The sequence below is a fragment of the Janthinobacterium sp. GW456P genome, assembly GCF_002127655.1.
GTDB lineage: Bacteria > Pseudomonadota > Gammaproteobacteria > Burkholderiales > Burkholderiaceae_D > Janthinobacterium.
This window is the reverse complement of sequence record NZ_NEHB01000016.1, coordinates 53,715-108,235: the sequence shown is the minus strand read 5'-3', so window position 1 is coordinate 108,235 and position 54,521 is coordinate 53,715. Positions and strand designations below refer to the sequence as shown.

Annotated in this window: 66 protein-coding genes, 1 other RNA gene and 2 pseudogenes (2 of these 69 cut by a window edge); 48 read left to right on the top strand and 21 right to left on the bottom strand. The window is 59.1% G+C overall.

What is annotated here, in order from left to right:
• The 9 genes from rpsA to gyrA all read right to left on the bottom strand — a co-directional run.
• Window positions 1-442: the 5' end (the start) of a 30S ribosomal protein S1 gene (rpsA, locus tag CBW66_RS16785; RefSeq protein WP_071650172.1), read on the bottom strand. The gene continues 1,271 nt to the left of window position 1, outside the view; 442 of the gene's 1,713 nt are visible here — the first part of the coding sequence; the start codon lies at window positions 440-442; its stop codon lies beyond the left edge, outside the window.
• A 119-nt stretch (window positions 443-561) separates the two neighbouring features.
• The gene (cmk, locus tag CBW66_RS16780) at window positions 562-1,230 is read right to left on the bottom strand and encodes a (d)CMP kinase (RefSeq protein WP_086138213.1); all 669 of its coding nucleotides are present in this window, start codon (window positions 1,228-1,230) and stop codon (window positions 562-564) included.
• Between the two features lie 16 nt (window positions 1,231-1,246).
• The gene (gene aroA, locus CBW66_RS16775) at window positions 1,247-2,602 is read right to left on the bottom strand and encodes a 3-phosphoshikimate 1-carboxyvinyltransferase (RefSeq protein ID WP_086138212.1); all 1,356 of its coding nucleotides are present in this window, start codon (window positions 2,600-2,602) and stop codon (window positions 1,247-1,249) included.
• Window positions 2,603-2,620: 18 nt separating this feature from the next.
• Complete coding sequence (locus CBW66_RS16770; RefSeq protein WP_086138211.1) at window positions 2,621-3,529, bottom strand: prephenate dehydrogenase/arogenate dehydrogenase family protein; 909 nt, start codon at window positions 3,527-3,529, stop codon at window positions 2,621-2,623.
• Between the two features lie 4 nt (window positions 3,530-3,533).
• A complete protein-coding gene (gene hisC, locus CBW66_RS16765) occupies window positions 3,534-4,640 on the bottom strand; it encodes a histidinol-phosphate transaminase (RefSeq protein WP_086138210.1) in 1,107 nt (368 codons plus the stop codon).
• A 173-nt stretch (window positions 4,641-4,813) separates the two neighbouring features.
• Entirely contained in the window at window positions 4,814-5,884 is a 1,071-nt protein-coding gene (gene pheA / locus CBW66_RS16760) for a prephenate dehydratase (RefSeq protein WP_086138266.1), read from the bottom strand.
• Between the two features lie 82 nt (window positions 5,885-5,966).
• Complete coding sequence (gene serC / locus CBW66_RS16755; protein WP_086138209.1) at window positions 5,967-7,058, bottom strand: 3-phosphoserine/phosphohydroxythreonine transaminase; 1,092 nt, start codon at window positions 7,056-7,058, stop codon at window positions 5,967-5,969.
• Window positions 7,059-7,082: 24 nt separating this feature from the next.
• Complete coding sequence (locus CBW66_RS16750; RefSeq protein ID WP_170933023.1) at window positions 7,083-7,667, bottom strand: DUF2059 domain-containing protein; 585 nt, start codon at window positions 7,665-7,667, stop codon at window positions 7,083-7,085.
• A 154-nt stretch (window positions 7,668-7,821) separates the two neighbouring features.
• A complete protein-coding gene (gene gyrA, locus CBW66_RS16745; RefSeq protein ID WP_086138207.1) occupies window positions 7,822-10,515 on the bottom strand; it encodes a DNA gyrase subunit A in 2,694 nt (897 codons plus the stop codon).
• A 527-nt stretch (window positions 10,516-11,042) separates the two neighbouring features.
• On the opposite strand from gyrA, the gene ompA reads away from it, so the two are divergent.
• The 8 genes from ompA (at window position 11,043) to CBW66_RS16710 (ending at window position 18,141) form a co-directional block, all read left to right on the top strand.
• Entirely contained in the window at window positions 11,043-11,753 is a 711-nt protein-coding gene (gene ompA / locus CBW66_RS16740) for an outer membrane protein OmpA (RefSeq protein WP_086138206.1), read from the top strand.
• A gap of 129 nt (window positions 11,754-11,882) precedes the next feature.
• The gene (gene ubiG, locus CBW66_RS16735) at window positions 11,883-12,578 is read left to right on the top strand and encodes a bifunctional 2-polyprenyl-6-hydroxyphenol methylase/3-demethylubiquinol 3-O-methyltransferase UbiG (protein ID WP_086138205.1); all 696 of its coding nucleotides are present in this window, start codon (window positions 11,883-11,885) and stop codon (window positions 12,576-12,578) included.
• Between the two features lie 68 nt (window positions 12,579-12,646).
• Window positions 12,647-13,351: an HAD family hydrolase gene (locus CBW66_RS16730; RefSeq protein WP_086138265.1), complete on the top strand. Its 705-nt coding sequence runs from the start codon at window positions 12,647-12,649 to the stop codon at window positions 13,349-13,351.
• A gap of 108 nt (window positions 13,352-13,459) precedes the next feature.
• Window positions 13,460-13,820, top strand: a transfer-messenger RNA (tmRNA) gene (gene ssrA, locus CBW66_RS16725).
• 502 nt (window positions 13,821-14,322) lie between these two features.
• Window positions 14,323-15,654: a methylamine utilization protein MauJ gene (gene mauJ, locus CBW66_RS16720; RefSeq protein WP_086138204.1), complete on the top strand. Its 1,332-nt coding sequence runs from the start codon at window positions 14,323-14,325 to the stop codon at window positions 15,652-15,654.
• A 54-nt stretch (window positions 15,655-15,708) separates the two neighbouring features.
• Window positions 15,709-16,443, top strand: coding sequence for a hypothetical protein (locus CBW66_RS16715; RefSeq protein ID WP_139841654.1), 735 nt, complete (start codon window positions 15,709-15,711; stop codon window positions 16,441-16,443).
• A gap of 177 nt (window positions 16,444-16,620) precedes the next feature.
• Window positions 16,621-17,178, top strand: a complete 558-nt coding sequence (locus tag CBW66_RS28550; RefSeq protein ID WP_139841653.1) for a hypothetical protein — start codon at window positions 16,621-16,623, stop codon at window positions 17,176-17,178.
• A 90-nt stretch (window positions 17,179-17,268) separates the two neighbouring features.
• Window positions 17,269-18,141, top strand: a complete 873-nt coding sequence (locus CBW66_RS16710) for a hypothetical protein (protein ID WP_086138202.1) — start codon at window positions 17,269-17,271, stop codon at window positions 18,139-18,141.
• A 120-nt stretch (window positions 18,142-18,261) separates the two neighbouring features.
• On the opposite strand, the gene CBW66_RS16705 is transcribed toward CBW66_RS16710, so the two are convergent.
• The 5 genes from CBW66_RS16705 to CBW66_RS16685 all read right to left on the bottom strand — a co-directional run bounded on the left by CBW66_RS16705 (window position 18,262) and on the right by CBW66_RS16685 (window position 22,842).
• Window positions 18,262-18,900: an SOS response-associated peptidase gene (locus CBW66_RS16705; RefSeq protein ID WP_086138201.1), complete on the bottom strand. Its 639-nt coding sequence runs from the start codon at window positions 18,898-18,900 to the stop codon at window positions 18,262-18,264.
• Window positions 18,901-18,910: 10 nt separating this feature from the next.
• Window positions 18,911-19,237 (bottom strand): hypothetical protein, encoded by a 327-nt coding sequence (locus CBW66_RS16700; RefSeq protein ID WP_139843057.1) that lies wholly within the window; start codon window positions 19,235-19,237, stop codon window positions 18,911-18,913.
• Between the two features lie 517 nt (window positions 19,238-19,754).
• Entirely contained in the window at window positions 19,755-19,970 is a 216-nt protein-coding gene (locus CBW66_RS16695; RefSeq protein WP_086138199.1) for a hypothetical protein, read from the bottom strand.
• A complete protein-coding gene (locus CBW66_RS16690; protein ID WP_230492034.1) occupies window positions 19,967-21,025 on the bottom strand; it encodes a phage portal protein in 1,059 nt (352 codons plus the stop codon). Before CBW66_RS16690 ends, CBW66_RS16695 begins: the two co-directional genes overlap by 4 nt.
• Window positions 21,026-21,030: 5 nt before the next feature.
• Window positions 21,031-22,842 (bottom strand): terminase ATPase subunit family protein, encoded by a 1,812-nt coding sequence (locus tag CBW66_RS16685; protein ID WP_086138264.1) that lies wholly within the window; start codon window positions 22,840-22,842, stop codon window positions 21,031-21,033.
• Window positions 22,843-22,977: 135 nt separating this feature from the next.
• Between CBW66_RS16685 and CBW66_RS16680 the strand changes: the two genes are divergently transcribed.
• From CBW66_RS16680 to CBW66_RS16635, 11 genes and pseudogenes are all read left to right on the top strand, one after another.
• On the top strand, window positions 22,978-23,769 hold the full coding sequence (locus CBW66_RS16680; protein WP_086138197.1) for a GPO family capsid scaffolding protein: 792 nt from the start codon (window positions 22,978-22,980) through the stop codon (window positions 23,767-23,769).
• A 48-nt stretch (window positions 23,770-23,817) separates the two neighbouring features.
• Window positions 23,818-24,291: pseudogene (locus tag CBW66_RS29800) on the top strand (P2 family phage major capsid protein); the annotation flags it as partial.
• 32 nt (window positions 24,292-24,323) lie between these two features.
• A pseudogene (locus tag CBW66_RS29450) lies at window positions 24,324-24,953 on the top strand (phage major capsid protein, P2 family); the annotation flags it as partial.
• 3 nt (window positions 24,954-24,956) lie between these two features.
• Window positions 24,957-25,673, top strand: a complete 717-nt coding sequence (gene gpM / locus CBW66_RS16670; RefSeq protein ID WP_086138196.1) for a phage terminase small subunit — start codon at window positions 24,957-24,959, stop codon at window positions 25,671-25,673.
• A 103-nt stretch (window positions 25,674-25,776) separates the two neighbouring features.
• On the top strand, window positions 25,777-26,283 hold the full coding sequence (locus CBW66_RS16665; protein ID WP_086138195.1) for a head completion/stabilization protein: 507 nt from the start codon (window positions 25,777-25,779) through the stop codon (window positions 26,281-26,283).
• Entirely contained in the window at window positions 26,283-26,492 is a 210-nt protein-coding gene (locus CBW66_RS16660) for a tail protein X (RefSeq protein WP_086138194.1), read from the top strand. Before CBW66_RS16665 ends, CBW66_RS16660 begins: the two co-directional genes overlap by 1 nt.
• A 46-nt stretch (window positions 26,493-26,538) precedes the next feature.
• On the top strand, window positions 26,539-26,910 hold the full coding sequence (locus tag CBW66_RS16655) for a hypothetical protein (protein ID WP_086138193.1): 372 nt from the start codon (window positions 26,539-26,541) through the stop codon (window positions 26,908-26,910).
• Complete coding sequence (locus CBW66_RS16650) at window positions 26,910-27,470, top strand: glycoside hydrolase family 108 protein (RefSeq protein WP_086138192.1); 561 nt, start codon at window positions 26,910-26,912, stop codon at window positions 27,468-27,470. The genes CBW66_RS16655 and CBW66_RS16650 overlap by 1 nt, the downstream gene beginning before the upstream one ends.
• Window positions 27,470-27,991 carry a lysis system i-spanin subunit Rz gene (locus CBW66_RS28545; protein WP_139841651.1) on the top strand — a complete coding sequence of 174 codons (522 nt, stop codon included), beginning with the start codon at window positions 27,470-27,472 and terminating at the stop codon, window positions 27,989-27,991. Before CBW66_RS16650 ends, CBW66_RS28545 begins: the two co-directional genes overlap by 1 nt.
• Complete coding sequence (locus tag CBW66_RS16640; protein ID WP_086138190.1) at window positions 27,975-28,463, top strand: phage tail protein; 489 nt, start codon at window positions 27,975-27,977, stop codon at window positions 28,461-28,463. Before CBW66_RS28545 ends, CBW66_RS16640 begins: the two co-directional genes overlap by 17 nt.
• The gene (locus tag CBW66_RS16635) at window positions 28,460-28,927 is read left to right on the top strand and encodes a phage virion morphogenesis protein (protein WP_086138189.1); all 468 of its coding nucleotides are present in this window, start codon (window positions 28,460-28,462) and stop codon (window positions 28,925-28,927) included. Before CBW66_RS16640 ends, CBW66_RS16635 begins: the two co-directional genes overlap by 4 nt.
• A 270-nt stretch (window positions 28,928-29,197) precedes the next feature.
• Here the strand turns inward: CBW66_RS16635 and CBW66_RS16630 are convergent, their stop codons facing one another.
• Window positions 29,198-29,533, bottom strand: coding sequence for a hypothetical protein (locus tag CBW66_RS16630; RefSeq protein WP_086138188.1), 336 nt, complete (start codon window positions 29,531-29,533; stop codon window positions 29,198-29,200).
• On the opposite strand from CBW66_RS16630, the gene CBW66_RS16625 reads away from it, so the two are divergent.
• The 16 genes from CBW66_RS16625 to CBW66_RS16555 all read left to right on the top strand — a co-directional run bounded on the left by CBW66_RS16625 (window position 29,534) and on the right by CBW66_RS16555 (window position 42,289).
• The gene (locus CBW66_RS16625) at window positions 29,534-29,938 is read left to right on the top strand and encodes a hypothetical protein (protein WP_086138187.1); all 405 of its coding nucleotides are present in this window, start codon (window positions 29,534-29,536) and stop codon (window positions 29,936-29,938) included. It abuts the gene before it with no gap.
• Between the two features lie 172 nt (window positions 29,939-30,110).
• Window positions 30,111-30,431, top strand: coding sequence for a hypothetical protein (locus CBW66_RS16620; protein WP_086138186.1), 321 nt, complete (start codon window positions 30,111-30,113; stop codon window positions 30,429-30,431).
• 208 nt (window positions 30,432-30,639) lie between these two features.
• Window positions 30,640-31,311 carry a phage baseplate assembly protein V gene (locus CBW66_RS16615; RefSeq protein ID WP_230492010.1) on the top strand — a complete coding sequence of 224 codons (672 nt, stop codon included), beginning with the start codon at window positions 30,640-30,642 and terminating at the stop codon, window positions 31,309-31,311.
• Window positions 31,308-31,649 (top strand): GPW/gp25 family protein, encoded by a 342-nt coding sequence (locus tag CBW66_RS16610; protein ID WP_086138184.1) that lies wholly within the window; start codon window positions 31,308-31,310, stop codon window positions 31,647-31,649. Before CBW66_RS16615 ends, CBW66_RS16610 begins: the two co-directional genes overlap by 4 nt.
• Entirely contained in the window at window positions 31,646-32,557 is a 912-nt protein-coding gene (locus CBW66_RS16605) for a baseplate J/gp47 family protein (protein WP_086138183.1), read from the top strand. Before CBW66_RS16610 ends, CBW66_RS16605 begins: the two co-directional genes overlap by 4 nt.
• Window positions 32,550-33,170 carry a phage tail protein I gene (locus CBW66_RS16600; protein ID WP_170932980.1) on the top strand — a complete coding sequence of 207 codons (621 nt, stop codon included), beginning with the start codon at window positions 32,550-32,552 and terminating at the stop codon, window positions 33,168-33,170. Before CBW66_RS16605 ends, CBW66_RS16600 begins: the two co-directional genes overlap by 8 nt.
• Window positions 33,167-34,696 (top strand): phage tail protein, encoded by a 1,530-nt coding sequence (locus CBW66_RS29445; protein WP_086138182.1) that lies wholly within the window; start codon window positions 33,167-33,169, stop codon window positions 34,694-34,696. Before CBW66_RS16600 ends, CBW66_RS29445 begins: the two co-directional genes overlap by 4 nt.
• 128 nt (window positions 34,697-34,824) lie before the next feature.
• The gene (locus tag CBW66_RS16590) at window positions 34,825-35,058 is read left to right on the top strand and encodes a hypothetical protein (protein WP_086138181.1); all 234 of its coding nucleotides are present in this window, start codon (window positions 34,825-34,827) and stop codon (window positions 35,056-35,058) included.
• Window positions 35,059-35,063: 5 nt separating this feature from the next.
• Window positions 35,064-36,239 (top strand): phage tail sheath protein, encoded by a 1,176-nt coding sequence (locus tag CBW66_RS16585; RefSeq protein WP_086138180.1) that lies wholly within the window; start codon window positions 35,064-35,066, stop codon window positions 36,237-36,239.
• Window positions 36,240-36,299: 60 nt separating this feature from the next.
• Window positions 36,300-36,809: a phage major tail tube protein gene (locus CBW66_RS16580; protein ID WP_086138179.1), complete on the top strand. Its 510-nt coding sequence runs from the start codon at window positions 36,300-36,302 to the stop codon at window positions 36,807-36,809.
• Between the two features lie 39 nt (window positions 36,810-36,848).
• Complete coding sequence (locus tag CBW66_RS16575; protein WP_086148640.1) at window positions 36,849-37,157, top strand: phage tail assembly protein; 309 nt, start codon at window positions 36,849-36,851, stop codon at window positions 37,155-37,157.
• A complete protein-coding gene (locus CBW66_RS16570) occupies window positions 37,102-37,413 on the top strand; it encodes a phage tail assembly protein (protein ID WP_139843056.1) in 312 nt (103 codons plus the stop codon). The genes CBW66_RS16575 and CBW66_RS16570 overlap by 56 nt, the downstream gene beginning before the upstream one ends.
• An 8-nt stretch (window positions 37,414-37,421) precedes the next feature.
• A complete protein-coding gene (locus CBW66_RS28540) occupies window positions 37,422-37,535 on the top strand; it encodes a GpE family phage tail protein (RefSeq protein ID WP_086138177.1) in 114 nt (37 codons plus the stop codon).
• On the top strand, window positions 37,536-40,403 hold the full coding sequence (locus CBW66_RS16565; RefSeq protein WP_086142900.1) for a hypothetical protein: 2,868 nt from the start codon (window positions 37,536-37,538) through the stop codon (window positions 40,401-40,403).
• A gap of 12 nt (window positions 40,404-40,415) precedes the next feature.
• Window positions 40,416-41,024, top strand: coding sequence for a phage tail protein (locus CBW66_RS16560; RefSeq protein ID WP_086138175.1), 609 nt, complete (start codon window positions 40,416-40,418; stop codon window positions 41,022-41,024).
• Window positions 41,021-42,289 carry a phage late control D family protein gene (locus CBW66_RS16555; protein WP_086138174.1) on the top strand — a complete coding sequence of 423 codons (1,269 nt, stop codon included), beginning with the start codon at window positions 41,021-41,023 and terminating at the stop codon, window positions 42,287-42,289. The genes CBW66_RS16560 and CBW66_RS16555 overlap by 4 nt, the downstream gene beginning before the upstream one ends.
• A 4-nt stretch (window positions 42,290-42,293) precedes the next feature.
• Here CBW66_RS16555 and CBW66_RS16550 read toward each other — a convergent pair whose 3' ends face one another.
• Complete coding sequence (locus CBW66_RS16550) at window positions 42,294-42,734, bottom strand: hypothetical protein (RefSeq protein WP_139841649.1); 441 nt, start codon at window positions 42,732-42,734, stop codon at window positions 42,294-42,296.
• Between CBW66_RS16550 and CBW66_RS28535 the strand changes: the two genes are divergently transcribed.
• Window positions 42,733-42,960: a hypothetical protein gene (locus CBW66_RS28535; protein WP_139841648.1), complete on the top strand. Its 228-nt coding sequence runs from the start codon at window positions 42,733-42,735 to the stop codon at window positions 42,958-42,960. The two genes, CBW66_RS16550 and CBW66_RS28535, sit on opposite strands and share 2 nt — an antisense overlap.
• Here CBW66_RS28535 and CBW66_RS28530 read toward each other — a convergent pair.
• Window positions 42,957-43,646: a hypothetical protein gene (locus CBW66_RS28530; protein ID WP_139841647.1), complete on the bottom strand. Its 690-nt coding sequence runs from the start codon at window positions 43,644-43,646 to the stop codon at window positions 42,957-42,959. The genes CBW66_RS28535 and CBW66_RS28530 overlap by 4 nt on opposite strands.
• A gap of 100 nt (window positions 43,647-43,746) precedes the next feature.
• Complete coding sequence (locus CBW66_RS16545; RefSeq protein WP_230492011.1) at window positions 43,747-44,172, bottom strand: helix-turn-helix domain-containing protein; 426 nt, start codon at window positions 44,170-44,172, stop codon at window positions 43,747-43,749.
• A gap of 312 nt (window positions 44,173-44,484) precedes the next feature.
• Between CBW66_RS16545 and CBW66_RS16540 the strand changes: the two genes are divergently transcribed.
• The 10 genes from CBW66_RS16540 (at window position 44,485) to CBW66_RS16500 (ending at window position 50,305) form a co-directional block, all read left to right on the top strand.
• Window positions 44,485-44,682: a hypothetical protein gene (locus CBW66_RS16540; protein ID WP_086138171.1), complete on the top strand. Its 198-nt coding sequence runs from the start codon at window positions 44,485-44,487 to the stop codon at window positions 44,680-44,682.
• A 48-nt stretch (window positions 44,683-44,730) separates the two neighbouring features.
• Window positions 44,731-44,919: a hypothetical protein gene (locus CBW66_RS16535; protein ID WP_086138170.1), complete on the top strand. Its 189-nt coding sequence runs from the start codon at window positions 44,731-44,733 to the stop codon at window positions 44,917-44,919.
• The gene (locus CBW66_RS16530; protein ID WP_086138169.1) at window positions 44,916-45,179 is read left to right on the top strand and encodes an ogr/Delta-like zinc finger family protein; all 264 of its coding nucleotides are present in this window, start codon (window positions 44,916-44,918) and stop codon (window positions 45,177-45,179) included. Before CBW66_RS16535 ends, CBW66_RS16530 begins: the two co-directional genes overlap by 4 nt.
• Before the next feature lie 120 nt (window positions 45,180-45,299).
• Window positions 45,300-45,695, top strand: a complete 396-nt coding sequence (locus CBW66_RS16525) for a hypothetical protein (protein WP_086142899.1) — start codon at window positions 45,300-45,302, stop codon at window positions 45,693-45,695.
• Window positions 45,696-45,796: 101 nt separating this feature from the next.
• Window positions 45,797-46,174, top strand: coding sequence for a hypothetical protein (locus tag CBW66_RS16520; protein ID WP_086138167.1), 378 nt, complete (start codon window positions 45,797-45,799; stop codon window positions 46,172-46,174).
• Window positions 46,164-48,071 (top strand): replication endonuclease, encoded by a 1,908-nt coding sequence (locus CBW66_RS16515; protein ID WP_086138166.1) that lies wholly within the window; start codon window positions 46,164-46,166, stop codon window positions 48,069-48,071. Before CBW66_RS16520 ends, CBW66_RS16515 begins: the two co-directional genes overlap by 11 nt.
• Window positions 48,068-48,220 carry a hypothetical protein gene (locus tag CBW66_RS29015; RefSeq protein WP_170932979.1) on the top strand — a complete coding sequence of 51 codons (153 nt, stop codon included), beginning with the start codon at window positions 48,068-48,070 and terminating at the stop codon, window positions 48,218-48,220. Before CBW66_RS16515 ends, CBW66_RS29015 begins: the two co-directional genes overlap by 4 nt.
• Window positions 48,214-48,516, top strand: coding sequence for a hypothetical protein (locus CBW66_RS16510; protein WP_086138165.1), 303 nt, complete (start codon window positions 48,214-48,216; stop codon window positions 48,514-48,516). The genes CBW66_RS29015 and CBW66_RS16510 overlap by 7 nt, the downstream gene beginning before the upstream one ends.
• Window positions 48,510-48,716 carry a hypothetical protein gene (locus tag CBW66_RS16505; RefSeq protein ID WP_086138164.1) on the top strand — a complete coding sequence of 69 codons (207 nt, stop codon included), beginning with the start codon at window positions 48,510-48,512 and terminating at the stop codon, window positions 48,714-48,716. The genes CBW66_RS16510 and CBW66_RS16505 overlap by 7 nt, the downstream gene beginning before the upstream one ends.
• Window positions 48,717-49,156: 440 nt before the next feature.
• Window positions 49,157-50,305, top strand: a complete 1,149-nt coding sequence (locus tag CBW66_RS16500) for a DUF3596 domain-containing protein (RefSeq protein WP_086138163.1) — start codon at window positions 49,157-49,159, stop codon at window positions 50,303-50,305.
• A gap of 97 nt (window positions 50,306-50,402) precedes the next feature.
• Here CBW66_RS16500 and CBW66_RS16495 read toward each other — a convergent pair whose 3' ends face one another.
• The gene (locus CBW66_RS16495) at window positions 50,403-51,122 is read right to left on the bottom strand and encodes a hypothetical protein (protein ID WP_086138162.1); all 720 of its coding nucleotides are present in this window, start codon (window positions 51,120-51,122) and stop codon (window positions 50,403-50,405) included.
• Window positions 51,123-51,185: 63 nt separating this feature from the next.
• A complete protein-coding gene (locus CBW66_RS28520; protein WP_139841646.1) occupies window positions 51,186-51,854 on the bottom strand; it encodes a hypothetical protein in 669 nt (222 codons plus the stop codon).
• A 622-nt stretch (window positions 51,855-52,476) separates the two neighbouring features.
• Here CBW66_RS28520 and CBW66_RS28515 point away from each other — a divergent pair.
• Together CBW66_RS28515 and CBW66_RS16490 are read left to right on the top strand one after the other, a co-directional pair.
• Entirely contained in the window at window positions 52,477-53,142 is a 666-nt protein-coding gene (locus CBW66_RS28515; protein ID WP_139841645.1) for a hypothetical protein, read from the top strand.
• Entirely contained in the window at window positions 53,126-54,337 is a 1,212-nt protein-coding gene (locus CBW66_RS16490; RefSeq protein WP_086138161.1) for an XRE family transcriptional regulator, read from the top strand. Before CBW66_RS28515 ends, CBW66_RS16490 begins: the two co-directional genes overlap by 17 nt.
• A gap of 130 nt (window positions 54,338-54,467) precedes the next feature.
• Here the strand turns inward: CBW66_RS16490 and CBW66_RS16485 are convergent, their stop codons facing one another.
• Window positions 54,468-54,521 carry the end of a hypothetical protein gene (locus CBW66_RS16485; RefSeq protein WP_086138160.1) on the bottom strand. It continues 333 nt past the right edge of the window, so 54 of the gene's 387 nt are visible here — the last part of the coding sequence; its start codon lies off the right edge, out of view — the gene reads right to left on this strand; it ends in the stop codon at window positions 54,468-54,470.

Below are 54,521 nucleotides of genomic sequence, written 5' to 3'. Positions count from 1 at the left end.
TATCAACCAGCGAGCCCGGCAGGAATGCGCGGATGCCGTTAGTCAACACGGTCAGACCGCCTTTGACTTTACCATTGACGGTACCGACGACGATTTCGCCCGATTCCATCGCTTTTTCCAGAGCCAGCCACGAAGCCAGACGCTTGGCTTTATCGCGCGACAGGATGGTATCGCCGAAACCGTTTTCCAGCGATTCGATCGCCACGGAAACGAAGTCACCAACTTTGACTTCCAGTTCGCCGTGGTCGTTCTTGAATTCTTCGACAGGGATGAATGCTTCGGATTTGAGGCCGGCGTTCACGATCACGAAATTGTGGTCGAGGCGCACGACTTCAGCGGAAATAACTTCGCCGGAGCGCATATCTTGACGCGACAACGATTCCTCGAAGAGCGCAGCAAAACTTTCCATACCGGTAGATTCGTTAGTTGTAACAGTAGACATAGGGTTCACACAGGTTATCCAGCAGAGATCGCACGATGCGACTTAAACTGGGTTAGGTTTTTGACACACCCGGACAGGCCAGGAGCCGTCAACGGGCACCACATAGCATAGAAATCACACTATTTTGCTGCAGCTGCATACCATTTCAACACGGTTTCAACGGCATCATCTGCCGTCATTTCCGACGTATCGAGGACATGCGCCCCTTCCGCGGGGACCAGCGGCGCAATCGCACGGTGAGTATCACGTTCGTCCCGCGTCTGCAAATCCATCAGAAGGTCTTCCATATTAGCAGAAAAACCCTTGTCTATCAATTGCTTGTAGCGCCGTTGCGCGCGCGCCTCGACGCTGGCCGTCAGGAACACCTTCAAGGGGGCGTGCGGGAAGATCACCGTACCCATGTCGCGTCCGTCGGCCACCAGGCCCGGCGTCTTGCGAAAGCCCAGCTGCAAGCTGACCAGGGCATGGCGCACCGTTGGCAATACGGCAATTTTCGACGCCGTATTGCCCACCTCTTCGGCACGGATCTGCTCGGTGACGTTTTCCTGCGCCAGCAGGATCTCGCCATTGGCGAAGTGGCAAGGCAAGTGCTCGGCCAGCTTGGCCAGCGCGTGCTCGTCGCGCAAGTCCGTGCCGCGGCGCAGCGCGCTCAAGGCCGTCAGGCGGTACAGCGCGCCCGAGTCCAGGTAATGAAAGCCCAGCTTGTCGGCCACGCGGTGCGCCACCGTGCCCTTGCCGGAAGCGGTGGGGCCGTCGATGGCGATGACTGGGATGTTGGAAGTTGGCATAGTTTTAAACAATCAATTAAATCAAGGTGTCCTTGGCAATCCCCGCGAAGGCGGCGAAATACTCGGGGAAGGTCTTGGCCACGCATTTCGGGTCGTTGATGCGCATTTCGTTGCCGCGGCGCGCGGCGCCATCGAGCGAGGCGAGCGAGAAGCACATGGCCATGCGGTGGTCGTCATACGTGTCGATGGTCGCCGCCAGGATTTCGGCCGGCGGCGTCACGCGCAGGTAGTCGGCTCCCTCTTCCACTTCGGCGCCGAGTTTACGCAATTCCGTCGCCATGGCGGCCAGGCGGTCCGTTTCCTTCACCCGCCAGCTGGCGATATTGCGCAAGGTCGAGGTGCCGTCCGCGTACAGGGCGGCCACGGCAATCGTCATGGCCGCGTCGGGAATATGGTTAAAGTCCATGTCGACGGCCGTCAAGACGCCGTTCGAGCGCGCCTCGATCCAGTTCTCGCCCATGGTGATGGTCGCGCCCATCTGCTGCAAGGCTTCGACGAAACGCACGTCGCCCTGGATGCTGTCGCGCCCCACGCCTTCCACGCGCACGGGACCGCCGCCGATGGCGCCGGCCGCCAGGAAATACGACGCCGACGAGGCATCGCCTTCCACGTGGATCGTGCCCGGGCTTTGATACTGCTGGCCCGGCTGCACGGTAAACGACTGCCAGCCGTCATGCTCGACCGTCACGCCGAAGCGGCGCATCAGGTTCAGGGTGATTTCGATATACGGCTTCGAGATCAGCTCGCCCGTGACATCGATGGTGACCGCATGGTCGCGCGCCATCAGCGGCGCCACCATCAGCAAGGCCGTGAGGAACTGGCTCGATACATTGCCGCGCACGGCAATGCGCTGCGCGTGGATGTGGCCGCGGCGGATGCGCAGCGGCGGGAAGCCCTGCTCGCCCGTGTACTCGATCTGCGTGCCGACGGCGTTCAGCGCGTCGACCAGGTCGCCGATGGGGCGCTCGTGCATGCGCGACACGCCGTGCAGCGTGTAGTCGCCGCCGATCACGGCCAGCGCCGCCGTCAGCGGGCGGATCGCCGTGCCGGCGTTCCCCATGAACAGGTCCGCCGCGTGGTGCGGGAAGACGCCGCCGCAGCCTTCCACATGGTGCACCTGGTGAGCCGTGGCCGGGTCGCCCGTCAATTCATCCTGCGTCCATTTGACGCCCAGCGACGTCAATGCCGTCAGCATGACGAAGGTGTCGTCGGAGGCGAGCAGGTCGATGATTTTCGTCGTGCCCTTGGACAGCGCGGCCAGCAGCAGCACGCGGTTGGAAATGCTTTTCGAGCCGGGCAAGCGCACCGTGCCTTCGGCGTGCATCACCGGCTTCAGATCGATATGGTGGGGGTAGTGCTTGGTCTGGGTCATGCTGGAATCCTTGAGTATTTATCGTGTGGGCGCGGCCGGCACTTCCGCCGTTTCAATCGCCTCGATCCATTGCTGGCGCGCGTGCTGGGCGTTCGCATACACGCCCTCGATGGCGGCGCCGTCGTGCGCGGCCAAGTGGGCGCGCAAGGTCGTCAACTGCGCCAGGTAGGCGTCCAGTTCATGCAGCAGCGCCGGCTGGTTGGCCAGGCTGATGTCGCGCCACATTTCCGGCGATGAGCCGGCGATGCGCGTAAAGTCGCGAAAGCCGCTGGCCGCGTATTGGAACAGCAGGCCCGCGTGCGGTTTGTTGGCGATGTCGTCGACCAGCGCAAAAGCCAGCAGATGCGGCAGATGGCTGACGGCGGCAAACACCTTGTCATGTTCTTCGGGGCTCAAGGTGTGCAGGATGGCGCCGCAGGCGCGCCACGCGGCCGCCACGCGTTCGACGTCCGCCGCGGCGTTTTCCGCCAGCGGCGTGAGCACCACTTTCTTGCCTTGATACAGATCGATGATGGCCGCATCGGGGCCGTTCGTCTCGCGTCCCGCGATCGGGTGGCCGGGCACGAATTGCGCCACTTTGGCACCGAGCGCCGCGCGCGCGGCCGCCACCACGTCGCTTTTCGTGCTGCCCGCGTCGGTGACGACGGTACCGGGCCGCAGGTGCGGCGCGATGGACGCCAGGATGGCACCCGTCTGCGCCACGGGCGCGGCCAGCAGCACCAGGTCGGCGCCAAGCAAGGCTTGCGCCATGTCGCCGCCGACCTCGTCGATGATGCCCAGCGCCAAAGCGCGCGCCATCGAGGCCGGCGAGCGGCCCATGCCGACCACCGTGCCGACCGCGCCCGCATATTTCAAGGCGCGCGCGAACGAACCGCCGATCAGGCCCACGCCAAAGATAACGATCTTGTTCAGTGCAGGCGTCATCATATCGTCAGGCCAGCGCTTTCGTCAGCGCGGCGATGAGGATGGCGTTTTCCTGCGGCAGGCCGATGGAGATGCGCAGCCATTGCGGCAAGCCATAGCTGCCGACGGGGCGCACGATGACGCCCTGCTTGAGCAATGCCAGGTTGACGCGCGCGCCGGCTTCATCATCGTCGCCCACTTTCACCAGCACGAAATTGCCGTGCGATGGCACGTACTCGAGGCCCAGTTGCGTAAACGCTTCCGTAAATTGCTGGTAGCCGGCCGCGTTGTTGCGCGCGCTTTGCTCGAGGAATGCCTTGTCGTTCAAAGCGGCGATCGCGGCGGCCTGCGCCAGCGAATTGACGTTGAACGGCTGGCGGATGCGGTTCATCAGGTCCGTCAGCACCGGCTGGGCGATGGCAAAGCCGATGCGCAAGCCGGCCAGGCCGTACGCCTTCGACAGGGTGCGCGACACCACCAGGTTCGGATACTGGCGCACCCAGGCCGTCGACTCGTACTGGTCGTCGGCCGACAGGAATTCGTTGTAGGCTTCGTCGAGCACGACGACGACATGCGCCGGCACTTTTTGCAGGAACGCTTCGAGCTGCGCCGCCGACAGGAAGGTGCCGGTCGGGTTGTTCGGGTTGGCGATGAAGACCAGACGCGTGTCGTCGGCAATCGCCGCAGCCATGGCGTCGAGGTCATGGCCGTAGGCTTGTGCCGGCACGACGATGTGGCGCGCGCCCAGGCCTTGCGTGGCCAGCGCGTACACGGCGAACGAGTACTGCGAGTAGACGACGGATTGGCCATGCTGCACGAAGGCGTGCGCGGCGATTTCCAGGATGTCGTTGCTGCCGTTGCCCAGGGTGATCCAGTCTGCCGGCACGTCGTAGCGCTTCGACAGCACGGCTTTCAAGTCGAAGCCGTTGGCGTCCGGGTAGCGGCCCAGGTCATCAATGGCGGCGATCATCGCCTGCTTCGCCGATGCCGGCATGCCGTACGGGTTTTCATTCGACGCCAGCTTGACGATGGCTGCCTCGTCGAGGCCGAATTCGCGCGCGACTTCCGCGATCGGTTTGCCGCTCTGGTAAGGGGCGATGGCGCGGACGTATTCTGGACCGATATTTTTAGACATGGTGTTCTTTAAAAGTTGGTGAATGATTAGGCTGGTGGCTGTTGTTGGGTTACGCTGCACTAACCCAAGCTACGGCTTACCATGGTTGTTTGTTGGGTTACGCTTCGCTAACCCAAGCTACAGCTTACCGTAGGTCGGATGAGCGCAGCGTAATCCGACACCAGTCAACGACGTCACAGACTGACCGGATACGACCCCAGCACCTTGAAAAACGCCGCATTGCTCTGCAGCTCGGCCAGCGCCTGGGCGACGGCCGCGTCGTGCACGTGGCCCTCCACGTCGACATAGAAATAATACTCCCAGCTGCCCATGCGCGCCGGGCGCGACTCGAAGCGCGTCATCGACACGCCGTGCTTGGCCAGCGGTGCCAGCAGCTGGTACACGGCGCCCGCCTTGTTCGGCACGGCCAGCACCAGCGAGGTCTGGTCCTTGCCCGACGGCGCCGTCTGCAAGGTACCCACGACGGCAAAGCGCGTGCGGTTGTGCGGGTCGTCCTGGATATGGCCCTTGACCACGCCCAGCTTGTACTGCGCGCCTGCCAGTTCGCTGGCAATCGCCGCCACCGTGCCGTCTTCGCCAGCCATGCGGGCCGCCTCGGCATTCGAGGCCACGGCGCGGCGCTCGATATGCGGGTAGTTCTGGTTCAGCCAGACCTGGCACTGCGCCAGCGCCTGCGAATGGGCGCAGATGGACGTGACGCCATCCATGTTGCCGCTCTTCGTCATCAGGCTGTGGTGCACGGCAATGGCGACTTCGCCGCTGATGATGAGACTGGTCTGCAGCATCATGTCGAGCGTGCGGTTGACGGCGCCTTCCGAGGAATTTTCGATCGGCACGACGCCAAAGTCCGCCGTGCCCGCCTCGGCGGAACGGAATACTTCATCGATGGACGCGCACGGCAAGCCTTCGACGGCGCTGCCGAACTGCTGATACACGGCCTGTTCGCTGAAGGTACCGGCCGGGCCCAGATACGCCACGGTCACGCGCTTTTCCAGCGAACGGCAGGAGGACATGATTTCGCGGAAGATGGTCTGCACTTCGCGGTCGCCCATGGGGCCGGGATTGCGCTCGGCCACGCCGCGCAGCACCTGCGCTTCGCGCTCGGGGCGGAACACGGGCGCCTGCGTCTCGGCCTTCACGTGGCCCACCTGCTGGGCGATTTGCGCGCGGCGGTTCAGCAGTTCGAGGATTTGCGCGTCGATCGCATCGATCTGTTCGCGCAGCGGTTTCAATTTATCGGTCATGGTGGTTTGTTTCGTCAGCTGTACTTCAATCATGGCCACGCGGCCTGCGCCGGCGGCGGGCCGGCGCGGTCGGTTAAGCGACTCAGCGTCCGGCAAACTCGTTCAGATAATCGACCAGGGCTTGCACGCCCTCGATCGGCATCGCGTTATAGATCGATGCACGCATGCCGCCGACGGACTTGTGGCCCTTCAGTTGCAGCAGGCCGCGCTGCTTGGCGCCGGCCAGGAATGCGTCGTTCAGACTTTCATCGCGCAGATAGAACGGGATGGTCATGCGCGAGCGGTAGGCGGGATCGACCCGGTTCTGGTAGAAGTCGTCCGCATCGAGCGCCGCGTACAGCAGCGCCGCTTTCTCAATATTACGCTGTTCCATGGCTGCAACGCCACCCTGGCGTTTGAGCCACTGGAAAACCAGGCCGGCGATATAGATGCCGTAGGTGGGCGGCGTGTTGTACATCGACTCATGTTCGGCCACGATGGTCCAGTCGAAAGCCGACGGGCAGATCGGCAGCGCCTTGCCCAGCAAGTCTTCGCGCACGATGACCAGGGTCAGGCCGGCCGGGCCGATATTTTTCTGCGCGCCGCCGAAGATGACGCCATATTGCGACACGTCGATCACGCGCGACAAAATGTGCGAGGACATGTCGGCCACGATGGTGGTACCTGCCGGCACGTTCGGCGTCTGCTGGAATTCCACGCCGTCGATGGTTTCATTGGTGCAGATGTGCAGGTAGGCCGCGCCTGGCGTCAGCTTCCATTCGGCGACGGGCGGCACGCCCGTGAAACGGGTCGCCTTCGACGAGGCGGCCACGTTGACGTTGGCATACTTGGCCGCTTCCTGGATCGACTTGCCCGACCACGAACCCGTGTGCACGAAGTCCACGGTGGCCGGCTGCTGCGCGGCCAGGCCCACCAGGTTCATCGGGATGATGGCGTTCTCGCCCAGACCACCGCCCTGCAGGAACAGTATCTTGTAGTTCTCGGGCACGGCCAGCAGCTCGCGCAAGTCGGCCACGGCCTGCTTGTAGATGGAGATGAATTCGGGACCACGGTGGCTCATTTCCATCACCGACATGCCGCTGCCATGCCAGTCCTGCATCTCGGCGGCCGCTTGCGCCAGCACTTCCTTGGGCAGGACGGCGGGGCCGGCGGAGAAGTTGTAGATATGGGTCACGATACGGTCCTTAGTGAAATGAAATTATTGGGGCGACTGCGTGGCCGCCCGCATGACCTGGTCGAGCACGGCGTTCACGCGGGGGATCAGCACGCGCTGGCTGATGGCCATCGATTCGGCCGACAGCTGCGGCATGGTGGCCAGCATCTTGCGGCCCAGCGGCGTCTTGTAGAAGGCCGTCAGCTGCTCGACTTCCTGCACCGTGTAAAAACGCGCGTACAGGGGCACCATTTCGTCGCCCAGCTCATCGATCAGGGTCGGGTCGGCCAGTACCTGCGTCAAGGTGGCGATGGCCAGGGGAATTTCTTCCTCGGCGCTGGCCAGCGCGCGCGCCTTGCGCTGCTCGTCCAGTTTCGGATTGCTGTTGATTTGCTGCTGTGCCGACTGGCGGATCATGGCCGGCACCGATTGCAGCATCTGGTCGAAGATGCTGCGCGTCAGTTGCGGGAACTGCATCGCGTCGAGCATGCGCCGCACCGCCACTTTCATGGCGGGGCTGGGCGCCGCCTGGCGGGCGGGCGTGGCTTGCGTGCTCTGGGCCAGGGCCGGCAGGCTCGCGAGGAAGGCCAGCGAGAACGCGGCGAAGAAGGTGGCGACGATTTTTCTCATGGCATGCGGGATGGTGAATGACTGGTAAAAGGGCACTGCCGGCTGCATGTCGGCTTACGCCCGACGGGCTAAGCCGACCTACGAAATTCTGCTGGCGGCACCACGAAAAGGCGCGCCAATAGCAATTGGGGCTCCCGAAAGAGCCCCAATCATCTTACTCCGGCTGGGCCGGATCGACACTGTCGGCAGCCGCCGGATCGGCGGGTTCGGCCGGCGCCGGCGCGGCTTCCGTGCCCGCCTCCGTCGTCAGCTCGACTTCGTCGATATCCGTTTCCACCACGCGCTGCAGGCCGGACAGCTTGGTGCCGTCTTCCACGGCGATCAGGGTCACGCCCTGCGTCGCGCGGCCCATCTCGCGGATTTCCGACACGCGCGTGCGGATCAGGACGCCGCCGGTGGTGATCAGCATGATTTCATCGCTGGTATCGACCAGGGTCGCGGCAACCACTTTACCGTTGCGCTCGCTGGTCTGGATGGCGATCATGCCTTTCGTGCCACGGCCATGGCGCGTGTATTCAAGAATCGGCGTACGCTTGCCGTAACCGTTTTCCGTGGCCGTCAGCACCGACTGCTGCTCGTTCTCGGCCACCAGCAGGGCGATCACGTGCTGGCCTTCTTCCAGGTTCATGCCGCGCACGCCGCGCGCCGTACGGCCCATCGGACGCACATCGTTCTCGTCGAAGCGCACTGCCTTGCCCGAATCGGAGAACAGCATCACGTCGTGCTGGCCATCGGTCAGCGCCGCGCCGATCAGGAAGTCGCCGTCGTCCAGGTCGACCGCGATGATGCCGGCCTTGCGTGGATTGCTGAAGTCCTTCAGCGGCGTCTTCTTGACGGTGCCAAGGCTGGTCGACATGAACACGTAATGGTCTTCCGGGAACGTGCGGTTCTCGCCCGACAGCGGCAGGATCACGGTGATCTTTTCGTTGTCCTGCAGCGGGAACATGTTGACGATCGGCTTGCCGCGCGAATTGCGCGAGCCTTGCGGCACTTCCCACACCTTCAGCCAGTACATGCGGCCACGATCCGAGAAGCACAGGATGTAGTCGTGCGTGTTGGCGATGAACAGCTGGTCGATCCAGTCTTCCTCTTTCGTCGCCATCGCCTGCTTGCCGCGACCGCCGCGCTTCTGCGCGCGGTATTCGGTGATCGGCTGCGCCTTCATGTAGCCGGTGTGCGACAGGGTCACGACCATGTCCTGCGGCGTAATGAGATCTTCAGTCTCGAGGTCGGTCGCGTTGAGCTCGATCTGCGAGCGGCGCACGTCCTTGTTGCCGGCGCCGTATTCGTTCTTCGCCAGGGTCATTTCATCGGTGATGATGACGGTGACGCGTTCAGGCTTGGCCAGGATGTCGAGCAAGTCGGCGATATGTTCCATCACGTCCTTGTACTCGTTGACGATCTTGTCCTGTTCCAGGCCGGTCAGGCGCTGCAGGCGCATCTGCAGAATTTCCTGCGCCTGGTCGTCCGACAGCTTGTACAGGCCATCGGCCTGCATGCCGTAGTGCTTCGGCAGGTTCTCCGGACGGTAGGCGTCCACGCCGCCCGGCGTCGAGCCGTCGCCCGTACGGGCCAGCATTTCGCGCACGACGGACGAATCCCAGGCCTTGGCCATCAGTTCGACCTTGGCGATCGGCGGCGTCGGCGCGGCCTTGATGATGGCGATGAAGTCATCAATGTTGGCCAGCGCGACCGCCAGGCCTTCGAGCACGTGGCCGCGTTCGCGCGCCTTGCGCAGTTCGAACACGGTGCGGCGCGTGACCACTTCGCGGCGGTGCGACAGGAAGCATTGCAGCATCTGCTTGAGGTTCAGCAGCTTGGGCTGACCATCGACCAGGGCTACCATGTTCATGCCGAAGGTGTCCTGCAACTGGGTCTGCTTGTACAGGTTGTTGAGCACCACTTCCGGCACTTCGCCCCGTTTCAGCTCGATCACCACGCGCATGCCCGACTTGTCGGACTCGTCGCGGATGTCGGAAATGCCGTCGAGCTTCTTGTCGCGCACGTTTTCAGCGATGCGCTCCAGCAAGGATTTCTTGTTGACCTGGAATGGCAGCTCGTCGACGATGATGGCGATGCGGCCGCCATCCTTGCCGTATTCCTCGAAGTGGGTCTTGGCGCGCATGACGACGCGGCCGCGGCCCGTGCGGTAGCCGTCGCGCACGCCGGACACGCCATAGATGATGCCGGCCGTCGGGAAGTCCGGCGCCGGGATCAGCTCGATCAATTCATCGATCGTGCAATCGGGGTTGCGCAGTACGTGCAGCGCGCCGTCGATGACTTCGGTGATGTTGTGTGGCGGGATGTTCGTCGCCATGCCGACGGCGATACCGGACGAGCCATTGATCAGCAAGTTCGGGATACGCGTCGGCAAGACCGTCGGTTCCTTTTCCTTGCCGTCGTAGTTGGGCTGGAAGTCGACGGTGTCCTTGTCGATATCGGCCAGCAGCTCGCCGGCGATCTTGTCGAGGCGGCACTCGGTGTAACGCATCGCCGCGGCGCCGTCGCCGTCGACGGAACCGAAGTTGCCCTGGCCATCGACGAGCATGTAGCGCAGCGAGAAATCCTGCGCCATGCGCACCAGGGTGTCGTAGATCGAGGCATCGCCGTGGGGATGGTATTTACCCATGGTTTCGCCGACCACGCGGGCGCACTTGACGTAAGGGCGGTTCCACACGTTATTCATTTCATGCATCGCGAACAAGACGCGGCGGTGCACTGGCTTCAAGCCATCGCGCGCATCGGGCAAGGCGCGACCGACGATCACGCTCATGGCGTAATCGAGGTAGCTCTTGCGCATCTCTTCTTCGAGGGAAATAGGAATTGTTTCTTTTGCGAATTGATCCATTGGCGGTTCGACTGATCTCAGGCTGTGGTTAACTTATCTGTTACGCAATGTATGACGCAATACTGCATATCCTGGGGTGGCTGTCGTCGTGGGCATTTACTCGACACTCTTGACAGTCAAGCGCACGATTTTAGCATGCGCGCCAAGCTACCTGTACAAATTGGCCATGCCAGGCCGATCGGCGGTTTGCACCGGCGACGTGCGGGTTGACCTAACGATAATGCACAATGGCAATACCAGTTCAAGACACCTGCCCTTAAAAGTGGCAAAAAAAACGATCAATTGTTACAGACGCGTTACAAATGGGCATTTTCGTTGCGCAAAAACAACGCACGGTCTAAAATCGGGCAAGCTTTGATTTAACCACGGTCGTGTGCCCCTGATGCGTGTGGCAAAATGACTGGGAAGTTAATTGCTAGTTTCGCAATCTGAAACGAGCGCATATGGTCTACATGATAAAATCTTGGCACGTAGCACCAGTAGCGCAGTGTTGTTCTGCGGATATCACCCCCCGAAAGGAAAAAAGAATGAATAAATTTGTAACGCTGTTTTTCGCTGCATCCGCAGTGATTGCTGGCTCGGCTTCGGCCCAAACCCCAACCTCCCCACCATTCGCGCCAGTTACCACTGACATCCAAGCACCAAGCCCAAAAAGCGCTTACGTGCAAGATGCCCGCGGCGTGATCGTGCGTGACCCATTCGGCCTGTGCTGGCGCACCGGCTACTGGACACCTGCTGACGCAGTGCCAGGTTGCGACGTACCACTGTGCGTAGAGCCAGAAACCCTGCAAGACGGCAAATGCGTAGCTCCTCCAGCGCCAGTCGTACCTGCACCAGCACCAGCACCTGTCGTGCCAGTGCCAGTCGTCGTTGCTCCTACCTCGGAAAAAGTCAGCTTCGCTGCTGATGCCTTCTTCGATTTCGACAAAGCTACGCTGAAGCCAGAAGGCAAAGCCAAGCTGGACGAGCTGGCCGCGCAACTGGGTGGCATCAACCTGGAAGTCATCATCGCTGTGGGTCACACCGACTCCGTCGGCACCGATGCTTACAACCAAAAACTGTCGGTACGTCGTGCTGATGCTGTCAAAGCCTACCTGGTCAACAAAGGCGTTGAAAGCAACCGCGTGTACACCGAAGGCAAAGGCGAGAAACAACCTGTTGCTGATAACAAAACTGCCGAAGGCCGTGCGAAAAACCGTCGCGTGGAAATCGAAGTTGTTGGTACCCGCAACAAGTAATAGCTGAGCCCCTCTGGACTTGCCGCAAGTCATCGCGCAAGTCAAGAACAGCATGAAAAACCCCGCCACGGCGGGGTTTTTTTTCGTCCGTGGCTGCCCAATTGTAAAATTGCCGCTATTATTCGACCTATGAACGCCGACCCTCTCGAAATCCAAAAATTCAGTGAGCTGGCCCACCGCTGGTGGGACCCCACTTCCGAGTTTCGTCCCCTGCACGAAATTAACCCCCTGCGCCTGGAATGGATCAACGCAAAAGTGCCGCTGGCCGGCAAGCGCGTGATCGACATCGGCTGCGGCGGCGGCATCCTGGCCGAATCGATGGCCCGCAAAGGCGCCGACGTGACGGGCATCGACCTGTCCGACAAGGCCTTGAAAGTGGCCGACCTGCACAGCCTGGAATCCGGTGCCAAGGTGCGCTACAAGCTGATCGCCGCCGAAGCCATGGCCGCGGAAGAGCCGGGCCAGTACGACGTCGTGACCTGCATGGAAATGCTCGAGCACGTGCCGGACCCCGCCGCCATCGTCCAGGCTTGCGCCACCTTGGTGAAACCGGGCGGCCACGTCTTCCTGTCGACCCTGAACCGCAACCCGAAAGCGTATCTGTTCGCCATCCTCGGTGCCGAATACCTGCTGCGTCTGCTGCCGAAAGGCACGCACGACTATGACAAATTCATCACCCCGGCCGAACTGTCGCAATACCTGCGCAGCGCCGGCCTGGACGTCAACAGCATGCGCGGCATGGGCTACAATCCGCTGACCAAGATTTACTCACTTAATAGCGATACCAGCGTCAATTACCTGGTGGCCTGCACCCGGCCGCTGTAACCATCACGCACAATACAAGGCGGCTGCGGCCGCCATTTTTCATTCCTACTTGACACACTTTGCCCGCCATGATCACTGACCATCTGCCAGCCCCGCGCGCCATCCTGTTCGACCTCGACGGCACCCTGGCCGACACCGCGCCCGACCTGGCAGCGGCCATCAACCTGCTGCGCGCCCGCGCCGGCCTGGCGCCGACCCCGTACGACATCCTGCGACCCACGGCCTCGGCCGGCGCGCGCGGCATGATAGGCGCATCGTATGGCATCGGCCCCGGCGAAAGCGGCTACGAAGCCCTGAAAGACGGTTTTCTGAACAATTACGAAGCGGCGCTGGCCGTGGAAAGCCGCTTGTTCGACGGCATCCCCGCCATGCTGGAAGGCTTGAGCGCTCTGGGCCTGGCCTGGGGCGTGGTCACCAACAAGGCCGCCCGCTTCACCGACCCGCTGGTCGGCCAGATCGGCCTGGGCGGCGCCGGCTGCGTGATCTCGGGCGACACCATGGCGCATCCGAAACCCCACCCCGCCCCCCTCCTGGAAGCGGCCCGCCGCCTGAACCTGACGCCGCAAGACTGCTGGTACGTGGGCGACGACCTGCGCGACATCCAGGCCGGCCGCGCGGCCGGCATGCGCACGGTCGCCTGCGCCTGGGGCTACTGCGGCCCCGTCGAGCCGCAGCACTGGAACGCCGACCATTTGCTCGATACGCCGCAAGCCTTGCTCGATCTGGTGGCGGACGTGGTGAAGGCGGCGCAGGCGCGGCAACTGGCGGCGTGAAACGGCCGGCGCTTCGATGCTGACTTGACACTGGCGCCACCTGGCATATCTCTGACTGCGAATGCATCATGCAAGAGTGTGAAGATTGCGCTACAATGAAGGTTCTGTGGGGACGACCTGGTTTCGACGTGGGTTGCAAAGCAGCGCAGGGCATACCGAGGGCTGGTTACCTCGTAAATACACCCAGAAAAAACTTAACTGCAAACGATAACTCGTACGCACTGGCAGCTTAATCGCTGTTAGCTCTAGAACACCTCGTCCCTGGGGTGGGCCGTCAAAAGCTCTAGAGTCATTTACAGGGACTCGTCGTATGCTGGGTTACTTAGCGTCCGACTAAATAATAGGTAACTCGCTTGCCCATAACGTGCACATCCGTGCTGGCTGAGTTAAATTAAATGATAGTGCTAAGTATGTAGAACTGTCTGTGGAGTGCTTGCGGACGCGGGTTCGATTCCCGCCGTCTCCACCACTGAATTGTTTAGAATCAAGTAGTTAGCAAGAAGAAGGCTGTCATTATTTGGGTTGTTTTTGGGCTGTTTTAGCCTAGGAATGACAACAAAATGACAGCTTTTTTTTATGTCCCCTCCTCACAATAGGCTGAGCATCACAGCCCTGGCCGCGAACTTTGATCGTGGCTTCACGCCGATACACTGATGATACAACAGCGTGTTTCCCCTATGAATGATGTGCGGTAGTTTATAAAAGCTACGCTAAAAGTTGCGCCGCTCAGTTCCGGTGTGCGAAAGAAAAAAGGCCTTCCTCGGATGGCCTTTTTCTTTCGTACGCTGGGCGGGTGTTTATGGATGAGCTGGTTGATAAGCCAACTTAAGCCACGAATGCACGACTATCTGAGGAGGGACTCGCTATGAGCGTCATACTGCTTCTCCCCCCCTACGCGGCCCCCACCAATGCCCGTCATAATCTCTGAGAAAATCCCCGAGACACATGCGTACCGCGTATTATCGTCAGTCATGAAGACACCATACATTCATCACCTTTTCGGGGACGACGCCTTGGCCAAGGTGGCCGAACACCTTGGCTGGCTTACGGTCGGCGTAGCCTCCTCTATAGCTTGGCCTCAGGACGACGTTTGGTTAGATTACGATGGTGCCGAGTATCTGCTCCATGGGGCGCGGCAGGAGGGCCAACAACGTATCAGCCCAAGTATTAGTACGCCCGCGAAGCAGAATAATTGCGATGAGGCATTGGCACGTGTGTATCGGTTCACTTCCGTGCTCGGCTTTTACAAGCGGGGTTACGTTGATATCACCGGGCAAGTCTGGGGCAGTCGTATGATTCGTTACTCTACCAGTACAAAGTTCGCAACCCTTTTGCAGTCAGGCTACAGAACTTTTAGCTGTAACCACATGCCCGTCATTGAGGACGACCAAGTACGCAAGGCCCTCGCATTTTTGCGAGAAGGACGTCGACTAGAGCATGTGCATGGACCTTATTCATTTTTGTCGTTTTTCAAGGTCATCGAGAGTCAATTCAAGGCAACCGACCGTATTGCTTGGGTTGAGCGAAACTTAGCCCTTCTCACGGATGAGCAAGCAGTAAAAAGAATCCATGAGCTAAATGGCCAGGGCGTCAACGTCAATCGTCACCTTTTCGATTCGGGACGCTGCGCCGTCGCTCATGCGAGCGTTGGTGGCAACATCGTGGATCCGGACATTCCTGCAGACCGTCAGCGCATCGCTGCCGACCTCAATATTATCGCGGCACTGGCAATCCAATATATTAAGGTGGACGCCGGCGTGCCTGATGAGTCAGACCTCTACCGCATACGAGACCGAGTGGCACCTTGGCATGAGCTAATGCCTAAGGCGTCGGTAGCTAATTTAAAAGTTGGCGGCCGAGTGACAGAGGTCGGCGACTTAGGCAAACTCAATGAAGCAATCGTATCTGTAAGGCTCTGGCCTGACTCGCCCCCAAAGCAGTTTGAGACTATGAAATTGGTGCCGACGGAATGCAGCGACGGCGTATTGAAATTCATTTTACTGAGCGTTCGCAACACTATACTGCTTGCGTTCGCAATGGACTTGGTAAACGGACGCATGCATACGCTGCTGGATGAGAGCGGAATACGTGACGGAAGCGACTTTGGCGAAGAAGATGTCGAAGATTTCACACGCTATTTCCACAGCGTTGTCGCGAATCGCACTGTTGAACTAACCATCGACGGCGTTGAACCAGTCGACTGTGATGTTATCATACCGACAAACATAATTCCGCGTATTCCCGAAGAGGCTGTCGCACAGGCTCTTATAGATTTCAGGCAGCGTCGGGCGCAGAATCAATAAATTTTGGGCGCGAGGTAATGACAGCTTTTTTACGTTGGATTATGTGGAGGATCAGTGACTGAAATTTGCAATTTGGTGTTCTCTTCTCAAGAGTTTCTAAAACTGGTGCCAGGTTTGGTGATTTTCCCGCTAAGTTTGTACTTGGCGATAAAGAAAATCGGGGTAAGCATTTCCTGTTCAGCTCAGATGGGCGAGGATCGTTTTTTTCCAGCTCAGGTGAAAAGTGTGGTGCTATCAAATAACAAAGATCGACCGATCACTATCTACGATGTGTTTGGCGTCTTCGGGGATCATATACAGTTCCCAATGCACCAATTTGAACCTCCCCTTGTGTTGAAAGCTCTTGAGACTATTTCTATCGCGACTGAGCGCTACTCGTTTCTCACAGTAGGAAGCGATGAGTGGCAGCACAGTATGGCCCCAAACGAAAAGATTGATTTTTATATTACAACTACTGAGGGTGGCATCAAATGCAAGTCTTTTGCCAAACCGATGATGATAGCGCAAGCGATCCTGCAAGGATACGTGATGGCGACGCGACATACCAAACAAATAAATGGCAAAGTCATTAGTAAGAAAATCAGGTTTATTATGGTATATGCAGTGGGCAACGATGAAAAAACTGCTCTTATCGAGAGCGGCGGACTACTGGACGAGTTCACTGGTTTGGGCTTCAACTCGATTAGCCTAAATCATATGCAAAGTGTTGAAAAAGTAAGCGAGTATGTCCGCTCCGTTAGCCCGGACTTAAAGTTTCATGTCAGAGAGTCTAAGGGAGGAAGGTTCTAATCGTTCGCCTCTCCGGCGAGCGCAGTATGAGGGTCAGGTCTGTCACTCGGATACGGACTGATGCGCTGGGTGCTGTAGAAGCTGGCTAAGTTGAAAAGCTGATTGGAACCACGAACGTGCGCCATCAGCGCGGCAATGAAATTCCTACCAAAGTATCTATCTACACAAAGGAAAAAAATGCCAGACTTTGAGGAAATTTTAAAAAAAGCTGAACAGGTTCTCAACTCTTCTTATCGCGATTTCAAATCACCAATCTCTGGTTTACACAGAGATTTTGCCGAGCTAAAACTTCAAAGCGCCATATTCCAATATGACATATCCACAGAAATGATTGGAGTAATTCGAAACAAACCAATAGATTTTGCTCAAGCAGTGGCTTTAAAAGGACTAATCCTAAGACTGTTTGAATACAAATTGCGCCTGCAAGAAATGACACCGAAAATCGAAAAACTGATGGCAGAGAGAGGGGTGCCGATCAGTAGGGAAATTAAAAAAGAACTGCGTATACAATTTGCTGCCCCCCTAGGTCTTCTGGAGCGATGGGGGCCACTGAGAAATAATGCAGCGGGCCATTATGGAGCTGACTTTAACCTCCAAATATCGTCATTGGAGAGTGTTGACTACGACCGAGTAATGAGCGTTGCGCAAGGGTTTCTAAGCTACAATCGAGCGTGGGTAAAAATTCTTCGAGACGCTGCTTGGGCTGATTTTACCAATGATTATGATTGTGAATAAAACCCCATACTGGACCAAAAACTTAAAACTATATTTCATTGACTTGAAATTTTCAACCTCCTGAATTAACTTCGAAAGTATCTTTTCAGCATGGACCCCTCTTCCTTTTTTTATAGCCTCACAAATAAGCAACGAAATCAGTTAAATGAACTGGATCGCGCAAACCACGATGCACAAGTAAAAAAATTTGAAGAAGCATATGAAAGAGGTTGCTGCTATTTGTGTGGAGAGCAATTTGATCAGATGCGGACGGCAGCGCCTTGTTCACATTGGCTTCTACGCAGGACAAAATTCAAGAAAAAAGACTTTTCTAAAATTTTCGCTAGATATGATTACCACGCAATCGCAGCTTTCCTACGATGGTGCGCCAACAAAGAGCAGCCTCTCAGGAATATCAATGATCTAGAGGATGAAAAATCTGATCGGAAAATATTAAGTTATTCTATTCGATGGAAAAATATCGAGTGGAGTTTTGATTGCTCCAAAACTGATTTCATGGGACACGGTGGACACCACTCTTCATTTCCTCACTATCACTTTCAAATGCGGATTGATAACCGTCCATTTATAGATTTTAATGAATTTCATGTCCCACTTTCCAAACGTGACATTTTTATGCTTGAGGCGCGAGCATTACCCAATGTTCACTATGGCTTCGGTGCGGCGGGGGCAGGCATGCAGGAAGCGGTGGAAGTGGACGCCGATTGGGTGATCGAGGAAACATCAAGAACGGATCAGGAAGATGAACAAGTTTACAATTTATCGACAATAATTATGGCGGATGAGTCTCCTATCTTTGGGGAAGATTTGCAGAAAATCTTTAGCGAGGTGAAGCGAACCGGCAAAACCTTTGCATCGGTAGCACGCAAGCGCTTGGCTGGACGGGCGTCAGTTCAAACCACTGTGAGTCCTGCCGACTCCATCCCTAATATTGCGGGACGTACTGAGCATAAGCCTCGTTAGCCGCTGTTGCGAAAGCTAACTTTCAAGTCTCATTCTCTTCCGGTAATTCCTAACTCAACTAATTGGCCGGAGAGGATCATGCGAAGGAGTCAGGTTGCCCATTGCAACACCGGCCCGTGTTCATTTTTTCACACGCGGCGGAAGCGGATCAGCTACAGCCACAAAGCGCTCTGCTGGATACTGCTGAAACAAATCCTCCTCTGTCACAAGAGAACCATCGAGCCAGCCTTGATACTGGTCTGGGTCGAGGATCATCACCATCCGCTTTTCGTCATCCGGCTTGTGGAAACGCTGCATGAGCGGATGGCCATCGGCGTTTATCGTCAGCATTGAGAACGACAGCAGCAAATCCTGTGGCCGGAATTCCCATATCCCGGCGATGGCGGCCGGCATGCCATCGGCGCGCTCGATGCGCCAGCGGACTGGATTCCCCGTCTCATAGCAAGGTTCGAAGAAGTTATCGGCGGGGATAATACAGAACTGTTTGCGCTTCCAGGCATTGCGGAAGGACGGCTTTTGCGCCACGGTTTCGGTGCGGGCGTTGTAGGTCTGGCGCGCTAATTTCTTATCGGCCCAATGCGGAACCATGCCGAAACATGCCGGCGCGACTTCCATTTCGCCGGGCGCATCGTGCGAAGCGCGGATGATCGGCGCCATATAGCCGGGCCAGGCTTCCGGCGGCAGGTCAAATTGAGGGGAGCGGACAGCGAAATGCTGTTCGATTTGATCGCTACGGCTGGGGGTATAGTCGGCGCACATGCAAATGATTCTACCTGCCTTCCGGCATCGGCGGCGGTTCCACCCCGACAAAACACAGCCAGGACTGCGCATAGTCGCAAAATTGCATATCCTTTTTGCTGCGTTCAAACCCTGACAGTACCATGCGGCCGTCCCGATACCAGAGCAAATTCACATCAAAGAGTGTTTCGACATACTTTCCGCTCTCTCCATAGGTAAAGCGTGCGAGCTTCACCAATCGGTGCAATCCCTGGTCTGTCGTTTCAACCACTTCCAGCGTACCGGCGCGCGCCGAGTGGTAGCGATCATGCAGCCGGCGCTTCGGCACTTCCACGCCGTTGAGACGCATCTTTAACATTTTTACAATCATGACAAGCCCTGAATAAAATACTGTATATGCATACAGTATATCAAGACTTCTTGAGGTCGCAATATCCAGGCATGACGCATGGGCATGGCAACGTATGATGCGCGCGACATAGAGAGCGAAGCATGGGCCAGCAAAGCGCTGGAAGCGTGCTGTGGCGCGCAAATGACACCCTTCCCACGTCGCCACACCACCCGCACAAAAAAGCGCTCAAAGTGCGTCAAAATGCGTCAAATCACACGCTCCCTCTTCGCCCCGCCGCGCCAGTCCACATGCCCCTTCGGCCATAACGCAAATTTGAGTCAAAACAGCCCTATATAGCGGGCAGGTGTGGAGGGGGGACAACTGCGCGCGCCGGGCCGAAATGGGGCTTTTTCTAGCTTCCATAGCAATATCATTCGTCGGGACGTGAAAAAGCCGCCTCGTGGGCGGCTCGTGGGGCGGCTGGGGCGCTCTGGCGCGGCTGGGCTGTCAACGCCCTAACCTGCCGGCTATCGCAGCATAGCGGCTATCCTGGTCGGCCGGCGCGGGCCTTGGCCGCCTGCTCCTTCTCGTAATCGTCGCGGCAATCGACGTTGCAGAACGGCAGGCCGGGTGCCAGCGGCTCGTCGCAGTAGTGGCAGGCGCCGTGCGCCACCAGGGCGGGCCGTCCGCGCACGGCGGCCAGGCCGCGCGCCACTTCGGCGAAGATGATCTTGTCGGTATTGTCGATATGGTCGCTCATGCCGCGCCCTCCCCGCCTGTGGCCAGATCATACGGGGCGAACTTCACCACTTCCACGCCGGCCCACTCGTTGATCGCCATGAACTGCGACTGCAGCGGCACCAGCTCGTTGCGGGCGAACACGCGCGCGGCCGGCTCGACGGCGCCGAAGCCACCGGCATTGTTCGGCAAGATGCCCATGAGCTGCGGCGGCACGCGGTGCGCGGCCAGCTGGTCGTCGCGCGTCACGCTCTTGATGTTGAAAAACTCGTCCTTGGCGGCCACGTCGGACACGGGGAGAATCTGGATGCCGTCCTTCTTGCCGTTCGGCGCGTACATGAACAGGTTGCGGAAATTGCCCGGTCCCTTGCTGTCGCGCATGGCCTGACGCAGGTTGTCCACGTCCTGGGTGTTGGCCGCCGCGTCCGTCATGTAGAACACGAAACCGGCGTGGGATCCATTTTTGTAGTACTTGCGGCGGAACAAGGTGGCCGCCTCGTTGAGCCAGGCCGATTGCAGCGCGCTCAGGTACTGCGGCACGCCGTACAGCTCCTGGTTCACGTCCGGTTCCATCAGGTGGAACACGCGGCCCGTTTCGAACTGGTGCGCCGTGCCGTGATTGGTGACAAAGAAATACGTGTCCCCATCGATGCCGCGCCGCATGTACTTGGCCAGCGCATGCGCATAGCTCAACGGGCGCCCGCTGCGGCTGGGCCGGTCTTCCAGGTAGCAGTTGCCGAACGTGAGGAAGTCGAGCGCCAGGCGTTTGAAGGCGTCGCGCGACAGGTACTTGCTGGGCATCAGCGTGGACGCCAGCACGTTGGCCTTGAAGTGGATCGCGCTGGAATGGTGCACGCCGGCATTGAACGACTTGGCCAGGCCGGCCAGGTTGATGGGCGGCTCGTACCATTCGCCGTTCTTCCAGCATTCGAAGCAGTCGAGAATGTCGCCGTGCTCAAGCACGGGCGTGGGGTCGCCGAAGGAAAAGGCCTGGATGCCGGCGGCGTCCGACGGCGCCGGCGTGGTTGCAGCAGGTGCGGAGCGCGCGCGGGCGCGCTGATGTCGTGCCTTGTTCAAGATCTTCAAGAATAAATCTCCATGATGGATTGGTGGTTGTCGGTACTGCCTTCGAAGGGTTCGTGGTCGAGCGCGTGCATGCAGGCCCAGGCCAGGTCGGCGTGGCCGGTTTCGTCGCTGCGCCCGGCCACATAGGTGACGTGGCGCCCGCTGGGCGTGAGGGTTTTGCGGATCGCCATGAACGATTGCGCGATGTCGATCCAGCCGGCGTCAAATTCCAGCCGGCCCTTGCTGATGATGTTTTTGGCCTTCAAGACCATGCGCGTCTTGACTTCCGGCGAATAGTTCAGCGCCGTGACGGCCGGGAAGAAGCCGCGCACGATGGGCAGCACGCCGATGCCCATGCCGGTCGTGTCGATGCCGATGTATTCGACGTTGTAGCGCTGCGTCATCTGGCGGATGGCTTCGGCGTGATCCTCGAAGCTCTGCCCGCGCCACTGGTGGCGTTCCAGCACGCGGAACTTGCCGCCGGCCGTCATGGGCGGCGCCAACACCACGCAGCCGGCGCTGTCGCCGTTCAAGGCCGGGTCGTAGCCGATCCACACGGCGCGGTTGCCGAAGGGGCGCAGGCCCAGCAGTGGCTTGTAATCGTCCCATTCGACCCAGGAATCGACCATGCAGCGCTGCAGCTCGTTCAAGGGGAAAACGCTGTCCGAATCGTCGATGAAATTGCACATCAACAGGTTTTCGAACTGGTCGGGGCTGTATTCGAAGTTGCGCAGCTCGTCAATGTCGAACAGGTTGCAGCCGCCGCGCTCGGCGTCCAGGATCGTGACGATCTGGCGCCATATCTTGTCTTCGCCCGTGTAACCGGACGCCAGGCGCTGGTGGCTCACGTCGATGTTGAACTGCTCGGCCTTGGCGCGGCGCTTGTTGAACAGCTCGCCGGTCCAGAACGGATAGGCCTGGTGCGTGGTCGAGGATGGCGTTGAAAAGTAGGTCTTGCGCCATTTCTTGTGAATGGCCATGCCCGAGGCCACCTTGTTCAACTCCTGGAAATTCTGCGTCCAAAAGAATTCATCGAAGTAGAAATTACCGTGGTAACCCTGCGCCGTGCGTGCATTGGTGCCCAGGAAATACAGGTGGGCGCCATTCGGCAGCACGATGGGATCTCCCGTCAGGTCGATGCCGGCCGCCTCGCGCGCGAATTGCACGATGTATTGCTTGAAGACGTGCGCCTGGCTCTTGGAGGCGGACAGGAAGATTTGATTGCGGCCCGTGGCCATGGCGTCGGCCAGCGCCTCGCGGGCAAAGTACCAGGTGGCGCCAATCTGGCGGCTCTTGAGGATGGCGCGCGTGCGCTGGTCGCCGTTGCGATACCAGACCTTTTGATAGTCGAACAGCGAATCCTGAAAGGCGTCGAGCAATTGAATGCGCTGTTCGTCGCTGAAGTCGTTGCGCGTCGGTTTCTTCTTCGGCCCCGCGTTGCGGTTCGCCAGCTTAGGGTTGAGATCGACCTCGTTGCCGCCCGGCTGCTCGTAGCGGCGCACGCGCGCCGCCTGCACGATGGCGCGCATCAGCAGATCGATTTCCTTGTAATCGCTGCCGCTCTTGACCTCTTTTTCGATCAATTTGACCAGGCGCAGCTCAGCCGCCGCTTCCACGTGCTCGATGGCCTGCGCCTTGTCCCACTCGTCGCGCGCCTTCCAGCTATTGATCGTGCTGCGCTTGATCCCCAGGTGGCGGGCGATGGACGAAATGCGCCAGCCCTTCCAGTACAGGGCGCGCGCGGCACGGCGCGGCTCGGATTCGGGCACGGCCAGTTCGGCGATTTTTTCGTCCGCCGTTTGTTCGCTTGTTTTCTCGATTGTCAGCATGCCGCCAGCGTAGGCCGCGCGCGCGCGGAACGGGGAAAGGCAAAAGTCGCTATGGCCCATAGCAACCCGCCCCGCATTGAATCGCCGGGCCAAGACGTTGACCATGGCGTTATCCGATCAACCGAGACAGACACCATGGCAACCAAATCCCAATTCTTCCGCGTCGCCACCGAAGGCGCTACCACGGACGGCCGCAACATCGACCGCGCCACTATCGAGCAGCTTGCCGCCACCTACAACCCGAAAACCTATGGCGCGCGCATCTGGCTGGAACACATCCGGGGCATCCTGCCCGACAGCCAATTCAAAGCCTACGGCGACGTGATCGCGGTGAAAGCCGAGGAAGTGGACACGGACAACGGGAAGAAACTGGCCCTGTTCGCGCAGATCGAGCCCACGCCGGAACTGGTCGCCATCAACAAGGCGAAACAGAAGCTGTACACCAGCCTGGAAATTCAGCCTGACTTCGCCGACACCGCGCAGCCGTATCTGGTCGGCCTGGGCGTCACCGACAGCCCGGCCAGCCTGGGCACCGATGCCCTGAAATTCTCGGCCAACCGCAAGCAGCACAGCACCAACCTGTTTAGCACTGCCGTCGAAGTCGAGCTGGCATTCGATGAGCCGCAAGGCATCAAGCTGGCCGATGCCGTCAAAAACCTCCTGTCGCGCTTCTCCAATAAATCCGGCACCGACGCAGCGCAATTCGCCGACATCAGCGAAGCGGTGGAAACCCTGGCCGGCCACGTCGTCACGGTCAATGACAACTACGCCAGCGCCCTGGCACGCCTGGACAAAGCGGAAACGGCCTTGACCGTCACGCAGGCCGACCTCGATGCTTTCAAGGCGCAGATGGACGCGGCGCCCGGCAACGCGCCGCGCCGCCCGTCCGCCACCGGCAACGACGGCGCCGTGCAGACCGAGTTTTAAGCGCCCGCGCCCTTACCCATCCTCATATCAATCACGGAGCAAACATAGATGAAAAAGCACACCCGCCAGGTCTACAGCCAGTATGAAACCCGCCTGGGCCAGTTGAACGACACGGATAGCGTCGCCAAGACCTTCAGCGTAGCGCCCAGCGTGCAGCAGAAGCTGGAAACGAAAATGCAGGAATCGAGCGAGTTCCTGTCGAAAATCAACGTCATCGGCGTGGGCGAACAGGAAGGCGAAAAGCTGGGCCTGGGCGTGTCCGGCCCGATTGCCGGCCGCACCGACACCAAGGCCAAGGAACGCGAAACGCGCGACCTGTCCACCATGGACAGCACCAAATACCGCTGCGAGCAGACCAACTTCGACACGCACCTGACGTATGCCAAGCTGGACGCTTGGGCCAAGTTCGCCGACTTCCAAGCGCGCGTGGCCAATGCCATCGTGACCCGCCAGGCGCTCGACCGCATCGTCATCGGTTTCAATGGCGTCAAGGTCATGGCCACCACCGACCTGGCCGCCAATCCGCTGCTGCAGGACGTCAACAAGGGCTGGCTGCAGCACTTGCGCGCCAGGCGCTCGACCGCATCGTCATCGGTTTCAATGGCGTCAAGGTCATGGCCACCACCGACCTGGCCGCCAATCCGCTGCTGCAGGACGTCAACAAGGGCTGGCTGCAGCACTTGCGCGAACAGGCGCCCGAGCGCGTGCTGGGCCTGGCCGGCGCCGGCCTGCCGGGCAAGGTCATCATCGGCACTGGCGCGGATGATGACTATGCCAATCTGGACGCGGCCGTGGTCGATGCCGTCAACCTGCTGGACCCGTGGTATCAGGAAGACACGGGCCTGGTCGCCATCGTCGGCCGCAAGCTGTTGAGCGATAAATACTTCCCGCTGGTGAACACCAAGCAGGCGCCCACGGAAACCCTGGCGGCCGACATCATCATCAGCCAGAAACGCATCGGTGGCCTGCCGGCAGTGCGCGTGCCCTACTTCCCGGACAACGCCATCCTGATTACCCGCTTCGACAATCTGTCGATTTACTTCCAGGACGGCGCGCGCCGCCGCCGCGTCGAGGACAAGCCTTCGCGCGACCGCATCGAGAACTACGAGTCGTCCAACGATGCGTATGTGATCGAAGACCTGGGCCTGGCAGCGCTGGTCGAGCACATCGAGCTGAAAGCCTAAGCCATGGGCAATCTGTCCCCTGCCCTGCGCCACCGCGCGCGCATGCTGGCCGAGCGCACGGCCGGCGCCGCCGAGCCGCAGGGCGTGACCACCGGCAGCGCCTACGAGCTGATGCTTTATAAACTGTCCGACGACCGGCGCCGCCTGAAATCCATCCAGTCGGTGGAGCGCAAGATCGAGGTCAAGGCCACCATGCTGGCGACCTATGCGCAATGGATCGACGGCGTGCTGGCCGGCGGCAAGGGCGCGCAGGACGACGTGGTGGCCACCCTGCTCGTGTGGCACATCGACACGGGCGAGTATGACCGCGCCCTGGTCATCGCCGCCTACTGCATGGAACACCGCTTCACCCTGCCGGAAACTTACAGCCGCGACATTCCCACCATGATGCTGGACGAGTTTGCCGCCGCCTACCTGCAGGGCAAGCTGGGCGACGACCCGCAGCATGCCGTGGCCGTGCTGGGCGCCGTCGAAGCCATGACGGCCGCCAGCGACGCGCCCGACCAGGCGCGCGCCAAGCTGCACAAGGCCATCGGCCTGGCCATGGTGGCCGTGCTGGACCAGCAGGACGCGACGGACATCGCCCCGGCCCTGCTGGAACAAGCTGGCGTGGCCATGGCGCAGTTGCAGCGCGCGCGGGCCTTGTCCGAGTCCGTCGGCGTCAAGAAAGATATGGAACGGCTGGAACGGCGCATCAAGCGCGCGGCCGATTCCAGCTAAAGAGCAGCCCCCGGCGCACAGGCGGCACGGGGGGATTCTGGCGATTTTATCTGCCTGATGAACCCCGTCCACCGCCTCCCCTTTCACTTCCACCGCAGACACCATGTCCTTTATCGCCCTTCCTCCCCGCGCACCAGGTGCCGCCAGCACGCCGCCGGCACCCAGCCCCACGCCCGGCATCGTGGAAAACGATGGCTGGTTCCCCGATATCACCTTGGCAGAAATGCGCGACGCCATGCGCCTGGACGGCACCGTCACCGACGCGCGCCTGGTGCAAGCCGTGGTCGATGCGATTTTGCATGTGAACCGCGAGCTGGCCGCCTGGCAAAGCACGCATGCCGCCGCCGGCATCGCCGCGCTGGCGGACGTGCCCGCCAGCCGCATCAACCGCGAAAGCCGTTTGCTGGCGCAGTACCGGCGCGCCGTCTACAGCACGGCCAAGGCCGACTTGATCGAGCGTTACCGCGACTACGACACCACGGCGTCATCGGCCAGCGACAAGAAAAGCATGGAATGGCTGGACGAAGCGCCCGGCGCCCAGCGCAGGAATGCGCAATGGGCCATCGCCGATATGGTCGGGCGCACGCACCTGACGGTGGAATTGATCTGATGCAGGTGCGCACGCAGCAGCACGACACGGTAGACGCGCTGGTGTGGCGCTACCTGGGCGACGGCGCCGGCTATGTCGAGCAGACGCTGGAAATGAATCCGGCGCTGGCCCGCCACGGCGCCGTGCTGCCGGCCGGCCTGGTCGTCACCCTGCCGGAACCTGTCGCCAGCGTGGCCGCCACGGCCGACGTTGTGCAGCTATGGGACTGACTTCTTTAACAACTTTTAATTTATCCTCATCATGGAGAAACAAGCTATGTCCGCAGAATCGTTTGGTGGCTTCGCCGCCCTGGTCAAACTGTACGGCTTCAAGGCCGCGCTGGGCATGATCGGCGCCGCCATGCTGTACATCGTGCTGCCCCCCTTGAACAGCGACGGCACATTCAACAAGGGCGAATTCGTCGCCCGCCTGGCCTGCGCCGGCGTGTTCTCGTGCCTGCTGGGCGGCACCGCGTACCAGCTGCTGTGCGCGCAACTGCCGGCCATCGGCGCCATGGTCAACGCTTCCGCCGTCGACCTGATCGTGGGCGCGCCCGGCTGGTGGGTATCGCGCGCCGTGGCCCTGTGGTTCCAGCGCCGCAGCGACAAGGACATCGCCGAGCTGGTCAACGACGCGAAGGAGCATTGATGGCCGCCACGGAAAACCCGCTGATCGCGCGCGCCATCGATGACGTGCTGCGCGCCGAAGGCGGCTACGTGAACGACCCGCACGACAAGGGCGGCGAAACCAACTTCGGCATCACCGTGGCCGTGGCCCGCGCCAACGGCTACCAGGGCGCCATGCGCGACCTGCCCGTGGCGCTGGCGCGCGCTATCTACCTGGCGCGCTACATCACGGGGCCGAAATTCGACCAGGTGCTTGCGATGCACGCCGGTATCGGCGCCGAGCTGATCGACACGGGTGTGAACATGGGGCCGCGCGTGGCCGCCGAATTCCTGCAGCGCTGGCTGAACGGTTTTAACGACACGGGCGCGCGCTATCCCGTGCTCACCGTCGATGGCAGCCTGGGCAAGCAGTCGCTGAGCGCGCTGGCCGCCTTTCTCGCCTGGCGCGGCCAGGAAGGCGCCGCCGTCATGCTGCGCGCCCTGAACGGCCTGCAGGCGGCGTGCTATCTGGACATCACGGAAGCGAACAAGACGCAGCGCCGCTTCCTGTTCGGCTGGCTGCGCACGCGGGTGGCGCTGTGATGGCGGCACCGCCCTGGCGCGCGCTGGCCGTGGGCCTGCTGGCGGGCGCCGTGCTGGGGTGGACGACGCAGGGCTGGCGCAACGACGCCGTCCTGGCCGACGTGCGCCGCACCGCAGCCACCGCCGAGGCAACGGCCGCCGCCGCGCTAGTGCAAGCCACCGGCCGCGTGCTGCTGCTGGAACGCGCGGCCGGCGGCCAGCTCGCCACGCGCACCGATCAACTCACCGAGGACAACCACCATGCCCAAACTGACCGCGACCGCTTTATGGCTGACGTGCGCAGCGGCGCTATCCGCCTGTCAATCCCCGTCGCCGGCTACCGCCCCGGCACTGGCGCCGACCCCGCAGATTCCGCCGCTGCCGGCGTCGATCGCCAGCAAGCGCGTGCCGAACTTGACGGTGCGGCTGCGGCAGCTCTTGACGCCATCGCCGGCGACGGCGACGCCGCCACCCGCCAGCTCAACGCCTGTATCGACGCCTACAATCTAGTGAGGGACACTTACCATGTACAAACCGAATAGCCTGCGCCAGCACCTGGCCACCGCCATCCCCGAGCTGCAGCGCGATCCCGACCGCCTCGTCGTCTTCGTCGATGAAGGCAACGTGGTGGCCACCGCCACCGCCTCCCTCTCCTTCGAATACCGCTTTACATTGAACCTGATCGTGACCGACTACGCGGGCGACGCGGACGCCATCATGGTGGCCATGATCGCCTGGCTGAAAGTTCATCAGGCCGAACTGATGGCCAACGAGGAACAGCGCAAGCGCGGCATCAGCTTTGAAGTCGATTTCAATAACCATGAAACCGTCGATATTTCCATCAAGCTGGACTTGACCGAGCGCGTCATTGTCAAGCGCGGCGACAGCGGCCGCCACGACATCCAGCACGCCGCCGAGCCGCAGGGCACGCCCGGCTACACGGACGAATTCTGGACGTTGTACGACGGCGACACCCTGCTGGCCGAATGGCAAGTACCGCAGGCGGCCGCATGAGCGACGACCTGCACGCGCTGGAAGCCTGGGCAGGCGCCCTGCTGGCAAAGCTGGCGCCGGCCCAGCGCCGCGCCATCAATCACAAGGTGGCCATCGACCTGCGGCGCAGCCAGGCGCAGCGCATCAAGGCGCAGCAGGGGCCGGATGGCACGGCCTATCCGGCGCGCAAGCGGCGCAAGGAATTCAAGGGGAAGAATGGACGCATCAAGCGGCAGAAGGCGGCCATGTTCGCCAAGATACGTACCGCCAAACACCTGAAGGTGAAGGCGACAGGCGACCAGATCGAGGTCGGGTTCTTTGGATGGGTGGCGCGCGTGGCGCATGTGCATCAGTTTGGCCGGCAAGACCGCTTGTCGAAAAAAGGGCCACTGTACAAATACCCGGCGCGCCCGCTGCTCGGCTTGAGTGAACCGGATCGCACGTTAATACGCGAATCGCTGCTGCATCATATGGAGAAAAACTAAGATGCTTCAATGCAAACTTCAACTGACATTAGTTATCAAATGAGTTAGAGTTGCATGATACCGTCCGCAACCGGCCGGGAGCAGCGAGTATATTTGAGGAACAGTTAAATGAGTTCAAATGTCGGCACGCTTATCTTGGGCCCTAGATGTTTCAATGTAAAGCGAGCCATAATTTCTCGCAGAGCGGACCTCTGGGAAATTGAAGTCGAGACGGAAGACGAAGAATATGATGGCGAGCGCTGGGCGCCTAACCTTTATCATCAGGGGCTATTAGCTAGTGTTTTTGAGGATGCAGGTCCAGGAGTAAAACGGACGTCCTGGATTGCCACGAACGATGAGGGATATCCCCATCCCGAAGGTGGTTACATGTTTGTGTTTGGGCATCATGATGTCAGGTCGTGCATCGTGACGTTTAGCACTCAATCTGGAGGCCACCTCGAACTTAAGTGGTCTGGAAAGTGTGACGTATTCTGGGATGATGAGTTTAGCAAAGATGTCCCGTTCGATTGTACCTGCATAGCCATAGTCAATGACTGAATTCGGCCAGAAGCGGAACTTCTCGATGCCGCCCCTTAAAATGAAAAATTTTAAAACCTTAAGGTGCATATGAACGCACTTCACTTCATCTTGGCACTCGCAATCGTAACAGGCGTCATGCAATCTACCTTGGATAAAGCGGGTGTTGGTCGCGTGGAGGATACCGTGATATCCAGCGCATCCAACGTGTTCGTTGCGCTTTCAATTCCAATCACATTCGTTAGCAATCTCGGACTCATCGTGATTACGATTTGGTCTTTCTTTGTTTTACCCTGGCTTCCAACTCTGGGAGTAATCGCCATCGCTTTCTTTGGCTTCTCGTTTGTATGGGGCATGCTCCTCGGCACTTGGCGGCGGGGCGAGAGCTGGCTATCGTTAGTCGCCGCCGGCCCACCGCTCGTCTTCGTACTGCGCCTAGTTTGCACTGTTGCGGTTCTCTTCCTTGGCTTCAGCTATTTCCATGATGCACCATGAACCCTCCGTCAAGGTGACATCTTTTGCTGATGCGCAAGCCGATCCGTACGGCAAATGATCGTTCGGTATCCCTCCCGGTCCGATTAGGGGCGGAACCTGCCAACAGTGGCAAGCGGTCAGAGGCAGCAGTGCAAACCATCAAAACAATTTGAGCTGAAAGTTTGAGATATTTATGAAACTAACACTCCTGTGCCTTCCTACCTTTCTATTCACTGCCTGCGCCAGTATCGACAACGCGGCCGAGGCAGCTAAGGTGGAAGCTGCGGGATGGACCTACAGGCAATGCCTCGTCGGTCGGATTCTCAGTAAGCACACAGATGTCGACTTGTATTGTCGGCCTGCAAGAATCGGCCTATTCCAGGCAGTGATGGCAGATCCGCGCCATTACGAAAAATCCCCTTTTTTTGATGCCTTTGCAAAAAATATAATTGAGATGGCCCGGCACGATGTCGAGCTTGCCAAAGACGTGGTGAGTGTTAAACCTACTCGCTGATGTAACGGTTCGGGGAACTCGACGACTCCCGGTCAAAGCTGATAGCCCACTGGGGTTACTATATTTAATAATCGCTTCGGGGCGAAAGCGGCCCCCCTCAAAATCGCCCTTGCTTGGAAAATATGAGTTTATGCCAAATGAGCCGTCATAGTCGATAAGCCCCATATCAACCCGCCCCCGCGTGCATCCGCACGCGGACTTCGGCAACATGCAATGCATGAATGCCGACCTGTCCGACCTCCTCCGCTTGCTGCAAAACCTGATCCGCCTGGGCACCATTGCCGAGGTCAAAGGGGCCAAGGCGCGCGTGCGGCTTGGGCCGACACTCACCACCGAATGGCTGAAATGGGCCACACGACGCGCAGGCAGCACGCGCACCTGGTCAGCGCCGACCATCGGCGAACAAGTCATCGTCTTTTCCCCGGGCGGCGATCTGACACGCGGCGTCATCCTGCCCGCGCTGTACTCGCAGGAATTTGACGCGCCCGAAACCAGCGACAGCATCCACACCACCCATTACCCGGACGGCGCTGTGGTGCAGTACGACCATGCTGCCCACGCCTTAACCGCCGTGCTGCCCGGCGGCACGGCCAGCATTACCGCCGACAAAGTGACGTCGAACGCCCCCAGCACCATCTGCACGGGCGATTTGACCGTCATGAAAAACCTGATCGTCATGCAAAGCACCACCGTGCAGGGTGCCACCGCCCTGAACGGCGGCGTGAACGCCAAGGCCGGCGCCGCTGGCGGCGTGGCCATGGCCGTGCAAGGAACCATCAAGGCCAGCGACGACGTGCTGGCCGGCGCCATCAGCCTGGCCAAGCATACGCACGGCGGCGTCAAGGCCGGCGGCGACCAGTCGAACGGGCCGCTGCCATGATGGGCATGCACGCCGCCACCGGGCGCAGCCTCACGGGCCTGGGCCATCTGCGCCAGTCGGTCACCGACATACTCACGACACCTATCGGCTCGCGTATCCGGCGCCGCCGCTATGGTTCCGAGGTGCCCGAGCTGATCGACCAGCCCTTGAACAGCGCCACGCAGTTGCGCATCTATGCCGCCACCGCCTTCGCCCTGCGCCACTGGGAGCCGCGTTTGCAGCTTGCCAGCGTGCAGCTCACGCGCGACACGGACGGCGCCATCACCGTGCTACTCGATGGCACGGCGAATGGCCAGGGCATCACCCTGGCCGTGCCCGTCAAAGGAGGCGCCGCATGAGCACGCCTATCGACCTGACGCAATTGCCGGCGCCCAGCGTGGTGGAAGTGCTGGACTTCGAAGCCATCCTCGCCACGCGCAAGGCCCACCTAGTGAGTCTGCTGCCGGAAGCCGATCGCGCGGCCGTCACGGCCCTGTTGGAGCTGGAATCGGAGCCGGCCACCAAGCTGCTGGAAGAGAACGCGTATCAGGAAACCATCCTGCGCAACCGCGTCAACGAGGCGGCCCGCGCCGTCATGCTGGCGTTTTCCCTCAATGGCGACCTCGATCAACTGGGCGCCAACGTCAACGTGGCGCGCCTGGTCATCACGCCCGCCAATCCGAACGCCCTGCCGCCCGTGGCCGCTGTCACGGAAGACGATGACGCCTACCGCCTGCGCATCCAGGAAGCGCCGGACGGCCTGTCCGTGGCCGGCCCGAAGGCATCGTATGAATTTCACGCCCGCAGCAGCGACGGCAAGGTCAAGGACGCAAGCGCCACCAGCCCCGCGCCGGCCAGCGTTACCGTCACGGTGCTGGCCAACAACGACACCGGTATCGCCGACGCCGAACTCTTGTCCACCGTGGCGCGCGCGCTCAATGCGGAAGAGGTGCGCCCCCTGGGCGACCGCCTCACGGTGCAGGCGGCCCAGGTCATCGATTACCAGATCGAGGCCACCTTGTTTATCGGCGTCGGCCCGGAAGTGCCGATCCTGCTGGACGCCGCGCGCGCCAACGCCGTGCGCGTATCCCAGCCGCGCCGCCCGCTGGGGCACAGCATCTATCGCTCCGCCTGCAGCGCCGCCGTCCACGTCGAAGGCGTGCGCAAGGTCGTCTTGAGCAGCCCGGCGGCGGACATCGAACTGGACGCCACCCAGGCCGCGCGCTGCACCGCAATCTATTTGAATGTGGTCGTGCTCGATGAATAAGACCGTGCCGACCCTGCCGTCCAACAGCACGGCGCTGGAGCGCGCCATTGCCGTGGCCTGCGCCGAGCTGGTCAACGTGCCCGTGCCGCTGCGCGAGCTGTGGAGCGCCGACCGCTGCCCGGTCGCCCTGCTGCCGTTTCTGGCCTGGGCCTGTTCCGTCGACCGCTGGGACGACGCCTGGCCCGAATCGATCAAGCGCGGCACCATCAAGGCGTCCTACTTCATCCACAAGCACAAGGGCACGATTGCCGCCGTGCGCCGCGTGGTCGAGTCCCTGGGCTATTTGATCCGCATCACCGAATGGTGGCAGACCGCGCCGCCAGGCGTGCCGGGCACCTTTCGCCTCGACGTCGGCGTGCTGGACTCGGGCATCACGGACGCCATGTTTCAGGAAATGGAACGCCTGATTGCCGACGCCAAACCCGTCAGCCGACACCTGACGGGCCTGGCGCTGTATCTGGAAACCCGTGGCCAGGTGCAGATCGGCCTGGCCGCCTATCACGGCGATGCGATGACGGTTTATCCGTGGATCGCCGAAGAAATCGAAGTGCGCGGCACCTTATTACAAGGCGGCGCACCCCATACCATTGACACCATGACCATCTATCCATGAGCACATACTTTGCCATTCTGACGCAGGTAGGCGAGGCCAAACTGGCCAATGCCATCGCCCTTGGCCAAACCCTGAAATTGAAAAAAATGGGCGTGGGCGACGGCAACGGCGTCCTGCCGATCCCGGACCGCTTGCAAAAGGCGCTGGTGCATGAAGTGCGCCGCGCCGACCTGAACCAGTTGGCCATCGACCCGGCCAACGCCAGCCAGATCATCGTCGAGCAGGTATTGCCCGAGGACGTGGGCGGCTGGTGGCTGCGAGAAATCGGCATCTACGACGAGGCGGGCGACCTGTGCGCCGTGGCCAACTGCCCGCCCAGCTACAAGCCCTTGATGGTCGAGGGCAGCGGCCGCACGCAAGTGGTGCGCGTGGTGCTGATCGTCGCCAGCACGGCCGCCATCGAGCTGAAAATTGATCCGTCCGTGGTGCTGGCCACGCGCAAGTATGCCGACGACAAAGCCGCCGAGGCTGTCATGGCGCATGAGGCGAAGACTAACCCGCACCCGCAGTACTTGAGCAAGATCGACGGCGAAGCCAAGATCGCGGCGGCGATTGCCGCCCTGGTCGATAGTTCGCCTGATACCTTGAACACGCTGGCCGAACTGGCCGAGGCGCTGGGACGCGATCCGCATTTCGCCACCACGATTGCCAATGCGTTGGCGTTGAAAGCTCCGCTCGACTCACCCGACCTCACCGGCACGCCGCGCGCGCCGACGATCCCCCACGGCGACAATTCCGCGCGCATCGTGACCGCTCGCGCCCTGGTCGAGGCAACGCAGGGCCGTGCCGGCGTGCAGGGACTGGTGGGCGCGAACAGCGTCGCTTCGCCGGCGAACAAATTCACCGTGTCCGCGCTCGCCGTCACGATGCGCAACCCGACCACCGGACAGACCATCACGAAATATGCCACCGGCGCCTTGACGGCGGACGTGTCCGTGGTAGGCGCGAACGGCCGGGATCAGGCGGCCGTCATTGCCGGCACCTCGTCGGTACACCTGCACTTCATCTTCAATCCCGCAACGGGCGTGACCGCCCTGCTGTGGAGCGCATCGGCAGACGCCCCGACGCTGCCGGCCGGGTTCTCCTTCTTCGCCTATGCCACCACCATCCGCTACCAGGGGGCCAACGTCATCACGCCCATGCTTGCGCGTGGCGCCAAGGTCTTTTACGCCAACGACTCCAGCGCAACGCGCGTGCTGAGCGGCGGCGCCGTGACCTCGCCACCCGCGCCGGTTGACTGCTCCCAGTACGTCCCGGCGAACGCGACAAGGGCAATCCTGCACTGCGAGCTACAGCTATCTAGCTCATCAACAGCGATGTTTTTGCTATCCATCGTCGTCTTGGGCATGCAGTTCGCGCCAGTGCAATTTTCCATCGCCACTCCCGACACCTACATGCAAGGCGCAGGGACTGTCGAGATTCCCCTCGACAGCGCCAGGCGCTTCAACTACGCCATCACGGCCGGAGCTAAGGGTGGCGCCTATATCGCCGTCATGGGCTATATCGTTCCCAATGGAGATTGCTAAGTGAAAAATTCTTTTCGTGACCCCGTCACGCACGTCNCAGGCGCTTCAACTACGCCATCACGGCCGGAGCTAAGGGTGGCGCCTATATCGCCGTCATGGGCTATATCGTTCCCAATGGAGATTGCTAAGTGAAAAATTCTTTTCGTGACCCCGTCACGCACGTCCTCAAGGCCTGGGGCTTTGTCAATGCCAACGAAGTGGGCGACCTATCGCGGGCCGAACCCCTGAGCTTCAACCTGGTGCCCGGCGACTGGCGCCTGATCGATGACGTATGGATCGCCGTTCCAGCAGCTTTGCCCCCGGTACTTTCCGCGCCTGACCCGCGCACCCCATCCACCGATTACCCAATTGAACAGGAGTAGCAAGAATGGCCACCGACTACCACCATGGCGTGCGCGTCATTGAAATCAACGAGGGTTCGCGCCCCATCCGCACCGTGTCCACGGCCGTGCTGGGCCTGATCGCCACGGCCGACGATGCCGACCCTATCGCTTTTCCACTGGATACGCCCGTGCTCGTCACCAACGTGCTGGCCGCCATGGGCAAGGCCGGCAAGACGGGCACCCTCTACCGCGCGCTGGAGGCGATTGCCGCGCAAACAAAACCCCTGACCATCGTGGTGCGCGTGGCCGAAGGCGAGACGGAAGCGGACACCACCAGCAACGTGGTGGGCGGCGTGTCGCCCGATGGCAAGTACCTGGGCGCCAAAGCACTGCTGGCCGCGCAAAGCAAGCTCGGCGTGAAGCCGCGCATCCTGGGAGCGCCGGGCCTGGACACCAAGGCCGTCACCAATGCCCTGGCCAGCGTGGCGCAGCAGTTGCGCGCGTTTGTCTACGCTTCCGCGTATGGCTGCAGCAACGTGGTGGCCGCCACTACCTATCGCGGCCAGTTCGGCCAGCGCGAGGTCATGATCATCTGGCCGGATTTTGTGAACTGGGATACCGCCATCGACGAGGAGGCGAGTATTTCCGCCGTGGCCTACGCCATGGGCCTGCGCGCCAAGATCGACGAGGAAACAGGCTGGCACAAAACGCTGTCGAACGTGGTCGTCAATGGCCCGACCGGCTTGACGCAGGACGTGTTTTTCGACCTGCAAGACCCTGCCACCGATGCCGGCGTGCTCAACGCCAAGGAAGTCACCACCCTGATTAACATGGGCGGCTACCGCTTCTGGGGTTCGCGCACCTGCGAGGCGCCGGGCGGCTTCTTCTATTTCGAGAACTATACGCGCACGGCCCAGGTGCTGGCCGACACCATCGCCGAAGCGCATTTCGCCTTTGTCGACCTGCCCTTGCATCCATCCCTGGTGCGCGACATGCTGGAAAGCATCAACGCCAAGTTCCGCGACCTCAAGCGCCAGGGCTACATCATTGACGGCCATGCCTGGTATGACGAGCAGTACAACGACAAGGACACCTTGAAGGCGGGCAAGCTGGCCATCGACTACGACTACACGCCCGTGCCGCCGCTGGAAAACCTGCGCTTCCAGCAGCGCATCACCGACCGCTACCTGGCTGACTTCGCCTCGCGCATCGCCGCCTAACCATCATCAGCACCACCCTGCCCGCGCCCGCGCGGGCGCAACTGAACAACGGAGAACGCTATGGGCCTGCCCCGCAAACTGAAAAATTTCAACCTGTTCCAGAACGGCGTGTCCTTCCTGGGCATGGTGCCGGAAGTCACCTTGCCGAAACTGAGCCGCAAGATGGAAGAGTACCGCGCCGGCGGCATGAGCGGCCCCGTGTCCGTGGACTTCGGCAACGAGGCGCTGTCGCTGGAATGGAGCGCCGGCGGCCTGATCGCCGAAGCCCTGAAACAGTATGGCGCCCACTCGCACGGCGCGGTACAACTGCGCTTTGCCGGCGCCTACCAGGAGGACGACGAGGGCAGCGTGGCCGCCGTCGAAATCGTCGTGCGCGGCCGTTACAAGGAAATCGATATGGGTGGCGCCAAGATGGGCGACGACACCACCCACAAATACACCATGCCCTGCAGCTATTACAAGCTGCTGATCGACGGCGCCACCGTCATCGAACTGGACTTCATGAGCGGCACCGAGAACTTCGGCGGCGGCGACGGCAATGCCGCCATCCGCAAGGCCATCGGCCTGTAATCCCTTTTTTACTGACCACCACACTACAAGGACCACACCATGCATACCGATATCCAAAACAGCGCCGTCATCGAACTGGACGAGCCGATCAAGCGCGGCGACAGCTTCATCACCGCGCTGACCGTGCGTAAACCCAAGGCGGGCGCCCTGCGCGGCGTGTCCCTGATCGAGCTGGCCAACCTGAACGTGTCGGCCCTGCAGATCGTGCTGCCGCGCATCACTGAACCGACCCTGACCGCGCACGACGTGGCCAACATGGACCCGGCGGACTTGCTGGCCGTGGGCGCCGAGGTTGCCGGTTTTTTGGCGAGCAAAGCCGATCGCCTTTCGGTATCCCCGGCGAAGTAGAAGACGCAATGGCCGACATTGCCGGCGTCTTTCACTGGACGACGGNGCGGGCGCCCTGCGCGGCATTTCCCTGATCGAGCTGGCCAACCTGAACGTGTCGGCCCTGCAGATCTTGCTGCCGCGCATCACTGAACCGACCCTGACCGCGCACGACGTGGCCAACATGGACCCGGCGGACTTGCTGGCCGTGGGCGCCGAGGTTGCCGGTTTTTTGGCGAGCAAAGCCGATCGCCTTTCGGTATCCCCGGCGAAGTAGAAGACGCGATGGCCGACATTGCCGGCGTCTTTCACTGGACGCCGGCAGCGATGGACGACTTTACGATAAATGAACTGATGGCCTGGCGCGAACGCGCCCGGCAACGAAGCGGAGCGGAATAGATGGCTGGTCGGGATCTGAAATTACAGGTGGTATTTGCGGCACTGGACAAGATTACCGGCCCGCTGAAAAAAATCATGGGCGGTTCCAGCGACACGGCCAAGGCCTTGAAAGCGACCAGCGACCGCTTGCGCGAGCTGAACATCCAGCAGAGAAACCTGGGGAAATTCCGGGAATTGCATAGCGGGATCAATGCCACGCGTGCCAAGCTGAAAGAAGCGCAGGACAAACTCAACGACCTTGCTGCGAAAATGAAGCAGACCGAGGCGCCCACGCGTGCCATGACGCGCGAATTGAAAGCCGCGACCAAGGTCACGCAGGACTTAACCCTGAAAGGTCGAGAGCAAAGCCAGCAATTCCGCGCCCTGCGCGCCAGCCTGAAGGAGGCCGGCATCGACACGCGCCAACTGGGCAAGGCCCAGGAGTGGCTTAAAAACAGCATCCAGTTGACGAACGTTGAATTGGCCTCGCAACAAAAGCGCCTGGCCGCGTCAGCAGCCAAGCAGCAGCGCGTCGCCAACGCCACCCAGCACGCCGACAAGCTGCGCAGCAAGGCGGGCAGCATTGCCATGGCCGGCGCTGGTGCGACAGCAGCCGGCGCTGTGGCGGCCGCGCCCGTCGTCAAGGGCTTGCACGAAGCCAAGCACTACGAAATCGAAACGGCGCGTATCCGCGCGCTGGGTACGCGCACGGCCAAGGAAAAAGAACACGCGATTGCGTTTGCGAAGGAACTCAAGACGTATGGCGTTAGCCAGCTGGAAAAGACGGAAATGATCCGAGATTCAATTTCCATCTTTGCAGACGGGCACCATGCTGAAATGGCTTTGCCCAGCTTGGCAAAAATGAAGTTCATCAACGATACCCTCTATCCAGATTCCGCTGGGGAACGCAATGCGCAGTTGTTTGCTATGCAAAAGGTCATTGAGTTACGCGGCAATGCTGGATCAGTCGAGGCATTCAAGAAGGATGCTGATCGCATTCAAAAAATCATTGCTGCAACAGGCGGGCGAGTAAGTGGCGAAGAATGGCGTCAATTCACGATTCGTAGCGGCGTGGCGGGTAAAGGTTTGACCGACAACGCGTTTTTCAATCAGATGGAACCCATGTTGCAGGAGTTGGGAGGATCGACAGCCGGTGTCGGCTTCCGCTCGCTGTACAACAACATTGTCCAGGGACGCACCACCCAACGCTCGGCCAGGGAAATGCAAGCTCTTGGCCTGTTGAATGGCACGCACATCAAGTACGACAAGGTGGGGCAAATTAAATACATTCAGGCTGGCGCGCTGCTGGAAGGCGAACTGTTCCAAAAAAGTCCATTGGACTGGGTAGAAAAAGTTTTCCTGCCTAAGCTGGCTGCGAAAGGAATTACAGACGAAGATGCAATTAACAGCAAAATCGGCACCCTCATTTCCAATAGCAACGGTGCTGCCTTCTTGATGCGCGTGGTTGGCCAGCGCTTGCAAATGCGAAAGAGTGAGCGCCTCAATCAAAACACCGAAGGCATGGACAAGTTACACGACCGCGCGCGCGCGGTAGGCGCTGGTGCAGAACACGAAGCCCATGCCAAGCTTTCCGACCTGAAGCTGGTCATGGGAGAAAAAATTCTTCCCATGTACACGCAAGCGCTTGAAATGGCGATTGCGGCGTTCGCGCGCCTGAACGGTTTTATGGAGCGCAATCCCACCGTGGCCAAGGTGATGATTACGGCCTTTGCCGTGCTGGCCGGCCTGCTGCTGGTGCTCGGCCCGCTGATGCTGGGCATTGCCGCCATGATCGGCCCGTACGCCATGCTGCACGTCATGTTCGCCAAAATGGGCGTGACGGGCGGCGTGCTCACACCCATTCTGCGCGGCCTGGGCGGCGCCTTCATGTGGACGGGCCGCGCCGTGCTGTGGCTGGGCCGCGCCTTTATGCTCAATCCGATTGGCCTGGCCGTGACGGCGATCGCCGGCGCCGCCTACCTGATCTATAAATATTGGGAGCCGATCAAGGCGTTTTTCAGCGGCATCTGGTCGCACGTCAAGACGGCCTTTGCCGGAGGCATTGGCGGCGTCAGCACCCTGATTGCCAACTGGTCGCCGCTGGGCCTGTTCTATCGCGCCTTCGCGGGTGTGCTGGGCTGGTTCGGCATTGCCCTGCCGGCCAAATTCAGCGAGTTTGGCGCCGGCATCCTGCAGCGCATTACCGCATCCTGGGAACCTATCGCAGCCTTCTTCGCCGATATCTGGTCGCGCCTGCGTACGGTCTGCGCCGGAGGCATGGGCAACATTACGGCCCTGATTATCAACTGGTCGCCCGTCGGCGTGTTCTATCAGGCATTCGCGGGCGTCATGAGCTGGTTCGGCATCAAGCTGCCGGCGCAGTTCACCGAGTTCGGCGCCAACATCCTGCGCGGCCTGGTCAACGGCATCACGGGTTCCATGGGCGCCGTCAAGGACGCCATCAGCAATGCTGGTTCCAGCACCATTGCCTGGTTCAAGGAAAAGCTGGGCATCCACAGCCCGAGCCGCGTGTTTGCCGAGCTGGGAGACTACACCATGCAGGGCCTGGCCGTGGGCCTGGACCGCAGCGAAGGCGCGCCGATTGCCAAGGTATCGGGCCTGGCGCAGCGCCTGACGCAACTGGGCGCCGGCATCGCCATCGGCACGGCCACGGCATTGCCGGCCAGCGCCTTCGATACACGCGCGCCGCTGTCCCAGGGCGGGTTCGGCGCCGGCATGACGATCCAGGGCGACAAGATCGAAATCACGATCCAGGCGCAAGCCGGTTCCGATCCCCAGGCCATTGCCCGCGCCGTGTATGCGGCCATGGAACAGCGCGACCGAGAAAAGGCTGCACGCATCCGCTCTTCCCTGCGCGACCACGATTAAAGGAACCACACCATGATGATGATTTTAGGCATGTTCGTTTTCAGCCTGCCGACCCTCGCCTATCACGAGCTACAGCGGCAAACGGAATGGAAGCACGCCGGCACGGCGCGCGTGGGCCTGCGCGACGCGCACCAGTACGTGGGGCCAGGCGACGACACGATTACCCTATCGGGCTGGGTGGCGCCGGAACTGACCGGCTCCCTGTATTCGCTCGATGCGCTGCGCATGATGGCCGACACGGGTAAATCGTGGATACTGATCCAGGGTACGGGCCGTATTCTCGGCTCCTACCGCATCACCAGCATGACGGAGGGGCGCACCATCTTGGACGGCAGCGGCGGCGCCAGGCGCGTGGAATTTTCGATTGCTCTGAAACGCGACGACGACGGCGTGCTGGCCATGCTTGGCCTGGGCGACATCGGCGACCTGAAAAACATGCTCAGCATCGACGGCATCACCAGCAGCGTGGCCGGCGCGGCGAAGAACGCCGTGGGCAGCGTCGTCGGCAATGTGGTCGGCGGCATCACGTCGAAATACGGTGGCGTCGTCAGCGACATGAAAGACAAGATCGGCGCCGGCATCAGCGGCGCCATCGGCAGCGCGGCGGACAAGTTCAAATGAGCGAGCATATCCCCGCCTTCCGCGTCACCATCGAGGACAAGGACATCACCGCCATCGTCTCGCCGCGCCTCATCAATCTGACGTTGACGCTGTGCCGCGGCGACGAGAGCGACCAGCTCGACATTGCGCTGGACGACAGCGACGGCAAGCTGGCCCTGCCGCCGCGCGGCGCGCAGATCGAACTGGCGCTGGGCTGGCAAGCGTCCGGCCTGGTGGACATGGGCAAGTTCACCGTGGACGAGGTGGAGCACAGCGGCGCGCCCGACACCATCACCCTGCGCGCCAGGTCGGCCAACCTGATCGACACCTTCAAACAGCAGCAGGAGCACAGCTTTCACAAGACTACCCTGGGCGCCATCATCGAGGCGATTGCCTTCCGCAATGAGCTGGCGTCAGGCGTGTCGGCGCGCCTGCGCGATACCGCCATCGAGCACATCGACCAGACCCATGAAAGCGATGCGGCCTTCCTGCGCCGCCTGGGCAGGAAATACGACGCGGTGGCCACCGTCAAGAATGACAAGCTGCTGTTCATTCCCATCAACGACAGCCGCACGGCCAGCGGCAAGGCGCTGCCCGTCATCCCCATCACGCGCGCCCTGGGCGACGGCCACCGCTACCACAGCGCCGAAAGCGACGCCTACACGGGCGTGCGCGCCTTCTGGCATGACGAGCGCTACGCGCGCCGCCGCAGCGTCGTGGCCGGCGTGCCCGGCAACAGCAAACGCCTGCGCACCACCTTTGCCAGCGAGGCGAACGCGCGCGCGGCGGCCGTCGCCGAATGGCAGCGCATCCTGCGCGGCCTGGCCACCTTTGAAATGAGCCTGGCCCTGGGCAACCCGGCCGTGTTCCCGCAATCGCCCGTCACCGTGAAGGGATTCAAGCCCGAGATCGACGCCACCGAATGGCTATCGGTCAAGGTCACGCACAGCCTGGGCGGCAGCGGCTTTACCACGCGGGTGGAGTTTGAAACGAAAACGGAAGCGGTCGAGGCCGAGCGCGAGGATGAGAAAGACCCGGACGAAGGCGTCACGGGCGTGGTGGCCAAATGGAAGGACGTGGCGGCGAAGAAGAAAAAGACGGGGCAGGAACAGGCCGGTGCAACGGGCACGCTCAAGACGCTGGAGCATCTTTACAAGAGCAAGCACGGCGCCAAGCGGGCGGCGAAATTGGCGTGGGAGCGCATCAAGGAAGTGCGCGAGATCATTCGGGAGAACAGCGAGGAGCCATGGAAGCCGGCGGAAACGGCTTCCAAAGCGCAGGCGTGACGAACTACGGGAGGGTCACAGACTTTATCAGGACGCTCAATACTTCATTTGTTACACCCTTGAGTGTCTCCATAGTTCCGGCCTTCACTGATTGCACCAATCTCTCGCCCAAGGTAACGCGGCTGACCAGACTATCGGGAACAGCTTTTAGGGCGGTCAAACCTTTTTCGGAAAGTACCGCATCCGAAAAGCCTGTGGCTGTCTTGCTATTGGGGCGTACAGAAATGTACCCCTCTTGCACCAACCATGTGGCGGTGTTGATAAATGCCTCTGCCGGTCGAGTCAGTTCGGCACCTGTGAAGCTGTCAGCATTGAAGCATGCAGCTTCGCCACCTTCTATAAATTTTCTCGCGTCCAGGAAGATTGGTTTCGGGAAATTTTCGTACAGTTTTGCAAAAATTTGGCCAGTTAATACATCAAAAGCATCAATATTGGAGAGTGTCATGATCAACAGAAATTTAGAAGAAGTAGAACGCCAGGAAAACGAAATTCGGCACCATATCCATCGGCAGATATTAGGGATATCTGACCAGGTGCGCTCCAAAGAAATATGGCTTAGGATTCTGGCGACAACAAATCACGAAACCATTGCAACCGCGCTAAGCACACAGCTCACGCATTTCAACTATCAGGAAGTGCTGCGCCGCAAACAATGCATTTGCCGTCGCTAATGCCCTCGATTAGCGGGAAGCCACATTGCTGGCATATCGCCAGTCGCGCCGACGCACTCAACGGGGACGCTTCCCCTAGATTTTTCAATATGCCCTATCGAGTAGGCTTTTCCGGCAATGTAGCACTTACTATCTAAGGAAGAAGTGCTTGACTCCCCGCTTACGGGAGACTTGTATAGGAGCCAGCCGCATGCAGCTAAAGACATGCTAAGCAAAATCAAACGTCCCCTTGCAGTTCGTTGAAGTTTGCCGATGTTAGCGGCCCGCTCCTCACATACTTGGCAGGCATTATTAGCATTGCCTCCCACAACAGGTCGCGGTAATGCAGGATTTTCTGACGGTGGCTCGCCTTGGTCTGGAGGGACATCGGCAGACTTGGCATCTTTTATCCAGGTCTCCAGTAGATTTTTTACTTCCGAGTACCTCTCAAGTGGTAGCTCCTTGATCTTCTTTAAACCGAAGTCTGTAATGATGATTCTGTACACGTCCAAGGGATGGTCGCCCGTAAGCGCGGACAGGTCTTTCACCAGTGCATTGATACGACGTCGTTGGAAATCGGTAATTAATTCAACGTCATTTTTTTCTGCCCCCAAGTGAAGTGTAACTACATTGTTCAACCGGGGAGCTTCGATAATATTTCCAAAGACATTCTGCCCAACGTCGCCGCTAAATTCTGGTCTATCCATTCCGAAATCCACATCTTTACAACTTATAATTTCAATTTGACAATATTTTTCACAAAATGAAGTCCACTCTCACTGACTATTGATGAGGGGAAACACCCCATCAAATGGGTTTCTTTTTACTCTTATTGGGCATTTTTACTGTGTTTGGCCCTGTGATATTGCCGTAGATATTTTGGCCGATATCGCCATGGTGTACTGGCTGCACAAGGTTCTGCGGCTGGTTCATCCCTCCGATTAAACCAAGCACGCCAGCCTTTCCTCGAATATCCATCTTGCGGTATCCAGCGACAACCTCGCTCTCGTCCGAGCTTAGGTTCCCTGGCGTGAATTGGCCCGTTACCACATAGAGCACATCGACCCCAATGGCCGAAACAGCAGCCAGAAACTCTGCGTTTGGTACTTGCTTCCCTTGCTCCCAGTCTATCTGCGTGCGCTTTGAAGCCCCGCCTACTGCCGCAAAATCAGCCTGGTTATAGCCAAGTCGTTCACGCTCAGCCTTAAGACGCATTCCAATAATTTCACGCAATTTCTCACCTTTTGCTTTACAAGTGCAGTTTTTCGCACTATATTTACGTCATTACCATGTGACGTATACAAATCATACCTTATGACAACTATCGCCCCAGTGACGCGGCAGCCAAAGAACCCACTTTCGCAGCCCATCCCGATTCGCTTGCTTCCTCCTGAGATTGAGCGTGTAGAAAAGTTTGCACAGCAGGATTCCCGTTCACGAGCGTCTTTCATGCGCTTGATGCTGCTGCGCGGTCTGAACTCTTACGAAGCCGAACTCGTCCAATTGACCGTTGTCCATCACGCTTAACTGCACAGGAGCAGGCCCATGTACCCCGATACAAAACGTATTCGCAAACATAAAGTCATGCTGCGCCTGGACGACTATGAGCACCAGCTTGTTTCCTCGATCGCCAATTATCAGGGCGAAGAATTAGCCGTGCTGGTGCGCCAGATTGTCATGCGTGAAGCTCTTGCCGCCATTGCGAATGACGACATCGACAGCGTACAGCGTCGCAGCGCTTAAACCGAGTCCCTGAATAGTAACTTTTGAGTAACTGAAAAGCTGCCGAACATGCCCGATCACGAAATTCATATCAACGACGAAGAACTTGCAGCGCTGGAAGTCGTTCGTCAACGGCAAGGGCTGGCAAGTATCGAGCAAGCGGCTGAATGGCTCGTCAAGTCGCGCTTACGCAAGCAGTCAAAAAACATGACGGGTCGCGGTCGCGCCCTGTATCAAGTGGAAAGAAAGCTGAAATGAGAGTCATCGGCCTGCCCTGCCCGCATTGCGAAAACACCGTCCGCGCCGTCAAGAGCCGCACGATGTCCGCCATGTTCAAGGAAATCACCTACATGTGCCAGAACCCAGAATGCGGGCACTCCTTCGTGGCAGGCCTGGAAGTGCTGCGCACCCTCTCACTGTCCGCCATGCCCAAGGCCGATATCCGCATCCCGATGTCCCAGCATGCGCGCGCGGCAGCCACCAGCCAACTGGCCCTGGACCTGACTGCGGGTTGCTGATGACTATCCCGATCCTCGCGCCGCCGTAGCCCGGCTGCCGTAACTCCCCTCTTTTGCTATGCCCTGCAGCGCTCCCTTTTGAGCGTGCGGGATTCGTTCAACCTGAAATAAGGAAAACCGATGTTAAACGGTCTTCAAATGCTCAAAACCGTCACCTTATCGCATGAGTCTGTGCTGACCGCATTGTGCGCCCTTGGGCGTCAGCGCCTGCAGGACAAAGAGCTTTTACAGCAATGTGTTGAGTCCTCGCATCGCACTTGGGTCCAGCGCGAAATCTCCATGGCAGATTTCGCCATCATCAGCCTGAGAGGCGCAGTCAACGCTGTTCGCTATTGCCAAGCATGCGGCCATGTGGGCGATGTAATCCCCCCAGCGGTCGACTGCTGCCCAGGTGGCAAGTATGCGGCCATGGTCCATCCAGAGATCGCGCGCCAGGCGCAAATCGGCCTGACAGTCTTGGTATCGCATGCGGACGGAAAAATCCCATGCGGCGGCGATATGGCGGGAGAGCGGTAATGCTGCGCTTGCTCAACACCTGCGGCGTCTGGCTGCTGTCGCTGCTGATCGTCATCACCCCTGCCGTGCTGCGGGCTATTGGCCTCATCAAGGACTGAGCCATGCCGGCGTCCCTTATCGACAATCACCTGTCGTTCTTGCCAGCGGCGGCCATCCTCGCCGCACGCGACAAGGACGTGCCGACGCCCCCAGGGGCGCCGGAAGCGCTGGCGGCCATCGCTGCGGCGAAAGCCAGCCTGGCCGAACGGGCCAGCTTGCGCGCCATCGAGCAGCGGCGTGCCAGCGAGGCCCGCTTTATCGCCCAGGCCTGGGGATTTTCGCCGCGCGGTGCTCGCCGCTCCGTGCTGATCGCCGCCGGCATGGACGCCGACCGCTGGGAATCGCCCATCCACTCATTTACCGAGGAAGAGCGCATCGAGCTGCGCGCCGCCACCTCTGCCGCTATCCGTGTCTACGAAAGACTGTTGAATGCCATCTAAAGAAATTCTCAAGCCCGCCCAGCGTCACGAGGCATTTTTGCGCTCCAAGTTCTTCGCGCCCGAGCTGGCCCGCATACCGTTCAAGTGGCGCAACCGCGTCATCAACGCGGCCCTGGCCAAGATGGCCTGGTCGTCCTGGTATAAGGTCTATGAGTCCATTGCCACCAGCTTTGTGCGCGAGTTCGCCGAACAATACGTGCCGGCCGGCGTGGATCTGTCACAAAGCGACGCCGACATCGTGGCCACCGCCGAGCGCGCGGCGGCTGGCATCGTCAAGATGCTGTGGAGCGCCATTTCCGACAAGCACGCCCTGCAGATCATGGAAGACGAATGCGCATCATATGGCATCGAGCTGCCGGAATTTGACGACGCTACCGACACCATTGCCCGCCTGGTCGATGCGCGCTGGTGGCGCCGCCAGTTGCGCAAGCGCGTAGGCCGCGCCTTTGAAGCCGGCAATATCCGCCTGGGCTACGTCAACTATCACGCTGAACCCTACGCCAGCACGGAGGCCGTGCTGGCCCGCCTGGCGCAGAACCGCCGCAACGCCGCAGCGCTGGCCGCCACGCTGGTGCAGAACGAGAATGGCCAGCAATTCAGCATCGCCGAACTGGCCGAGAAAACCACCGCCAACAAGGCCATCCGGCGCGGCGAACTGATGTTGCGCATCAACGGTTTTGAGCAGATCGCCCGCGAGTGCGGCGACCAGGGCATTTTCATCACCTGGACGTGCCCGTCGCGCTTTCACTCGACGCACCACAGCGGCAAGACGAACGAAAAATACGATGGTTCCACGCCGCGCGAGGCAAACGCCTACCTGGGCAAGATGACGGCCCTGTGCCGCTCCGCACTGGCGCGCCGTGGCATCGGCCTGTACGGCTTTCGCATCGCCGAGCCGCATCACGATGGCTGCCCGCACTGGCATCTGCTGCTGTTCGTGCGTCCCACCGAAAAATACAAGACGCCGCACCTGCAGGACGTGGCCAGCCGCGCCATCCGCATCATGAAGCGCTATGCCTGGCGCGTGGACCGTGGCGAACCGGGCGCCTTCCAGCGCCGCCTGGACGTCAAGCGCATCGACTGGTCCAAGGGCAGCGCCGCCGGCTACATTGCCAAGTACGTGGCCAAGAACATCGACGGCGTGGTCGACCACAAGACGAAAGAAGGCTATGTCGTCACGCCGGATACGGAAGGCGATATCGAGCTGACGCCATCGGCGCGCGTCGAGGCATGGGCGTCGCGCTGGGGCATCCGTCAATTCCAGCAATGGGGCGGCGCGCCCGTCACCGTGTGGCGCGAACTGCGCCGCATCGAGGAGCACATGCTCAACGAGGCGCCGGCCGCCATGCGCCGCGCCTGGGATGCCGTGCAAAAGATCGACGGCGAAAAGCGCGCCTGCTGGGCCGAATACCTGCGCGCCCAAGGCGGCGCCCTGGTGCCGCGCAAGGAACTGGTCGTCACCCTGGCCAAGGACGAAAAGACGGTCATCGGCCGCTACGGCGAAACCCAGCGCATCACGCCCTACGGCGTGCGCTGCAGCGACCTCATCGGCGTGGTGTTCAAGTCCGTGCGCCATACGTGGACGCCCGTACAGTCCACAGGCGGGCGCGGGGTGGCTGTTGGGGTTGCCGTTCCTCGGACTCGTGTAAATAACTGTACGCACCCCGACCACCCTGCCCTGCCGGATCGCAGCCCCGACATCGTACGGGCGATCTGTGATGAAGAGCGAACCGCGATTTGGGCTTGTGCAGCACACAACAATCTATGCCCATTCCCCCGGATCCCGGGCGACCAAGAAAAGATCGATTTGCTTTTCGAAGTGGCAAGGCTAAACGCCTGCCCCTACCCGCGCGTGATCGTCACCGATTCGTCTTCCACAAGAGGAAATGCCACATGAGTACCTTTTCCGTGACCGTTCGCACGCAAACCGAACGCTTTGAATACGCCGCGATTGCCGCTTCCAGCGGCGACGCAATCCAGGCCGCCCTCGACCACTTCGGCGTGTGCGGCGTTACCGCCAAATTGAAAGGAGCACCGCAATGCTGAACACCCTGACCGATTCACCGCGGCAAATCGCCCTGGGCGACCGCGTGACATTCGATACCGACGAAAGCGATCCCGCAGAGATCGCCAACGAGCTGCGGTACTTGCACGAGAAGCGCCGTATGGCGCTCCAGCGCAAGGAGGGACTCATCGAACAAATGCTGACCAACATGTGTGGAATCCGGAAAACAGGCGTGTACCAGGCAGATGTGTCTGCCGCACATGCAGAAATCCATCAGATCGACATCACCTTGAACATTCTGTACACCCAAAAGCTGAAAGGAAGCCTGCAATGCTGAACACCCTGGCCAATTCACCGCGGCAAATCGCCCTGGGCGACCGCGTAACGTTCGATACCGATGAGGGCTACCAGGCAGGCACCGTCAACGCGCTGCGCCGCGACGTAGGCAACGGCGAACTGCACGCCTGGGTGGAGCTGGACCACCAATGGCCGGGTATGTTCTGTGCTGTTCCTTTGTCCGCTCTGGTAAGGCCATAAAGAAAATGGACCAATACAAAGAATTTTGCAGACTGCGCGACTATCGCAAGCCAGGCGTCGAAGTTCCCCAGCACACCGAGGCAGAAGCGTTCGCATTGGCGATAGGGGCATATTCCAAAAATACGGAACGCGCAAAGGCAACTAGCCCGGCATTTCGCCAGCATCGTCATTCATGTGACCGCTGCGGTTCGGTTATGGCAGAACCATCGGACTTGTACGAAATGTCCGCCGACTTTTCGTGTGAGGCATGTTTGACAGATGCTGAGCGGAGGTAAGGAAAAAATGCTTCGCTATATGACCATACCAAAGTTCTCCAGCGAATCAGGCTATACCCCTGACGCGATCAGAACAAAGATCCGGGACGGGATCTGGCCGAAGGACGCCGTCTGGATCAAGGCACCAGACAATCGAATTTTAATTGACGTGAAAGGGTATGAATCATGGGTAGAGACGGGCGAGGTGTTAAAGCTGCATCGGAAAGCAGCATCGAAATCACCTTCATGTATCGCGGCACCAGGTGCCGGGAAAGGATCGCGCTCAAGCCCACCTCCGCTAACCTGAAACGGGCCGAGAACCATCGAGCGGCGATCCTGCACGCGATCTCTACCAACAGCTTTGACTATACGGCCACATTCCCGCAATCATCCAATGCGGTCAAGTTCGCCGACCAGGTCGGCGACGTGCAGACCGTCGAGGCGTTTCTGGATAAGTGGCTGGACAGGCAGAAAAAGCACCTCAAGGCCAGCACGTACAACGGCTATCGCAAGATCGTCGTCGGCCAGCTGATCCCCTGGTTCGGGACGATCATGCTGTCGGCGCTGCGCAAGAAAGACGTGCGGGCGAAGCTGGAGCCCATGAGCGCGACCAACAAGACCATGGCCAACATCCAGAGCGTGCTGCGCAAGGCGCTGGACGACGCGATAGAGGACGAACTGATAGAAGTCAATCCGCTGGCGCGCTGGTGCTATTCCAAAGTCGAGGCGCCGCAGTCGAAGGACGATATCGACCCGTTCACAAAAGAGGAACAAGCTGCAATTCTGGCACAGGCAACCGGCCAGGGGCGTAACCTGCTGCAGTTTGCTTTCTGGACCGGCTTGCGCACGTCCGAGCTGGTAGCTCTGGATTGGGCCGACGTGGATTTCGTGCGTGGCGTGGTGATGGTGACGCGAGCCCTCACCCAGCACTCCAAGGCTGCAGAAAGCACCAAGACCAGCGCCGGCCGCCGTGAAGTCAAGCTGCTGGAGCGTGCCATGCATGCGCTGCAGGAGCAAAAGGCGTTCACCTGGGCGAAGAGCGAGGAAGTCTTTCAAAATCCACGCCTGGAACGGCGCTGGGAGGGCGACCAACCAATCCGCAAGACACTATGGACCGGCATTCTGCAAAACGCTGGCGTACGGTATCGCAACCCTTATCAGACACGGCACACCTATGCCAGCATGATGCTATCGGCCGGCGAACACCCTATGTGGGTGGCAAAACAGATGGGGCATACGGATTGGACAATGATTGCGCGTGTATACGGACGGTGGATGCCAGATGCTGACCAAACAGCCGGTTCAAAAGCAGAAGCAATCTTTGGAGAGCCATAGTTGCAAAATACATCACAACCAATAAGAACTTGCCGAGACAGAGTTACGAAGTGTACACCTCAGTTTCGGTAAACAAAACGTCTCGATCCCATACCCACTATTCATACTTGGCTAATGCCTTTGCAAAGCCAACTGTGACCTCGTTCAACGTGTCGATTGATCCTTGACTGACGAGCATAAGAATTTCTCCACACACGTTGTTTCGGATTGATGCGACTCCATGAACCGTTTGAATAGGTATGTTCAGTAGCCCAGATAAAACCTTCATCGAACTGAGCTGCTGCGCTGTTAGAGATTTAGAAGCGGCCCATTCGTCGTAATGCCGAAAGTTCGCTGCTGCGGCCGAAAATACTTCACCGATGGAAAAGGTAGCGAACAGCTTGCCAGCTTGGCGCCACTGAGCGTCAGATGCATTCACATCCAGCTTCAAACGATAAAAAAGACTGTTTAAAATTACAGCTATAGAACCGGCAAGGGTTGAGAAAACCAACTGTGCTTCGATGATAGCATCAGTGACTTCATGGAAAGCCGCTGCATCTTTGGACAATGTGGGCGGTTCTCCTCGCTGCCGGGCAGTAGACAGCCCTTCGAATGTCTGTTCAGCCCTTACCATCGGGACGAACAATTCTCTTATCGTTGACTCACTTTGCCGCCAACGCTCAATAAATCTAAACATTCCATTAGCTGTTGCATTTCCGAGCTGCCAATCACCATCGCGCGTCACCGCGATATCACCGAAATTATTCAACTGTAGGTCAAGGCTCGTCTTCAGCTTTGTTAGCCCGAAACGTGACAGAGTTTCGTCGAATTCCTGCATGACACGAATACTCCTATTGGTGTAAGGCTATGATTGATTAGAAATGAAAGCAGATGGAAGAGCCTACTTCAATTTATGTACCTGGCAAATTTTTGATAGGCTGCCGAGCTTTAACAACAACTCAGGATGCAACATGGCACGCCGAAGTCGTAAATCACCAGGCGCTCTAAGTTTAAGACTCACATTTTCAACACGAAAGGCGTCTCCAACTGGGACAGCAAACCGATATTCCTTTTGCCACTCAAATGATTTGGGCTTTCTCATAGCAATCCGCTCAGGTAGTGCCCAATCCACAATCGGCGCCTCATCCCACTCGTAGTAACGAACTTGATGATGTACGAGCTTCTCTGCACGCAGTCGCCGTCTCAATGAAAGTTTGGATCGTACTAGACTAATAAATTTTAGAGGATCGAATATTTCCACTGCTACCTCGGCGTCAAATCGATGCGCGATATCGGAAGAAATCTCTGTACTCATGCAGTAGACAAATATCTCCTCTTCCTTCGCAGTAGCCTCGAAGCGATGCGGCAAGGCAATTGTTTCTTTGGTACTTACGTTGGTTATCGAAAGGCCTTCCGACGGCAGATGAATCAATGTTCCTTCGTGTTCGTCCGCACGTACGCCCTCGTCCTCATAATCTCGAAAGTAAGAAAGCGCGCGGAAGAGTACTTCACCTCTATCTACAAACGCATCTGCATTCTTCTTCGAAAAATAACGGACGAGGGGTTTCATTCGGGTATCCTTGGGTTGACGTGCAGGTCTAAATATCAAAAAAAGCCGATATCACCACGACTAGGGCGCATTCCAGATTATGAAAATTCGTCACAACATCGAGGCCAATGTCCGCATTTTGCCAGCAAATTCTGTTAAATACGCGAAAATATTGGGTTTACGGTAGGTTCGATTCCCGCCGTCTCCACCACCGAACAAATAAAAAGGGCTTCCCCGCTTCAGCGGGGAGGCCCTTTTATTTGTTCCATGCATGCAGAACGCGGGCGTCGCCTCCGCGTCCGGCACGGGCGCGGGGGTTTTGCGGGACTTCGGCGAGCGCAGCTCGGCGCCGCAAAACCGGGTTGCGCTTGCAAGCGCAACCCTCTCCGATTCTTCTGGCTAGCTCTTGCGCCGCAAGCGGTTTTTCCTAACAACAACCTTAGCTGCTCAGGCTGTGTGCGGATGGCGGACTTGCTCCTCGTACCCAGATGCATCCTTTACATAACACCACAACCGCTCAAACCACAATCACAAGAAAAACTGAAAATTCGGGGTTTGCGGAAACTTTTTTTGCAAAATGCCCTCCACACGAAATTTTTTCTGGTAACATTCCCTTCACAAGAGACAACTTTGAGAGCGACGCATGAATACAGCACCTCCACTTGGCCTCCGCGAGCTAGAGCAGCTCATAATGAAGCATGTTCCACGTGATATCTTTATGGCTTGTGAAGATGCTTACTATAACGGCGATGAAAAAGGCCGTACTGAGTCCTCACCTTTTGCGAAAGGCCACCGTCCTTCCGCCGCAGGTCAAATTAAGCATTTTCGTATTAATGAAGCCTTCCATGAAGCTTTAGAGGCCCAAAATGCAGATCCAACCCCAATAAAAGGAACACAATTAGTTATAGGGCGATCAGGTATATTTAAAATTGTTCGACTCAATGTGCCGGGCCACAAGTGGGTAAACCTGAGACGTAGTGCTACACGTAAAGCACTAGCTGAACTCAACGATGATATTAAGCGTAGTTATGTTCAAAGTGACTTTTTTACTGACGCACTCGCACCAGCCGGAGGAACAATATTTATTATTGGTGTTATGGATGGCATTGATGAAAAAGGAATTTCTCAGTTAACGCAAGTTAAAATCGCATTACCAGCACCCGACATGAAATCATGGCTTTACATAAATACCATTTCTGATTTTGTGAGTCTTTACGACCAAGCAAACGTTGTTACCCAAGTTGATAACGCTCAACCAAAACTCAAGAAAAATACTAAGAAACAAACAGGAAATGACCAAGGGAATTAATGATCTCCAGCCTGCACGCCTTGAACAGGCGATTGCGGCTCGTGGCCTCACCAAGGGCCAATTAGCAAGTCTCGTCGGCGTAGCAGCACCGACAGTCACAAAATGGTGTAAAGGTGATCAATCACCAGAAACCCATACATTTGATCGCCTTGCTTCTGTACTCAACGTGCAAGCAGAGTGGCTTACACGACCAATATTGCAATCTATTTCCCCTCCGTTATATCGCAGTAATGCGTCGACCCTAAAAGCTGCTCGTGCGAAGTTAGAAGCACGCACAGAATGGCTACAGGAAGTTGCGTCACTCCTCAGTGAATATGTTGAATATCCTAAGGTCAATCTACCACAACGAAATTTCATAGATCCCGAGCAAATTAGTGATACTGATATCGAGTTTGCTGCAGATGAGTGCCGGGCACTGTGGCAGCTAGGACATGGACCAATTCCAAATCTTGCTTTGGCTGCTGAAAGTGCAGGCATTATCGTGGCTAGAGAGGAAACTGAAATATCGGCTATTGAAGGATTGTCGAGTTGGAGCGAATTATTGAACCGACCGATTATTTTTCTATCAGCAGATAAAGCTAATGGATTTCGCAGTCGCTTCGATCTCGCTCACGAAATAGGACACCTAATACTTCATAAAAATATATCTAGAGCCGATGAGCGAGACCGCTACAATCAAATGGAAAAGCAAGCACATAGATTTGCTAGTGCTCTATTACTTCCTGCTGAAAAATTTTCTTGCGAAGTTCGCGTACCGACAAATTTGGACAACTTATTAATACTGAAGCAACGTTGGGGAGCATCTGTAGCCGCGATGATGATGCGATTACATTTGCTTGGATTATTAAGTGATGAGGAAAAATTGGCGCTCTTTAAACGTCGCTCTGCTCGATGGGGATCTAAGGCTGAACCTGGAGATGAAAAATGGAATCCAGAATTACCACGACTGCTGCGTCGTACTGTAGAGTTGTTGGTAAACGAGGGAATATTACCAGCTGAGAGTCTTCCGCGTCATTTAGGCCTTTCCCCTCTAGACATACAGAAGCTTTGTGGTTTACGTAATAACTACTTTGATGCACCAGGAGAGGTAATTGATCTTGCCACGCTACGCATAGCAAAATCCGATGAGCAAGCGGTACGTCGTCCTGAGAGAGGTCCAGGGTCTGTCATTGCTTTTCTAAATTTCAAGAAATAGAATGCGAGCAAGGCACTATATGCAACCAGGTCAGTGCCTCCATTTGTACATAACCTCTATATCTTCATTGGTGCTGAGGTCGCGTCCGCTATTCGGACACGACCTCAGCACTCAGGAATCAAAACTGCGATTACTCCCCGCACACCGCCCCACCCACCGCCCCCCCAATACTCAAGCCCGTCGA

Coding starts and splice junctions, on each gene's coding strand:
- cmk (WP_086138213.1), bottom strand. CDS start 1,230: ATGCCAACTTCCAACATCCCAGTCATCGCCATCGACGGCCCCACCGCT.
- aroA (WP_086138212.1), bottom strand. CDS start 2,602: ATGACCCAGACCAAGCACTACCCCCACCATATCGATCTGAAGCCGGTG.
- CBW66_RS16770 (WP_086138211.1), bottom strand. CDS start 3,529: ATGATGACGCCTGCACTGAACAAGATCGTTATCTTTGGCGTGGGCCTG.
- hisC (WP_086138210.1), bottom strand. CDS start 4,640: ATGTCTAAAAATATCGGTCCAGAATACGTCCGCGCCATCGCCCCTTAC.
- pheA (WP_086138266.1), bottom strand. CDS start 5,884: ATGACCGATAAATTGAAACCGCTGCGCGAACAGATCGATGCGATCGAC.
- CBW66_RS16750 (WP_170933023.1), bottom strand. CDS start 7,667: ATGAGAAAAATCGTCGCCACCTTCTTCGCCGCGTTCTCGCTGGCCTTC.
- gyrA (WP_086138207.1), bottom strand. CDS start 10,515: ATGGATCAATTCGCAAAAGAAACAATTCCTATTTCCCTCGAAGAAGAG.
- ompA (WP_086138206.1), top strand. CDS start 11,043: ATGAATAAATTTGTAACGCTGTTTTTCGCTGCATCCGCAGTGATTGCT.
- ubiG (WP_086138205.1), top strand. CDS start 11,883: ATGAACGCCGACCCTCTCGAAATCCAAAAATTCAGTGAGCTGGCCCAC.
- CBW66_RS16730 (WP_086138265.1), top strand. CDS start 12,647: ATGATCACTGACCATCTGCCAGCCCCGCGCGCCATCCTGTTCGACCTC.
- mauJ (WP_086138204.1), top strand. CDS start 14,323: ATGAAGACACCATACATTCATCACCTTTTCGGGGACGACGCCTTGGCC.
- CBW66_RS28550 (WP_139841653.1), top strand. CDS start 16,621: ATGCCAGACTTTGAGGAAATTTTAAAAAAAGCTGAACAGGTTCTCAAC.
- CBW66_RS16710 (WP_086138202.1), top strand. CDS start 17,269: ATGGACCCCTCTTCCTTTTTTTATAGCCTCACAAATAAGCAACGAAAT.
- CBW66_RS16705 (WP_086138201.1), bottom strand. CDS start 18,900: ATGTGCGCCGACTATACCCCCAGCCGTAGCGATCAAATCGAACAGCAT.
- CBW66_RS16700 (WP_139843057.1), bottom strand. CDS start 19,237: ATGTTAAAGATGCGTCTCAACGGCGTGGAAGTGCCGAAGCGCCGGCTG.
- CBW66_RS16695 (WP_086138199.1), bottom strand. CDS start 19,970: ATGAGCGACCATATCGACAATACCGACAAGATCATCTTCGCCGAAGTG.
- CBW66_RS16685 (WP_086138264.1), bottom strand. CDS start 22,842: ATGCTGACAATCGAGAAAACAAGCGAACAAACGGCGGACGAAAAAATC.
- CBW66_RS16680 (WP_086138197.1), top strand. CDS start 22,978: ATGGCAACCAAATCCCAATTCTTCCGCGTCGCCACCGAAGGCGCTACC.
- gpM (WP_086138196.1), top strand. CDS start 24,957: ATGGGCAATCTGTCCCCTGCCCTGCGCCACCGCGCGCGCATGCTGGCC.
- CBW66_RS16665 (WP_086138195.1), top strand. CDS start 25,777: ATGTCCTTTATCGCCCTTCCTCCCCGCGCACCAGGTGCCGCCAGCACG.
- CBW66_RS16660 (WP_086138194.1), top strand. CDS start 26,283: ATGCAGGTGCGCACGCAGCAGCACGACACGGTAGACGCGCTGGTGTGG.
- CBW66_RS16655 (WP_086138193.1), top strand. CDS start 26,539: ATGTCCGCAGAATCGTTTGGTGGCTTCGCCGCCCTGGTCAAACTGTAC.
- CBW66_RS16650 (WP_086138192.1), top strand. CDS start 26,910: ATGGCCGCCACGGAAAACCCGCTGATCGCGCGCGCCATCGATGACGTG.
- CBW66_RS28545 (WP_139841651.1), top strand. CDS start 27,470: ATGGCGGCACCGCCCTGGCGCGCGCTGGCCGTGGGCCTGCTGGCGGGC.
- CBW66_RS16640 (WP_086138190.1), top strand. CDS start 27,975: ATGTACAAACCGAATAGCCTGCGCCAGCACCTGGCCACCGCCATCCCC.
- CBW66_RS16635 (WP_086138189.1), top strand. CDS start 28,460: ATGAGCGACGACCTGCACGCGCTGGAAGCCTGGGCAGGCGCCCTGCTG.
- CBW66_RS16630 (WP_086138188.1), bottom strand. CDS start 29,533: ATGCACCTTAAGGTTTTAAAATTTTTCATTTTAAGGGGCGGCATCGAG.
- CBW66_RS16625 (WP_086138187.1), top strand. CDS start 29,534: ATGAACGCACTTCACTTCATCTTGGCACTCGCAATCGTAACAGGCGTC.
- CBW66_RS16620 (WP_086138186.1), top strand. CDS start 30,111: ATGAAACTAACACTCCTGTGCCTTCCTACCTTTCTATTCACTGCCTGC.
- CBW66_RS16615 (WP_230492010.1), top strand. CDS start 30,640: ATGCAATGCATGAATGCCGACCTGTCCGACCTCCTCCGCTTGCTGCAA.
- CBW66_RS16610 (WP_086138184.1), top strand. CDS start 31,308: ATGATGGGCATGCACGCCGCCACCGGGCGCAGCCTCACGGGCCTGGGC.
- CBW66_RS16605 (WP_086138183.1), top strand. CDS start 31,646: ATGAGCACGCCTATCGACCTGACGCAATTGCCGGCGCCCAGCGTGGTG.
- CBW66_RS16600 (WP_170932980.1), top strand. CDS start 32,550: ATGAATAAGACCGTGCCGACCCTGCCGTCCAACAGCACGGCGCTGGAG.
- CBW66_RS29445 (WP_086138182.1), top strand. CDS start 33,167: ATGAGCACATACTTTGCCATTCTGACGCAGGTAGGCGAGGCCAAACTG.
- CBW66_RS16585 (WP_086138180.1), top strand. CDS start 35,064: ATGGCCACCGACTACCACCATGGCGTGCGCGTCATTGAAATCAACGAG.
- CBW66_RS16580 (WP_086138179.1), top strand. CDS start 36,300: ATGGGCCTGCCCCGCAAACTGAAAAATTTCAACCTGTTCCAGAACGGC.
- CBW66_RS16575 (WP_086148640.1), top strand. CDS start 36,849: ATGCATACCGATATCCAAAACAGCGCCGTCATCGAACTGGACGAGCCG.
- CBW66_RS28540 (WP_086138177.1), top strand. CDS start 37,422: ATGGCCGACATTGCCGGCGTCTTTCACTGGACGCCGGCAGCGATGGAC.
- CBW66_RS16565 (WP_086142900.1), top strand. CDS start 37,536: ATGGCTGGTCGGGATCTGAAATTACAGGTGGTATTTGCGGCACTGGAC.
- CBW66_RS16560 (WP_086138175.1), top strand. CDS start 40,416: ATGATGATGATTTTAGGCATGTTCGTTTTCAGCCTGCCGACCCTCGCC.
- CBW66_RS16555 (WP_086138174.1), top strand. CDS start 41,021: ATGAGCGAGCATATCCCCGCCTTCCGCGTCACCATCGAGGACAAGGAC.
- CBW66_RS28535 (WP_139841648.1), top strand. CDS start 42,733: ATGATCAACAGAAATTTAGAAGAAGTAGAACGCCAGGAAAACGAAATT.
- CBW66_RS16550 (WP_139841649.1), bottom strand. CDS start 42,734: ATGACACTCTCCAATATTGATGCTTTTGATGTATTAACTGGCCAAATT.
- CBW66_RS28530 (WP_139841647.1), bottom strand. CDS start 43,646: ATGGATAGACCAGAATTTAGCGGCGACGTTGGGCAGAATGTCTTTGGA.
- CBW66_RS16540 (WP_086138171.1), top strand. CDS start 44,485: ATGTACCCCGATACAAAACGTATTCGCAAACATAAAGTCATGCTGCGC.
- CBW66_RS16535 (WP_086138170.1), top strand. CDS start 44,731: ATGCCCGATCACGAAATTCATATCAACGACGAAGAACTTGCAGCGCTG.
- CBW66_RS16530 (WP_086138169.1), top strand. CDS start 44,916: ATGAGAGTCATCGGCCTGCCCTGCCCGCATTGCGAAAACACCGTCCGC.
- CBW66_RS16525 (WP_086142899.1), top strand. CDS start 45,300: ATGTTAAACGGTCTTCAAATGCTCAAAACCGTCACCTTATCGCATGAG.
- CBW66_RS16520 (WP_086138167.1), top strand. CDS start 45,797: ATGCCGGCGTCCCTTATCGACAATCACCTGTCGTTCTTGCCAGCGGCG.
- CBW66_RS16515 (WP_086138166.1), top strand. CDS start 46,164: ATGCCATCTAAAGAAATTCTCAAGCCCGCCCAGCGTCACGAGGCATTT.
- CBW66_RS29015 (WP_170932979.1), top strand. CDS start 48,068: ATGAGTACCTTTTCCGTGACCGTTCGCACGCAAACCGAACGCTTTGAA.
- CBW66_RS16510 (WP_086138165.1), top strand. CDS start 48,214: ATGCTGAACACCCTGACCGATTCACCGCGGCAAATCGCCCTGGGCGAC.
- CBW66_RS16505 (WP_086138164.1), top strand. CDS start 48,510: ATGCTGAACACCCTGGCCAATTCACCGCGGCAAATCGCCCTGGGCGAC.
- CBW66_RS16500 (WP_086138163.1), top strand. CDS start 49,157: ATGGGTAGAGACGGGCGAGGTGTTAAAGCTGCATCGGAAAGCAGCATC.
- CBW66_RS16495 (WP_086138162.1), bottom strand. CDS start 51,122: ATGCAGGAATTCGACGAAACTCTGTCACGTTTCGGGCTAACAAAGCTG.
- CBW66_RS28520 (WP_139841646.1), bottom strand. CDS start 51,854: ATGAAACCCCTCGTCCGTTATTTTTCGAAGAAGAATGCAGATGCGTTT.
- CBW66_RS28515 (WP_139841645.1), top strand. CDS start 52,477: ATGAATACAGCACCTCCACTTGGCCTCCGCGAGCTAGAGCAGCTCATA.
- CBW66_RS16490 (WP_086138161.1), top strand. CDS start 53,126: ATGACCAAGGGAATTAATGATCTCCAGCCTGCACGCCTTGAACAGGCG.